Source organism: Microbacterium sp., assembly GCF_041641055.1.
In the GTDB taxonomy this organism is placed as follows: domain Bacteria; phylum Actinomycetota; class Actinomycetes; order Actinomycetales; family Microbacteriaceae; genus Microbacterium.
On sequence record NZ_JBEPZB010000011.1, the window covers coordinates 1 to 55,950 of the forward strand.

At 69.1% G+C, this 55,950-nt stretch carries 53 protein-coding genes and 1 pseudogene (1 of these 54 only partly in view); 25 read left to right on the top strand and 29 right to left on the bottom strand.

What is annotated here, in order from left to right; all coding sequences use genetic code 11:
• The 3 genes from ACESK8_RS08845 to ACESK8_RS08855 all read right to left on the bottom strand — a co-directional run.
• Positions 1-849, bottom strand: an 849-nt coding sequence (locus ACESK8_RS08845; protein ID WP_372968249.1) for an MFS transporter, incomplete at its 3' end; no start/stop codon positions are given.
• A gap of 58 nt (positions 850-907) precedes the next feature.
• Entirely contained in the window at positions 908-1,912 is a 1,005-nt protein-coding gene (locus ACESK8_RS08850) for an L-idonate 5-dehydrogenase (RefSeq protein ID WP_372968250.1), read from the bottom strand.
• Complete coding sequence (locus ACESK8_RS08855; RefSeq protein WP_372968251.1) at positions 1,909-3,441, bottom strand: mannitol dehydrogenase family protein; 1,533 nt, start codon at positions 3,439-3,441, stop codon at positions 1,909-1,911. Before ACESK8_RS08855 ends, ACESK8_RS08850 begins: the two co-directional genes overlap by 4 nt.
• Before the next feature lie 151 nt (positions 3,442-3,592).
• On the opposite strand from ACESK8_RS08855, the gene ACESK8_RS08860 reads away from it, so the two are divergent.
• From ACESK8_RS08860 to ACESK8_RS08870, 3 genes are all read left to right on the top strand, one after another.
• A complete protein-coding gene (locus tag ACESK8_RS08860; protein WP_372968252.1) occupies positions 3,593-4,555 on the top strand; it encodes a LacI family DNA-binding transcriptional regulator in 963 nt (320 codons plus the stop codon).
• Positions 4,556-4,629: 74 nt separating this feature from the next.
• Complete coding sequence (locus ACESK8_RS08865; protein WP_372968253.1) at positions 4,630-4,890, top strand: type II toxin-antitoxin system prevent-host-death family antitoxin; 261 nt, start codon at positions 4,630-4,632, stop codon at positions 4,888-4,890.
• Positions 4,887-5,150 carry a type II toxin-antitoxin system RelE/ParE family toxin gene (locus ACESK8_RS08870; protein WP_372968254.1) on the top strand — a complete coding sequence of 88 codons (264 nt, stop codon included), beginning with the start codon at positions 4,887-4,889 and terminating at the stop codon, positions 5,148-5,150. The genes ACESK8_RS08865 and ACESK8_RS08870 overlap by 4 nt, the downstream gene beginning before the upstream one ends.
• Positions 5,151-5,160: 10 nt before the next feature.
• On the opposite strand, the gene ACESK8_RS08875 is transcribed toward ACESK8_RS08870, so the two are convergent.
• The 3 genes from ACESK8_RS08875 to ACESK8_RS08885 all read right to left on the bottom strand — a co-directional run bounded on the left by ACESK8_RS08875 (position 5,161) and on the right by ACESK8_RS08885 (position 8,538).
• The gene (locus ACESK8_RS08875; RefSeq protein ID WP_372968255.1) at positions 5,161-6,162 is read right to left on the bottom strand and encodes a hypothetical protein; all 1,002 of its coding nucleotides are present in this window, start codon (positions 6,160-6,162) and stop codon (positions 5,161-5,163) included.
• A gap of 7 nt (positions 6,163-6,169) precedes the next feature.
• A complete protein-coding gene (locus ACESK8_RS08880; protein ID WP_372968256.1) occupies positions 6,170-7,996 on the bottom strand; it encodes a substrate-binding domain-containing protein in 1,827 nt (608 codons plus the stop codon).
• A 92-nt stretch (positions 7,997-8,088) separates the two neighbouring features.
• Positions 8,089-8,538 carry a MarR family winged helix-turn-helix transcriptional regulator gene (locus tag ACESK8_RS08885; RefSeq protein WP_372968257.1) on the bottom strand — a complete coding sequence of 150 codons (450 nt, stop codon included), beginning with the start codon at positions 8,536-8,538 and terminating at the stop codon, positions 8,089-8,091.
• Positions 8,539-8,651: 113 nt separating this feature from the next.
• On the opposite strand from ACESK8_RS08885, the gene ACESK8_RS08890 reads away from it, so the two are divergent.
• Entirely contained in the window at positions 8,652-9,839 is a 1,188-nt protein-coding gene (locus tag ACESK8_RS08890) for an MFS transporter (protein ID WP_372968258.1), read from the top strand.
• 3 nt (positions 9,840-9,842) lie between these two features.
• On the opposite strand, the gene ACESK8_RS08895 is transcribed toward ACESK8_RS08890, so the two are convergent.
• Positions 9,843-10,661 carry a shikimate 5-dehydrogenase gene (locus ACESK8_RS08895; protein WP_372968259.1) on the bottom strand — a complete coding sequence of 273 codons (819 nt, stop codon included), beginning with the start codon at positions 10,659-10,661 and terminating at the stop codon, positions 9,843-9,845.
• A 545-nt stretch (positions 10,662-11,206) separates the two neighbouring features.
• Here ACESK8_RS08895 and ACESK8_RS08900 point away from each other — a divergent pair.
• Positions 11,207-11,413, top strand: coding sequence for a cold-shock protein (locus ACESK8_RS08900; protein ID WP_042540947.1), 207 nt, complete (start codon positions 11,207-11,209; stop codon positions 11,411-11,413).
• A 90-nt stretch (positions 11,414-11,503) separates the two neighbouring features.
• Here ACESK8_RS08900 and ACESK8_RS08905 read toward each other — a convergent pair whose 3' ends face one another.
• Both ACESK8_RS08905 and nucS read right to left on the bottom strand, forming a co-directional pair.
• Entirely contained in the window at positions 11,504-12,169 is a 666-nt protein-coding gene (locus ACESK8_RS08905; RefSeq protein ID WP_372968260.1) for an HAD hydrolase-like protein, read from the bottom strand.
• Between the two features lie 72 nt (positions 12,170-12,241).
• The gene (gene nucS, locus ACESK8_RS08910; protein ID WP_372968261.1) at positions 12,242-12,937 is read right to left on the bottom strand and encodes an endonuclease NucS; all 696 of its coding nucleotides are present in this window, start codon (positions 12,935-12,937) and stop codon (positions 12,242-12,244) included.
• A gap of 147 nt (positions 12,938-13,084) precedes the next feature.
• On the opposite strand from nucS, the gene ACESK8_RS08915 reads away from it, so the two are divergent.
• Positions 13,085-13,354 (top strand): response regulator, encoded by a 270-nt coding sequence (locus tag ACESK8_RS08915; protein ID WP_372968262.1) that lies wholly within the window; start codon positions 13,085-13,087, stop codon positions 13,352-13,354.
• Positions 13,355-13,358: 4 nt separating this feature from the next.
• Here the strand turns inward: ACESK8_RS08915 and ACESK8_RS08920 are convergent, their stop codons facing one another.
• Entirely contained in the window at positions 13,359-14,609 is a 1,251-nt protein-coding gene (locus tag ACESK8_RS08920; RefSeq protein ID WP_372968263.1) for an MFS transporter, read from the bottom strand.
• Positions 14,610-14,668: 59 nt separating this feature from the next.
• Here ACESK8_RS08920 and ACESK8_RS08925 point away from each other — a divergent pair, with 59 nt between their 5' ends.
• The gene (locus ACESK8_RS08925) at positions 14,669-15,730 is read left to right on the top strand and encodes a LacI family DNA-binding transcriptional regulator (RefSeq protein WP_372968264.1); all 1,062 of its coding nucleotides are present in this window, start codon (positions 14,669-14,671) and stop codon (positions 15,728-15,730) included.
• Between the two features lie 273 nt (positions 15,731-16,003).
• On the opposite strand, the gene ACESK8_RS08930 is transcribed toward ACESK8_RS08925, so the two are convergent.
• The 3 genes from ACESK8_RS08930 to ACESK8_RS08940 all read right to left on the bottom strand — a co-directional run bounded on the left by ACESK8_RS08930 (position 16,004) and on the right by ACESK8_RS08940 (position 19,327).
• Positions 16,004-17,569 carry a hypothetical protein gene (locus tag ACESK8_RS08930; RefSeq protein ID WP_372968265.1) on the bottom strand — a complete coding sequence of 522 codons (1,566 nt, stop codon included), beginning with the start codon at positions 17,567-17,569 and terminating at the stop codon, positions 16,004-16,006.
• An 89-nt stretch (positions 17,570-17,658) separates the two neighbouring features.
• Positions 17,659-17,985, bottom strand: coding sequence for an L-rhamnose mutarotase (locus ACESK8_RS08935; RefSeq protein ID WP_372968266.1), 327 nt, complete (start codon positions 17,983-17,985; stop codon positions 17,659-17,661).
• Positions 17,986-17,998: 13 nt separating this feature from the next.
• Positions 17,999-19,327, bottom strand: coding sequence for an alpha-L-fucosidase (locus tag ACESK8_RS08940; RefSeq protein ID WP_372968267.1), 1,329 nt, complete (start codon positions 19,325-19,327; stop codon positions 17,999-18,001).
• Between the two features lie 85 nt (positions 19,328-19,412).
• Between ACESK8_RS08940 and ACESK8_RS08945 the strand changes: the two genes are divergently transcribed.
• From ACESK8_RS08945 to ACESK8_RS09010, 14 genes and pseudogenes are all read left to right on the top strand, one after another.
• Positions 19,413-20,756, top strand: coding sequence for an alpha-L-fucosidase (locus ACESK8_RS08945; protein ID WP_372968268.1), 1,344 nt, complete (start codon positions 19,413-19,415; stop codon positions 20,754-20,756).
• An 88-nt stretch (positions 20,757-20,844) separates the two neighbouring features.
• Entirely contained in the window at positions 20,845-22,101 is a 1,257-nt protein-coding gene (locus ACESK8_RS08950; RefSeq protein WP_372968269.1) for a sugar ABC transporter substrate-binding protein, read from the top strand.
• A 13-nt stretch (positions 22,102-22,114) separates the two neighbouring features.
• A complete protein-coding gene (locus ACESK8_RS08955) occupies positions 22,115-23,077 on the top strand; it encodes a carbohydrate ABC transporter permease (protein ID WP_372968270.1) in 963 nt (320 codons plus the stop codon).
• Positions 23,070-23,933 carry a carbohydrate ABC transporter permease gene (locus tag ACESK8_RS08960; RefSeq protein WP_372968271.1) on the top strand — a complete coding sequence of 288 codons (864 nt, stop codon included), beginning with the start codon at positions 23,070-23,072 and terminating at the stop codon, positions 23,931-23,933. The genes ACESK8_RS08955 and ACESK8_RS08960 overlap by 8 nt, the downstream gene beginning before the upstream one ends.
• Positions 23,933-25,081, top strand: coding sequence for a mandelate racemase/muconate lactonizing enzyme family protein (locus ACESK8_RS08965; RefSeq protein WP_372968272.1), 1,149 nt, complete (start codon positions 23,933-23,935; stop codon positions 25,079-25,081). The genes ACESK8_RS08960 and ACESK8_RS08965 overlap by 1 nt, the downstream gene beginning before the upstream one ends.
• On the top strand, positions 25,078-26,091 hold the full coding sequence (locus ACESK8_RS08970; RefSeq protein WP_372968273.1) for an aldo/keto reductase: 1,014 nt from the start codon (positions 25,078-25,080) through the stop codon (positions 26,089-26,091). Before ACESK8_RS08965 ends, ACESK8_RS08970 begins: the two co-directional genes overlap by 4 nt.
• Before the next feature lie 5 nt (positions 26,092-26,096).
• Complete coding sequence (locus tag ACESK8_RS08975; RefSeq protein WP_372968274.1) at positions 26,097-26,813, top strand: GntR family transcriptional regulator; 717 nt, start codon at positions 26,097-26,099, stop codon at positions 26,811-26,813.
• Positions 26,814-26,993: 180 nt separating this feature from the next.
• Positions 26,994-29,936: a Na+/H+ antiporter subunit A gene (locus ACESK8_RS08980; RefSeq protein ID WP_372968275.1), complete on the top strand. Its 2,943-nt coding sequence runs from the start codon at positions 26,994-26,996 to the stop codon at positions 29,934-29,936.
• A pseudogene (locus ACESK8_RS08985) lies at positions 29,936-30,437 on the top strand (Na(+)/H(+) antiporter subunit C); the annotation flags it as partial. The gene ACESK8_RS08980 and the pseudogene ACESK8_RS08985, both read left to right, overlap by 1 nt.
• 274 nt (positions 30,438-30,711) lie before the next feature.
• Entirely contained in the window at positions 30,712-32,265 is a 1,554-nt protein-coding gene (locus tag ACESK8_RS08990; RefSeq protein WP_372968276.1) for a Na+/H+ antiporter subunit D, read from the top strand.
• Positions 32,262-32,867 carry a Na+/H+ antiporter subunit E gene (locus ACESK8_RS08995; protein WP_372968277.1) on the top strand — a complete coding sequence of 202 codons (606 nt, stop codon included), beginning with the start codon at positions 32,262-32,264 and terminating at the stop codon, positions 32,865-32,867. The genes ACESK8_RS08990 and ACESK8_RS08995 overlap by 4 nt, the downstream gene beginning before the upstream one ends.
• Positions 32,864-33,133: a monovalent cation/H+ antiporter complex subunit F gene (locus ACESK8_RS09000; protein WP_060927892.1), complete on the top strand. Its 270-nt coding sequence runs from the start codon at positions 32,864-32,866 to the stop codon at positions 33,131-33,133. Before ACESK8_RS08995 ends, ACESK8_RS09000 begins: the two co-directional genes overlap by 4 nt.
• A complete protein-coding gene (gene mnhG / locus ACESK8_RS09005) occupies positions 33,130-33,519 on the top strand; it encodes a monovalent cation/H(+) antiporter subunit G (RefSeq protein ID WP_372968278.1) in 390 nt (129 codons plus the stop codon). Before ACESK8_RS09000 ends, mnhG begins: the two co-directional genes overlap by 4 nt.
• A 228-nt stretch (positions 33,520-33,747) precedes the next feature.
• Positions 33,748-34,650, top strand: coding sequence for a hypothetical protein (locus ACESK8_RS09010; protein ID WP_372968279.1), 903 nt, complete (start codon positions 33,748-33,750; stop codon positions 34,648-34,650).
• Here the strand turns inward: ACESK8_RS09010 and ACESK8_RS09015 are convergent.
• Positions 34,631-35,491 (bottom strand): alpha/beta fold hydrolase, encoded by an 861-nt coding sequence (locus tag ACESK8_RS09015; protein ID WP_372968280.1) that lies wholly within the window; start codon positions 35,489-35,491, stop codon positions 34,631-34,633. The two genes, ACESK8_RS09010 and ACESK8_RS09015, sit on opposite strands and share 20 nt — an antisense overlap.
• A 108-nt stretch (positions 35,492-35,599) precedes the next feature.
• Here ACESK8_RS09015 and ACESK8_RS09020 point away from each other — a divergent pair, with 108 nt between their 5' ends.
• Complete coding sequence (locus ACESK8_RS09020) at positions 35,600-36,997, top strand: MFS transporter (RefSeq protein WP_372968281.1); 1,398 nt, start codon at positions 35,600-35,602, stop codon at positions 36,995-36,997.
• Positions 36,998-37,001: 4 nt separating this feature from the next.
• Here ACESK8_RS09020 and ACESK8_RS09025 read toward each other — a convergent pair whose 3' ends face one another.
• The 6 genes from ACESK8_RS09025 to ACESK8_RS09050 form a co-directional block, all read right to left on the bottom strand.
• Positions 37,002-39,647, bottom strand: a complete 2,646-nt coding sequence (locus tag ACESK8_RS09025) for a penicillin acylase family protein (RefSeq protein ID WP_372968282.1) — start codon at positions 39,645-39,647, stop codon at positions 37,002-37,004.
• Positions 39,648-39,787: 140 nt separating this feature from the next.
• Positions 39,788-41,623 carry a YhgE/Pip family protein gene (locus ACESK8_RS09030; protein WP_372968283.1) on the bottom strand — a complete coding sequence of 612 codons (1,836 nt, stop codon included), beginning with the start codon at positions 41,621-41,623 and terminating at the stop codon, positions 39,788-39,790.
• Positions 41,620-42,603, bottom strand: coding sequence for a hypothetical protein (locus ACESK8_RS09035; protein WP_372968284.1), 984 nt, complete (start codon positions 42,601-42,603; stop codon positions 41,620-41,622). Before ACESK8_RS09035 ends, ACESK8_RS09030 begins: the two co-directional genes overlap by 4 nt.
• On the bottom strand, positions 42,600-43,223 hold the full coding sequence (locus tag ACESK8_RS09040) for a TetR/AcrR family transcriptional regulator (RefSeq protein WP_372968285.1): 624 nt from the start codon (positions 43,221-43,223) through the stop codon (positions 42,600-42,602). The genes ACESK8_RS09035 and ACESK8_RS09040 overlap by 4 nt, the downstream gene beginning before the upstream one ends.
• Before the next feature lie 357 nt (positions 43,224-43,580).
• Positions 43,581-45,014, bottom strand: a complete 1,434-nt coding sequence (gene argG, locus ACESK8_RS09045; protein WP_060928626.1) for an argininosuccinate synthase — start codon at positions 45,012-45,014, stop codon at positions 43,581-43,583.
• A 50-nt stretch (positions 45,015-45,064) separates the two neighbouring features.
• The gene (locus ACESK8_RS09050) at positions 45,065-45,496 is read right to left on the bottom strand and encodes a winged helix-turn-helix transcriptional regulator (RefSeq protein ID WP_372968286.1); all 432 of its coding nucleotides are present in this window, start codon (positions 45,494-45,496) and stop codon (positions 45,065-45,067) included.
• Between the two features lie 66 nt (positions 45,497-45,562).
• Between ACESK8_RS09050 and ACESK8_RS09055 the strand changes: the two genes are divergently transcribed.
• From ACESK8_RS09055 to ACESK8_RS09065, 3 genes are all read left to right on the top strand, one after another.
• Positions 45,563-46,921 (top strand): MFS transporter, encoded by a 1,359-nt coding sequence (locus ACESK8_RS09055; RefSeq protein WP_372968287.1) that lies wholly within the window; start codon positions 45,563-45,565, stop codon positions 46,919-46,921.
• A gap of 38 nt (positions 46,922-46,959) precedes the next feature.
• Complete coding sequence (locus ACESK8_RS09060) at positions 46,960-47,751, top strand: NAD(P)H-dependent oxidoreductase (protein WP_372968288.1); 792 nt, start codon at positions 46,960-46,962, stop codon at positions 47,749-47,751.
• Positions 47,752-47,842: 91 nt separating this feature from the next.
• Positions 47,843-48,550: a ZIP family metal transporter gene (locus ACESK8_RS09065; RefSeq protein ID WP_372968289.1), complete on the top strand. Its 708-nt coding sequence runs from the start codon at positions 47,843-47,845 to the stop codon at positions 48,548-48,550.
• Positions 48,551-48,611: 61 nt separating this feature from the next.
• Here ACESK8_RS09065 and ACESK8_RS09070 read toward each other — a convergent pair whose 3' ends face one another.
• The 9 genes from ACESK8_RS09070 to ACESK8_RS09110 all read right to left on the bottom strand — a co-directional run.
• A complete protein-coding gene (locus tag ACESK8_RS09070) occupies positions 48,612-48,809 on the bottom strand; it encodes a hypothetical protein (protein WP_372968290.1) in 198 nt (65 codons plus the stop codon).
• A 128-nt stretch (positions 48,810-48,937) separates the two neighbouring features.
• Positions 48,938-50,065: a hypothetical protein gene (locus ACESK8_RS09075; RefSeq protein WP_372968291.1), complete on the bottom strand. Its 1,128-nt coding sequence runs from the start codon at positions 50,063-50,065 to the stop codon at positions 48,938-48,940.
• Complete coding sequence (locus ACESK8_RS09080) at positions 50,059-50,856, bottom strand: hypothetical protein (protein ID WP_372968292.1); 798 nt, start codon at positions 50,854-50,856, stop codon at positions 50,059-50,061. The genes ACESK8_RS09075 and ACESK8_RS09080 overlap by 7 nt, the downstream gene beginning before the upstream one ends.
• On the bottom strand, positions 50,853-51,893 hold the full coding sequence (locus tag ACESK8_RS09085) for a VWA domain-containing protein (protein WP_372968293.1): 1,041 nt from the start codon (positions 51,891-51,893) through the stop codon (positions 50,853-50,855). Before ACESK8_RS09085 ends, ACESK8_RS09080 begins: the two co-directional genes overlap by 4 nt.
• Positions 51,875-52,861, bottom strand: coding sequence for a VWA domain-containing protein (locus ACESK8_RS09090; protein ID WP_372968294.1), 987 nt, complete (start codon positions 52,859-52,861; stop codon positions 51,875-51,877). Before ACESK8_RS09090 ends, ACESK8_RS09085 begins: the two co-directional genes overlap by 19 nt.
• Entirely contained in the window at positions 52,852-53,343 is a 492-nt protein-coding gene (locus tag ACESK8_RS09095; RefSeq protein ID WP_372968295.1) for a hypothetical protein, read from the bottom strand. The genes ACESK8_RS09090 and ACESK8_RS09095 overlap by 10 nt, the downstream gene beginning before the upstream one ends.
• Positions 53,330-54,217, bottom strand: a complete 888-nt coding sequence (locus ACESK8_RS09100; RefSeq protein ID WP_372968296.1) for a DUF58 domain-containing protein — start codon at positions 54,215-54,217, stop codon at positions 53,330-53,332. The genes ACESK8_RS09095 and ACESK8_RS09100 overlap by 14 nt, the downstream gene beginning before the upstream one ends.
• Before the next feature lie 8 nt (positions 54,218-54,225).
• The gene (locus ACESK8_RS09105) at positions 54,226-55,401 is read right to left on the bottom strand and encodes an AAA family ATPase (protein ID WP_372968297.1); all 1,176 of its coding nucleotides are present in this window, start codon (positions 55,399-55,401) and stop codon (positions 54,226-54,228) included.
• Positions 55,402-55,851: 450 nt separating this feature from the next.
• A protein-coding gene (locus tag ACESK8_RS09110) for a Pr6Pr family membrane protein (RefSeq protein WP_372968298.1) crosses the window boundary here: on the bottom strand, positions 55,852-55,950 show its final stretch. 606 nt of this gene lie beyond the right edge of the window; the window shows 99 of its 705 coding nt (coding positions 607-705); its start codon lies off the right edge, out of view — the gene reads right to left on this strand; the stop codon is at positions 55,852-55,854.

Sequence of the window (55,950 nt, forward strand, 5' to 3'; positions counted from 1 at the left end):
GCCCGAGTTGCCGGCCTGGCCGAAGCGCAGCAGGAGCGCGATCGAGAACGCCTTCCAGGGCTTGCGGTTCATCGCCTCGAGCGTGCGGATGTCGTTGGTCTCGGTGGCGAGCTTCACGACCTCTTCGCGCGAGAGCGCCTTGCCGTCGACGACGTCGTCGCGCTCCTCGAAGACCGGGGTCTCCTTGAGGTTGAACCGCACCCAGATGGCGAACAGCATGATGATCGCGCTGGCGATGAAGGGGATGCGCCATGCCCAGGCGATGACCTCGTCTTCGCTGTACGCGACAAGAAGGATCGCCCAGATGCCGGATGCCAGCAGCGTGCCGCAGTTCGTGCCGAGCGCGACGAGCGAGGCGATGATGCCGCGACGCTTGGCCGGTGCGTACTCGGCGAGCATGACTCCCGCACCCGAGATCTCGGCACCGGCTCCGAAGCCCTGCGCGATGCGCAGCAGCACGAGGAGGATCGGGGCGAGCACGCCCACCTGGTCGTACGTCGGAAGGAAGCCGATGAGGGTGGTCGCGAGACCCATCAGGAGGATCGTGTAGAACAGCACCTTCGTGCGACCGGTCTTGTCGCCGAGGCGGGCGAAGAAGAACGCGCCGACCGGTCGGGCGACGTAGCCCACGCCGTAGGTGGCCATCGCGGCGACCACGGCCACGGCCGGGTTCTCGGACGAGAAGAACAGGTCGGCGAACACCAGAGCGGCTGCCAGCGAGTAGAGCTGGTAGTCCATGAACTCGAGGGCGGTGCCGAGCCATCCGGAGATGGCGGCGCGGACGAGGTCGCGGACCGACCTCTTCGCGGCGGGATCGACGGCGGGTGCCGTCGTCTGCGGTTCTGACATGGGAGGTACTCCTTCGGACCAGGAACGGGTGGTGCGCGGGGGGCGCGGAGGGGTGTCGCTAGAGGGAGAGCAGGACCTTCGCCGAGGCGGACGAGTCGCGAGCGAGCTCGAGGGCCTGGACGGCGTCGGATGCCGGGAGGACGTGGGAGATGACGGAGTCGAGGGCGTCGGACTCGGCCAGGAGGGCGATCGCGTCATCGATCTCGGTCGAGAAGCGGAAGGCGCCGCGGATGGTGAGTTCTTTGGCGAGCATCGGCGCGAGGTTCACCGCGATGTCGGCGTTCGGCAGCATCCCGACCTGCACGATGCTGCCGGCGCGGCGCGCGGCGCGCACCGCCTGGGTGAGGGCCACTCCGACGCCGGAGCACTCGAAGACGACGTCGTACGACTCGTTCTCGATCGTGTCGCGGCCGACGAGCGAGACCTCGGTCGCGCCGAGCGAGGTGGCCCGCTCGAGCGGTTCCTCGCGCACGTCGCTCGCGCCGACCACCGCGGCACCCGCGTGGAGTGCCGCAGCGACCACGAGGAGTCCGATGGGGCCGGCACCGATCACCAGCACCCGCTTGCCGGTGATGTCACCGGCGAGGCTCACGGCGTGGATCGCGACGGCCAGCGGCTCGGCGAGGGCGGCGCGCTCGAGCGGGAGGGATGCCGGCAGCACGCGGACCATGTGGTCCTCGACGATCAGCAGTTCGGATGCCCCGCCCTGGCGGTGCGGGTTCGCGGCGGCGCTGCCGAAGTAGTCGCCGCCGGGACGCAGGTGCGGGTGGTCTTCGAGCCCGGGGACATCGGCGCCGTAGCGGGCCGGGTGCACCGTGACCGGGGTGCCGGGGGCCAGGCGGCCGGACGGGTCGAGGTCGACGACGCCGGAGAGCTCGTGACCGGGGGTCAGGGGCTCGCGGATCGTGTACTCGCCGTTCGCTCCGTGGAAGTAGTAGTGCAGGTCGGATCCGCAGATGCCGACGTAGTTGACGCGGAGTCGGACCTCGCCGTCGCCGGGGGTCGGGACCTCGCGGTCTTCCCAGCGGATGTCTTCCTTGCCGTGGATGGCGAGAGCCTTCATGGCTGCAACTCCTCTGCGCGGGTGAGTGATGATGTGGTGGTCTGGGATGCCGAGACGGCATCGGCGATCGCAGCGTCGACGCCGCGCCGCCGGATCGTGTCGACGAGTTCGCCGACGCGCGCGATGAAGGCATCCTGTGATCCGAGTCCATCACCGAACAGGTGCAGCTCGCCGATCACGCGCTGTGCGAGCTCACGACCGGTGTGGGCGCTCGCCGCGTAGCCCGCCAGGCGCTCGCGAGCGCCGTCGGTCATGGCCGCAGCGTGCGGGCCGGGATCGAATCCGGGCAGCGGAGCGATGCATGACAGGTACCCGGCGACCGTGAGGGCGATCAGGTGGGGCATCCCGCCATCGCGCAGAACCAGGAGCGCAGGCTCCGGGATGCGCTGGCGCAGCTTGACCGAGCCGTCGGTGCCGACCTGACTGGTGCGGTGGCCCAGGGCGCTGTTGGCCCAGCGCTCGAAGAGCTCGCTCTCGTAGGCGCGGATGTCGACGCCGGACGGAACCTCGATCGAGGGCTCGTACTCGTCCCGCAGCACGGCGCGGGCCGCGCTCTCGATGCCGCCGAGCCCGATGGCCTCGGGGATCGTCCCGACACCGCTGAGCGCGCCGAGGTAGGCGATGAGGGAGTGCGTGCCGTTGAGCAGCCGCACCTTCATCTGCTCGTAGCGGCCGACCTCGTCGGTGAAGACGGCGCCGCCCGCCTCCCACGCGGGTCGTCCACCGGCGAAGCGGTCTTCGATCGCCCACATCGTGAACGGCTCGGCAGGCACCGGGATGTCGTCGCGGGCGCCGAGCAGGGTGCTGACGCGGGTGCGCAGCTCGGCGGTGGTCGCGGGCACGATGCGGTCGACCATGCTCGACGGGAACGACACGGCGCCGTCGAGGAACGCGAGTGCGTCTGCGCCCTCAGCGCCGGGCAGCTCGTGCAGGAACTCGCGGACGAGCTTCTCGGTGTGAGCGCCGTTGGCGGAGAGGTTGTCGCAGCTGAGGATCGAGATCGGTGCGCCGCCGGCTGCGGCACGGGCCTGCAGGCCGCGGGCGAGTTGGCCGATCGTCGAGCGGGCGGCACCGCCGCGCAGGTCGGAGCGCACGGTGTCGTCGTCGAGGTCGAGATGCTGCGTCGCGGGGGAGTAGCTGTACCCGTTCTCGGTGACGGTGAGCGTCACGATGCGGATGCCGGGGTCGGCGATCTGCGCGACCACCCGCTCGGGCTGCTCGCCGCCGACGAACGCGTCGGTGTGCACGCCGGGGATGGTCAGCGACGTCGTGCCCGGGGCGATGGTCGCCACGGAGTAGAGGAAGTCCTGGGCGTGCATCGCGTCGACGATCGCACGGGAGCGCGAGGCGACGCCGATGATGCCCCAGTCGCCGCCGGTGGACTGCAGAGCGGCTGCCGTGTAGACGGCCTGGTGCGCGCGGTGGAAGCTGCCGAGCCCGAGGTGCAGGATGCCGGCGCCTGTCGGAGCGACGAGTGGCGCCGCGGTCGCGGAGGTGGTGCGGCGCAGGGCCGGTGCTGAGGTGCTCACGCGGTGGCTCCTTCGCTCGGGGCCGCGCACCGCTGAGGGTGATCGGCGTTGATCGTCATGCAAATCAGTGTGCAGTGTTTGTACAAACTTGTCAACCTGTTTTACATGACCAGCGAGGATCGTAGGATTGCTGCGAAGGCGGGAGGACGACATGGCAGCGACGCTGACGGACGTGGCGCGACGTGCCGGGGTGTCGATCGCGACCGCATCCCGGGCTTTCGGCGAGCCTGACCGCCTCGCGCCGAACACCCTCGGGCGTGTCCTCGAAGCCGCCGGCGAACTCGGCTACGCCACCCCTCAGTCCGCCTCGGCGACGCGCACCTTCGGTGTCGTCGTCCCCGACGTCGCCAACCCGGTCTATGCGACTCTGCTGAAGGCGATCCAGGGCCAGGCCTGGCACGGACGCCATCGCATCGTGCTGTTCGACGCGGACGAGGACCTACGTCGCGAACGCGAGCAGATCGAGCAGGCCCGCAAGCTCGACGGGATGCTGCTGTGCTCCCCGCGCCTCCCGGACGCCGACGTGCTCGCGCTCGTCGGAGACACCCCGTATGTCGTGGTCAACCGGCAGATCGACGGAGCGCCCTGCGTGCTGATGGACACCGAGCACGGGCCGGCGCAGGCCATCGAGCATCTCGCCGCGCTCGGGCACACGCACATCGCCTACGCCGCGGGGCCGCGCGGGTCATGGGCCGATGTGCGCCGTGCGGACACCGTCGCCCGGGCGTGCGAGCGCCACGGCATCCGCCTGACCGGGCTCAGTCATCACGCCGCGTCGATCCAGGGTGGCCGTGCCGCCGCCGCTCCCGCCGCGGCGAGTGGAGCGACGGCTGTCATCGCCTACAACGACCTCGTCGCGCTGGGCCTCGAGGCCGGTCTGCTGGAGCTCGGCAAGCGGTGCCCCGCGGACATCAGCATCGTCGGGATCGACGACATCGACCTCGCCGGAGCGGTCACGCCCGCCCTCACGACGGTGCGCATGCCGATCGAACGCAGCGGTGCGCTGGCGGTCGACCTGCTGCTGCAGGCCATGACCGGCGCCGCGATCGACGACGTCGTGACCCTGGGGTCTCAGCTGATCGTCCGGGCATCCACTGCCGCTCCGGCCGCCTGACGAGACCGCGCGTCGGCCCGCTCACGAGCGACGTACAATATCGGTATTATGTACATAAGTGCTATGCTTGCCGCATGAACACGATCAGCCGGCGCGTGCCCTCGAAGGACCTGCGTGACAGCCTGGCCGATGTGCTCGGAGGGGTCGCGTACGGCTCAGAGCGAGTGGGAGTCACGCGCCACGGCAAGCTGACGGCCGTAGTGATCAGCGTCGATGATCTTGAACTGCTCGAAGAACTCGAGGCGGCCCGAGACGCCGCAGAGTTCGCCGCTGCGCGAGCGTCGGATGACGGTGAGCGCGTGTCTTTGGATGAGCTGCGTGCGGAAGTGGCGTGACGCGCTTTCGCATCGAGTTCACCGCTGCCGCTGCCAGGGAGATCCGCAAGCTCGACCCGCTGATCCGCCGACGGATACTTGCCGGAGTGGCCGATCTGGAACTCGACCCGCGTCCGCACGGATGCCGCAAGCTGGCCGGGTATGACAATGCCTGGAGAGTGCGTATCGGCGACTATCGAGTGCTGTACGAGGTCATGGACGAGCAGGTTCTCGTGACGGTTGTGCGTGTCGCGCACCGCCGCGCCGTGTACGACATCTGACCAGGCGCGGTCACTCGCCGGAGCTCTGCTTGAACTGCCGCTCCCAGTCGCGCAGCTCGCTGCGACCGATGAGCGAGTCGAGCGACACCTGGAAGAGCAGTCCTCTGCGAGCGTTGACCTGCTTGATGTTGTCGACGATCTGTGTGGTCACCGCAGCCAGCGCTTCGCGCACCTCGCCGATGCGCTCGTCCGGAGCATCCCAGAGGTCCGGCCGGGTGAGCAGGTCGAGCAGATAGTCCCGGTCGAGGGCGGCGACGAGGCGGGCGAGCTTGTCGGAGTACTCGGCTTCAGCCAGCGCGCTCTGATCCTCGCCTGCCTTCGCGTCGAGGCGGATGAACAGCTGCTCGACATGCGAGGCCAGCGCGTCGATCCCTGCGGCGGTCTCGGCCGCGACCGGACTCCCGGGCACCGCCGCGTAGTCGGCGCGAAGCTCGCGCAGTCGGTTCACGCGGAGACGGATGCCGGCGGGCACCGGGTCGGTCGATGCCACCGGCTTACGTCGCCGACGGGCGATCAGGCCGAAAGCAGTCACGGCGGCCGCGACGAGCACGACCCCGCCGATCACGAGCGGGATGGCCGCGCCTCCCGCTCCGGCATCGCCGCCGCCCGGCGAGGTCGGCGTCTCGGCCGAGATCTCCTGCACGGTCTCGACGAGAGCATCCTGTGTGCTCGGAGCGGACGACTGGTTCTCGTTCGCGATGCGCAGCGCCACATCGCCGTCGATCGCGCTCGAGGTCGCCTGCAGGTCGTCGCCCACCGCGACGATCACGGTCTCGTGGTCGCCCGCGGCAGTGAGCCGTTCGAGGATGTAGCTGCTGTAGGGGTTGTTCTTGCCGGCATCCGAGGGCAGCACCACCACGGCGATGGAGCCGTCGTCGGGAACCACTCCCGCGAGAGCCTCGGCGATCTCCTGGCCACCGCTCGCAGCAGGATCGACATAGACGTTCTGGGTCGATATTCCTTCGACGGCATCTTCGAGCCACGGGTTGTCGGAGGCGGAGAGGAACGGCATCGCGACCTCAGAAGTTGTTGATGACCGAGGCGAACACGAGGTCGATCCGCTCGGCATCCGAGGCGTCGAAGAGTTGTCCGCCCGTGACATCCGCGATCCGCTGCAGAGCCGAGGTGTCGGCTCCCTCTCCATACGCGATCGGGAATATACGGACAGGGGCGTCGTCTCCGCCCTCCTTGGTGCTCTTGCCGATCTTCGCGATCAGGGAGTCGAGAGAGATGCCGGAGTCGGTGTCCTCGCCGTCGGAGAGAAGGACGATCGCGTTGATGCGACCGGGCTCGGCGCGCTCGCTCATGGCCTCGTAGGCGAGCAGGATCGAGTCGTACAACGGGGTGCCGTTGCGCTGCGCGTAGCGCAGGTCGGCGAGGGAGGAGTCGAGCTTCTCGCCGTCCGAGCCGAGCGCACTGACATCGCGCAGCACCTGGATGCCTTCGCCCTCATCGGACGAGATGCCGGTGGTGAAGACCCAGACGCCGATCTCGTCGGTCGAGCGGAAATGGTCCAGCGTCGACTGGGCACCCTCGATCGCGCCGTCGAGACGGGAGCGCCCGTCACCGATCGGGTCGTCCATCGATCCGGAGATGTCGATCAGCTCGAGCACCGACGAGGGCTTGCGAACCTGCGTCCACTGGTCGATCGCGGTCGAGATGACGTCGACGTCGGGCTTCGGGAGGGTCACGGCGGGCTGCGCCGGATCGACGCCGAACTTCGCGCTGAACAGCTCACCGAGGGGGACGGACTCATCGAGCGGGCGGAAGCCGTAGTCGGGAAGGATCTTCTGCGCGGCCGTCGTCTGCACGAACTCGGCGAACGCCTCGCCGGCGGTGCGCTGCTCGGCGCTGATCCAGTCGGCGCCGAGCACGGTGATCGGGTTGTCCGACCACATCGATCCGCCCTCGGGGTAGACGGCGACGAGCTTGGTCTTCGGAGGAGTCAGGGTCTCGCCCGGCTGCACGGTGTGCGAGTCGGGGTTGCCCTGGTTGTAGTTGAGCAGCGAGGTCTCCTCCAGCGCGACCGCGGAGACGTACGCCGATCCGTTCGAGCCGTTCTGAGTCTCGTCATACAGGGTCGAGAGGACGTTGCCCGTGGTGTCGCCGTAGTGGATGACGCACTCCTCGAACACGCGGGAGAAGTCGGCGGATGCCTCGACATCGGCCGAGGTGAGTCCCTCCGCCTTGCCGGTCGCCTCGTAGGACTGCATCAGGATCGTCGACAGGCCCGTGGTCGAGGTGTTCGGATTCGTCTTCGAGATCTTGAAGGCGCCCCAGATGTCCTTGCCCACGCTGCCCCACCCGGCCGGATCCTGGCACAGCGTCTCGAGGTCCGAGATGCTGATCGGGGTGTCCGGCCAGCCGAGGGCCGTCGCCATCGGCTCCGGCATCCCGAACACGACCGGCGTCCGCGTGAACGACTTCGGCTCGCCGACCAGGGTGGCGGAGGCTGCCGCCGCCACTCGGTCGGTCCAGACCGTGGATGCCGGCGACCACAGTGTCGGCCAGAGAGCCTTGTCGTCGCTCGGCCAGTCCTCGCCGGAGGTGAGGAAGCGCGTCGCGTTGCCCGAGGAGACGTTCGTGGGCCGGACTGTGGCGCAGGTCTCGAGTCCCTCATGCTCCGGCGACTCCTTGAACGCCTTCGCCAGCTCGTCGAGCATGTTGACCTTCTCAGATGAGGTCGCGACGGTGATGTGCGTGCACCCGTCGTCGGGGAAGGCCTGCCCACCGTCCTCGGTCGTGCCGTCGTCGCCACCGCCGGTGCACGCGGTCAGAGCCAGGGCGACGATCGCCGCCATGGCAAGTGCTGCGGGGGTCCGTCGTGCGGTGCGAGGCGCGCTCATGCGCCTAGGCTACCCACGTATCGCACCGCAGATCACGCATCCGCTCCATCGGCTGCTCGCGGAGACCGCTGATCCTGCCGAGTCGGCTCGGCCTAGGCGTCGACCGTCGTTCCCTGCAGCGCGTGCACGACGGGTGCGAGCTCCGGCTGCATCACGGCGTCTCCGAGCGCCCGCTCGAGGGTCTCGTCATGGATCGGATGCGCCTCTTCGTACAGCGCCTGGCCTGCGGGGGTGAGCTCGGTGTAGATGCCGCGGCGGTCGTCGGCGCACAGGATGCGCGTGAGCAGTCCGCGGTCCTCGAGCCGTGTGACGAGTCGCGTCGTCGCGCTCGGACTCAGCGCGGTCGCGCGGGCGAGCTGCTGCATCCGCATGTGCCACCCGTCCTGCCTGCTGAGGGCGTCGAGCACGGTGTACTCCACGACCGACAGGCCGACCGAGGCGCCGAGCGCCTTCTCGAGATCCGCCTCGATGATGCCGTGCAGGGCGGCGAGTGTGCGCCAGCCGCGCGCGCGGATCTCGACAGCGTCGTCTGAGATTCCCACGATGACCTCCGAAGTAGTTGCTTGCGCGGAATACTTGCGTGTGCAATGATTATCCGTCGGACGCAATATCCCGCGTCTGCAACTACTTTAGCAGAGGACTTCGGAGCGCACCCATGCCACTCGGACTCATCGCACTCGCCATCGGCGCCTTCGGGATCGGACTCACCGAGTTCGTGATCATGGGCCTGCTTCCCGAGGTCGCCACCGACTTCGGCGTCACCGAGGCCACCGCAGGCTGGCTCATCTCGGGCTACGCCCTGAGCGTGGTCGTCGGCGCGCTCGGTCTCACCGCAGCCACCACCCGCCTGCCGCGAAAGCCGGTCCTGCTCGGACTCGTCGTGCTGTTCATCGCGGGCAACGCCCTCACCGCGGTCGCCCCCGACTACAGCGTGGCCATGATGGGCCGCATCATCGCCGCACTCTGCCACGGCGCGTTCTTCGGCATCGGCGCGGTCGTCGCGGCCGACCTCGTCGCCCCCGAGAAGAAGGCGCGCGCGATCGCCATCATGTTCACCGGTCTGACCGCCGCCAACGTGTTCGGCGTCCCCTTCGGCACCTTCCTCGGCCAGCAGTTCGGATGGCGCTCGACGTTCTGGGTGATCTCGGCGATCGGTGTGATCGCGTTCGCCGGCATCGCGCTGCTCGTGACCGCCCCGACGCCGACAGGACAGCAGGTGAGTCTGCGCAGCGAGCTCCGGGCGTTCCGCTCCGGCCAGGTCTGGCTGTCGCTGGTGGTGACGGCGCTCGCCTTCGGCGGCATGTTCGGGGCGTTCACCTATATCGCCTACACGCTCACCGGCGTGACGGGGTTCGCCGACACGACCGTGCCGTGGCTCCTGGTGCTGTTCGGTGTCGGGCTGGTGGCCGGCAACGCCATCGGCGGGCGCCTCGCCGACAGGTCGATCGACCGCACCCTGCTCGTCTTCATCGCTGCGCTGGTGGTCGTGCTCGTCCTGTTCGGGCTCTTCGCCTGGTCGCAGCCGGTGACCATCGCGATTCTGATGCTGATGGGCGCCTTCGGATTCGGTACCGTCCCGGGCCTGCAGAGCCGGATCATGCAGTACGCCGGAGGAGCGCCGACCCTCGCGTCCGGCGCGAACATCGGGGCGTTCAACGTCGGCAACGCGCTCGGTGCCTGGGCCGGCGGTCTCGGCATCGCGGCGGGGCTCGGGTACACCTCGCCCATCTGGATCGGGGCGGCGATCACGGCATCCGCTCTGGTCGTCATGGTGATCGCGGTCATCGCCGCGCGTCGCCCGGCGTCGGCCACCACCGGCACCCTGCGCACCGTCGCGGCCTGATCGCTACTGCGCGCGCATGAACTCCTCGGCGGCGCGCACCTGCTCGGCGGACGGACGGATGCCGGTGTAGAGCACGAACTGCTCGAGTGCCTGCAGGGTCGCCACCTCAGCGCCGGTGATGACCGTCTTGCCCGCTGCGCGCCCCGCGGCGATGAGAGGGGTCTCGGCCGGCAGCGCGACGACGTCGAACACCACGGAGGCGGACGAGATCTGCTGCTCCGAGAACGACAGAGCGTGCTCGTCCGCCCCGCCGGCCATCCCGATCGGGGTGATGTTCACGATGATGTCGGCGGTGGCCTCCGCGGCATCCGGGATCCAGGCGAAGCCGTACAGATCGGCCAGGCTGCGGCCGCGCTCCTCGTTGCGAGCGGCGATGGTGACGCGCGTGAATCCCGCGTCACGGAAGGCGGCGGCGGTGGCCTTCGCCATTCCGCCGGAGCCGAGCAGCAGCAGGGAGGCCGAGGGGTCCAGCGAGTTGCTCTCGATCAGCTGGGCGATCGCGCTGTAGTCGGTGTTGTATGCGGTGAGCACGCCGTCGTCGTTCACGATCGTGTTGACGGAGTCGATCGCGGTGGCCGAGGGGTCCATGCGGTCGACCAGCGCGATGACCTCCTCCTTATAGGGCATCGAGATCGCGCAGCCACGGATGCCGAGACCCCGCACGCCGGCGATGGCCTGGCCGAGGTCGGTGGGCGCGAACGCCTTGTAGATCCAATTGAGCCCCAGCTCCTCGTAGAGATGGTTGTGGAACCGAGTGCCGTTGTTGCTCGGGCGGGCAGACAGGGAGATGCACAGTGTCATGTCTTTGTTCAGCAGGGTCACGGCCCCAGGCTACTCGCGGCCGCCGGATGGATCGGTCTTCGGAAGAGCAGAAACGCCCGGAGTCAACCCCCATGGCGCGATCGTCGGAGCTCCCCTAGGGTGAAAGTGCATGCACAGGGGATTGATCGTCTCCGTCTTCCCCAGAGACGGGCTGCCTTCCCCAGAGGCAAGGCGATCCGTGCATGCGATTGGGCCCTCTCGAGTGGTTCAGTCCCCAACGGACTGCTCGAGAGGGCCGCTATCGTTGGCGTTCTCCTACAGATTTTTGTTTTGTCCCCCAAATGGGGGACAAAACGGTCACGGAGGGGTTAGGCTGGAATCTGACGCACCCTCCGGTCGTCTTCGGCCCTCATCGCTCCCCCCGCGGTGAGGGCCACACCATTTTCTGGGGCGCGCATCCACTCGTGTGCATGATGGTCGATGACGTCTCATGCAACATTTGGGTTACGGGCTGACCTCGGGACTTCCCCTCAGCGCCTGCTCCACTAGCGTGGAGCACGTCGGGGCATCCTGCGTCGGCTTCTTTCCAGCAGAACAGGCAGTACATGAGCACCCAGGGCACGGTTAAGTGGTTCAACTCGGAGAAGGGCTTCGGCTTCATCTCCCCCGACGACGGCGGCGCTGACGTTTTCGCGCACTACTCCGCCATCGAATCATCCGGCTACCGGTCTCTCGAAGAGAACCAGCGAGTCGAGTTCGACGTGGCGCAGGGCCCCAAGGGCCTGCAGGCAGAGAACATCCGTCCGCTCTGAGAGCGGACGACAACAGAACTCCCTGACCGGGGTCCGCACTCGTTGCGACCTCCGGCGGGGAGTTCTGTGCTTTCTACGGCGGCTTCGGGCTCAGCTCAGCAGCAGCGCGCGCAGGTCGTCGGCGGATGCCGCGCGGAACGCTGCCTCGTCGCCTTCGTGGGAGTCGCTGAAGCCCCACTCGACGAAGATCACGGGCACGCCGTTGGCATTGCCGCCCTCGACGTCGTGGTGTCGGTCGCCGATGAGCACCGGGCGCGACACGTCAGCGCCGCGCTCGGCCAGGCGACGCAGCGCCTCGGCGACGATGTCGGTCTTCGAGGCGAGAGTCGCCTCATCGGGTGTCGCTCCCACCGTGGTCAGGAAGTACGGACGCAGCTCGAAGAAGTCCACGATCGCGTCGACCTGGATCTCGGGCTTGGAGCTCGCAGTCGCCTGCGGCACTCCCGCATCGTGCAGGTCGCGGATGATCTCGGGCACGCCCGGGTAGGTCGACACATCCGTGGTGTACCCGTCGGCCTTGCCGAGGGTGCGGTAGAAGGCGACAGCCTCGGTCGCCTGCTCCGGGGTCATGGCGGCCTGCGCCTGGAACGAATCGAACATCGGCGGTCCGATCCAGTGCACCAGCTGCTCGCGCGTGGGAGCAGAGTGACCGAAGTGCGTGAGGGCGACGTTCAGACGACGGAGGATGCCGACGGACGCATCCGCGATCGTGCCGTCGACGTCCCACAGGACGCACGAGTAGGGGGAGGAGGGCATGCCTTCCAGCCTATGGGCAGTCGACAAGCCGTCCGACCGCGATGAACATCTGTGCACCCGCCGTCGGGCGCATCAGAACAGGCGGGGGATGCCGGACTCGATGCCCTTCATGTCGTCGTAGTCGAGCACCAGGCAGCGGATGCCGCGATCCTCGGCGAGCACCCTGGCCTGGGGCTTGATCTCCTGCGCTGCGAACACGCCCTGCACCGGGGCGAGGTGCGGATCGCGCCCGAGCAGCTCGAGGTAGCGCGTGAGCTGCTCGACGCCGTCGATGTCGCCGCGACGTTTGATCTCGACGGCGATGGCTGCGCCCTCGGCATCCCTGACGAGAAGGTCGACGGGACCGATGGCCGTCGGGTACTCCCGGCGCACGAGTGTCGCCCCCTCCGAGATCCGCTCGACCTGCTCGGCGAGCAGTCGCTGCAGGTCGGCTTCGACGCCGTCCTTCTGCAGACCGGGGTCGACGCCGAGGTCGTGATTCGAGTCGTGGAGGATCTCGTAGATCTGCACCCGCAGAGCGTCGCCGGTCTTCTTGTGCGTGACGCGCCACACCTCGGTGACGCCGGCGATGGACTCCTCCTCGCCGGGCTCCTCTGGAGCGAGCGAGCACGGCGGGCTCATCCAGTTCAGCGGCTTGTAGCTGCCGCCGTCGGAGTGCACGAGCAGACTCCCGTCGCCCTTGTGCACGAGCAGACGAGTGGCGAGCGGGAGGTGGGCATTGAGCCGACCCGTGTAATCCACGGAGCAGCGGGCGATGACGAGACGCACCCGTCGAGCCTACTTCGTCCGGCGCACTCCTTCTGCGGCGATGGGCAGAGGTTGCGACCTTTCCACATCCGCCGTCTCGTTGCGAGAACGCGCTGCCGCCACGCACTGGATCCTGACATTCTGGCCAGAGAAGTCGAACATGAGGAGATGACGGTGTCGATCGAGCTGGTGACCATGATCGTGTCCGTCGCGTCCACACTGCTGGGGCTGGCGGCGGGGTTCGGCTGGGTGATAAGCCGGACCGATGCGCGGTTCGAGAGGTTCGAGCAGCGCATGGAGGCGCAGTTCGATCGTGTGGACACGCGATTCGAGCGTCTGGAAGCCGAAGTGAAAGAGGTTCGGTCGGAGCTCGGCGACGTGAAGATCGCGATCGCCCGCCTCGAGGGACCGCCGACTCGCCTTCTTGCCGCGCGGTGACGACCTAGGAAGACGCCTTCTCTGCGGCAGGCGCCGACGACATCTCGTCCTGGCGCAGGGGTCGAGCAGCACCCGAGAAGAGGCCTGAGAGGGCGACCAGCACGACGAGGATGTAGAGGGTGTTGAGCAGGCCGATGTGCTCGCTGATGAAGCCCAGCACGGGCGGGCCGCCCAGGAAGGAGATGTACCCGATCGTCGCCGCGGCGCTGACGCGGGCAGCCGCCTTGGCGGGGTCGTCTGCCGCAGCCGACATGCCGAGCGGGAACCCGAGCGAAGCGCCGACGCCCCACAGTGCGGCACCGACGAACACCAGGGGAAGGGTCGGCGCGAGGATGAACAGCAGGATGCCGGAGGCAGCGGCCACCGCGAGGATGCGCAGCACCGCGACGCGGCCGAAACGGTCGACGAGGGGGCCGCCGAACACGCGGACGACCGTCATGGCGACCGAGAAAGTGGCCAGCGCGGCGGCGCCGAGGGCCGTGCCGCCGCCGTGATCCTCCGCGACGCCGAGTGCGAGCCAGTCGTTCGCCCCGCCCTCGGCGAAGGACATGCCCAGCATCACGACGCCGATCGCGTAGGTGCGCGGCTCGCGCCAGGCCGACAGCGCGACGTGCATCCGCTCGCGCCAGTGCGGCTTCTCGGCATCGCCCGCCTGAGGATCGAGCGCCTCCTCGCGGCGGGGGACGTTGGCGATGCTGACGACGCCGATCGCGGCGATCGCGACGGCGACGGCGAGTGTGTGTGCGAAGACGTTGATGTGGAACTGTGCGGCGAGGGCGCCGAGTCCAGCCCCGATCACCGTGCCGAAGCTGAAGAAGGCGTGGAAGAGCGGCAGGATCGTCTTGCCGGAGTGCTGCTCGATCGCCGTGGCCTCGACGTTCATCATCACGTCGACGCATCCGTTGCCCAGGCCGAAGAGCACCAGACCGATCAGCACGACAGCGTAGGAGCCGAGCACGTTGGCGCCGATCCCGATCAGGGCGACGCCCGATGCGAACGTGAAGATCGACACCATCATGCCGAGGCGTGCGCCGGTACGCGCCATGATCGCCGGACTCGTCGAGATGCCGACGATCGAGGCGATGCCCGCACCCAGCAGCAGCATGCCGACCTGCGCCTTGTCGACCTCGAGAGCGAGCTTGATGTCGGGCACGCGTGACGCCCAGGTCGCGATCGACAGACCGCTGGCGAGGAAGATCGCGAAGATCGCGGTGCGCCAGCGCACATACTGCGCACGGGAGAGGGCGGTGTCCATGTCGCACAGCATATCGAATCGATTCGATAGTTCGAAACCAGGGGAGCTATCCTCGGAGTATGACGAGCCACGACCTCCCGCGCCGAGCGACGATCGCCGATGTCGCCCGTGAGGCGGGGGTGGCGACCTCCACGGCATCCGTCGTCTTCAGCGGCAAGGCGAACGTGGCGCCCGCGACCCGCGAGCGGGTGCTCGCAGCCGCCGCCGAACTCGGCTACGCGGGACCCGATCCGCGCGCCGCATCGCTGCGTCGTGGGCGCAGCGGCATCGTCGCGGTCGTTCTCGAAGGGCACCTGCGTGCGGCGTTCCTCGATCCGGTGACGACGGCCATGATGGACGGGCTCACCGACGGCATGGCCGATCTCAGCGCCGGCATCCTGCTGCTGCGCGATGAGCCGGGCGACGAGGGATCCTCCCTGACCAACGCCCCCGTCGACGCGGTCGTGCTGATCGGATGCTCGGGGCGCACCAAGGCGTCGCTCGACATCGTGCGGAGTCGGGGTCTGCCGGTCGTCGTGATCGAGGGCGACGCAGGTGAGGGCATCCCGCGGATCACGCTCGACAACGCCACCGCGGCCGCGGATGTGGCACGGCACCTCCACGATCTCGGGCACCGCGACGTCGCACTGGTCACGCTGCCGCTCGACACGGACCGTGAACGCGGGCCGGTCACGCAGCAGCGCATCGATGCCGCCACGGTCGATGTGACGATCGACCGTCTCGCCGGCATGCGGGAGGTCTTCCCCGATGCGCCGGCGATCTCCGCAGGCGGGAGCCTGATCGACGAGGGGCTGCTCGCGGGGCGCCGACTGCTGGCCGATCCCGCCACGAGGCCGACGGCGATCCTCGCACAGAGCGACCTGATCGCGGTCGGTGTCATCCGTGCCGCCGAGGAGCTCGGGCTGCGGGTTCCCGAGGATCTGTCCGTCGCCGGCTTCGACGGCATCGCCGCCGACGGGCTCGGCGATCTCGTGCTGACGACGAGTGTGCAGCCTGCGGTCGAGAAGGGGCGGGCGGCCGGCGAGCAGGTCGCGCGGATGCTCCGCGGGGAGCCGGGACTCACCCTGCACCTGACCTGTCGGTTCCGAGCGGGCACGACGACGGCCGCGCCGCGGCGCTGATTTCAGCCGGAGCGGCTCCGGGCGGAGCTGCCGCACGCAGCCTGCGAAGGAGATCTCACGGTGCGCAGGAGCCTGGGGCGCGATGGGTCCTTCGTTGCGTGAGTTCTCCTTCGCTGCGTGAGTTCTCCTTCGTTGGAGGGGTGCCGGAAGTGCCGTGGCAAGGCAGGAGATCTCACGGTGCGCAGGAGCCTGGGGCGCGATCGGTCCTTCGTTGCGTGAGTTCTCCTTCGCTGGGAGTGTTCCGACGGGGGGGGGGCTCCGAGGCGCGCGGCGTCAGGAGCGCTGCGGACCCAGGGGAAGGGTCTGCACGCCGAAGTCCAGGATCGAGTACCGGCCGCAGTCGACCACCTCGTCGGGAACCACCGCCACCGGCAGATCCCACTGCACGGTCTGCGCATCCTCGACGAGGAACGACACCTCGCCCACGGCGAAGTCGGTGCGATTCACCAGCCAGGCGTAGCCGTTGAGCTGATGATCGACCTGCACGAGGTGCGACGGGTCGGCGAGATGCAGTTTCGGTAGGCGCACCGTCCAGAACTGACCGGCGCCCGTGCGCCCTGACGCATCGACCCAGTCGGTCACGCAGGCGAGATCGACGTCCGGCTTCGAGGCGGCATCCGAGAGTCGCGGGATGCTGAGCGCACCGCCGAGGAGCAGCAGCACGGCGACTCCGGCCATCACCCTCGATCGCACGCGGGCACTGAAGTGCACGACGCGCGGTGAGGCCACGAGGGCGAGCAGGGGCACGAACGCCACGGGCTGCAGGTACCGCGCGGCGTGCGTGCCGAGTGCGATGGCCCCGACGACGACGATCAGCGGAGCAGACCAGGCGACGACCGCGACCAGGCGCGAGCCGGCGTCCTCGGCGCGACGGGATCCCACGATCGCGAGGACCAGCAGCGCGACCGTCATGACCACCCCGAGCGCGCCGAGCGGATGCAGCAGGCGTTCGGTGAGAAGGCGTCCGTAGTACTGGAGCGACTCTGCCCAGAGGCTCGGCTGCGCGTACCCCACTCCGGTGTTGGCGATCCATGCCGCGAACGGGATGCGCAGCACTATGCCGAGAGCGGTGCCGCCGAGGAGAGAGACCAGCAGTGCGAAAATCGGTGCGCGCCGCGTCGCGCGGACGGCGAGGATCGCGAGCACCGCGATGAGGGGGATCGTGGCCCACACCGCGAACAGCGGATTCGACAGCGTCGCGACGGTCGAGACGAGACCGAGCGCGATCGGGAGAACGATTGTGCGGCGGCCACCGCGCTCCCCGCGCTCCCCGCGGTCGTCGCGCTCCCCGCGCTCCCCGCGCTCCCCGCGCTCCCCGCGATCCAGCATCCGCCGGGCGATGCCGATCGAGAGGACGACTGCGATAACGGTCGACGAGTAGTACGTGGTGGTCAGCTGCAGCGACGCCAGGTCCAGCGCATCGCGGGACGCGGATACGTCGGTCATCGCCAGGATGCCGAAGACCCCGAGTGCGATGACCGACCAGGCCACCGGCGCCCGGCCCTCGCCGGCTCGCCCCGCCGCCACTCGGATGGCGCCGTACAGGGCGAGCAGGTTCAGCACCGCGCTCACCGCGAGTATCGCGTTCACGCCGAGAGGCAGAGCGAGGTCCAGGGCTGTGTACCCTGCGGTCTCCGGCAGGAACAGCACGCTCGACATCGCCCAGTCGAGCGCATCGCCCGAGAGCAGCGAGCGCGAGAACAGTGCGACGATGAGCGAGTCCCCGTCGCGGAACACGAGGTCGGCGCGGGCGGACGACGCGACCTGCGCGGCGGTGACGAGCGCGATGGCGGCAGCGCTGAACCAGCCGGCCAGCTCCCGCATCCACCTCCGCGTCACGGAGCTACTCTGCCACTCCTCGCGCGCCTTCGACCGCGTGGACGACCGCATCCGCCCGCGGGGCACGACCACGGACGCGAGTCGACAGGTCAGGAGATCTGCGTGCGGAGGTCCCAGATCTGCTCGAGAGGCGCGGTCCCCTCGGCGCCGTCGGCGTCGCGGAAGACCTCGACGAACCGGCCGATGTCGGCCTGCCAGGCGTGGTCGGCCGGGTCGTCCTTCAGCGCGGCGACCGCGGCATCCCAGTCGTCGCAGTCGACCAGGTGGAACAGCCGCTGGCCGGAGCGCCAGATCGTCCAGTCGTGGATGCCGATGCGAGCGAAGGTCTCGGCGAGGGCATCCGGGATCCGCGCGTGATTCGTGCGGTAGTCGTCGACCGCGCCGTCGCGGATCTCGGAGTGCAGGGCGATGCGCATGGGATGCCTTTCGTCAGTCACGAGCGCGGAACGAGACGGCGACCGGCGTCGCGCCGGCGGCCACATCGACCAGGATCGCACCATCCGCGCGCTCGGCAGCAATCGGCTGCTGTCCGACTCGCGCGGTGCTCTCGTCGAGCACGCCGTCGGGATCGGGCAGGGCGACCCGCCCCTCCTGGTCGATGACGGCGTGCACCGTGTCGCCCGTGCGCGTCCAGCGCAGCCACGGATCATCGGAGGGCTGCAGCCTCGGCTCGGGTGCGACGCCGAAGACGGCATGGCCGTGCCGGGCCGTCCACTCGCCGATGCCCTCGAGCGTCTTCCGCTGCAGGTCGGGGATGCGCCCGGATGCCTCGAGGCCGATGTTCAGCAGCAGGTTGCCGCCGCGCGACACCACGTCGACGAGCAGACGCACGGCGTCGGGGGCCGAGAGCAGGTGCTCGCTCGTCTCGTTGCGGTTGTGGCCGAACGACAGGCCGATGCCGCGCGTGTTCTCCCACGCCTCGCCCACCTCGACGGCGGTGCCGTGCACGTACTCGCTGGTGCGGAAGTCCCAGTGCGACTCGCCCCAGCGGTCGTTCACCACACCGTCGGGGACCCGTGCGTAGAAGGTCTCGAACAGGTGGACGAGGCTCTTCGGGCCCGGCTCGATCCCGGCAGCGGGCCAGCGGATGTCGCCCCAGAGGATGTCGGGGCGGTAGCGATCGATCAGGTCGATCACGTGGTCGTGGGCGTACTCGGCGTAGGCGAGGTCGTCCGGTGCGGGTGCGCCGTCGTGGTCGATCGGCGGCAGGTCGGAGAAGTGCCAGTCGAGTCCGCCGGAGTAGTAGACGCCGAAGCGCAGGCCCGCGGCACGGGTGGCGTCGGCGAACTCGCCGATGAGATCGCGCCGCGGCCCCCGGGCGACGGTGTTGCGGCCGTCGGTGGCCGGAGCATCCCAGAGCGTGACCCCGTCGTGGTGCTTCGTGGTCGGGATGAAGTAGCCGGCGCCCGTCGCCGCGACGACGGCGAGCACTTCGTCGGCGTCGAACTCCTCGGCCTTCCAGGCGTCGAGGAAATCGTCGTACGGAGCGCCGCCGTGCACCTCCTCGTGGTGCGCGCGCGCCGGCGAGCCCTCGATCCTCATCGTGTTGGCGTACCACTCGGCATAGGGATTGTGCGCGTACCACTCGTCGCGCGGCACAGCTCCCAGCTCGCCCGTCGGCTCCGCCCATGCGGGCACCGAATACGGTCCCCAGTGCACGAAGATGCCCAGCGCCGCGCCACGGAACCACTCGGGCAGGGGCCTCTCGAACTCGCGGTAGGCCTCTGGCCGCACCGGATCGGTCTCGAACATCGCCATCTGCAGCAACCTCTCTCACACCCTTGTGAACTCTTTCGTCTATCACGTATCCTATAGGAAATCGCTAACTCGAAGGAGAGGTTCGATGACAGACGTGGGATTCCGGCGACCGACAGAGCGCATTCCCGGCGGGGAGTGGTTCAGCGGTGCGGGCTTCGGGCTCTTCGTGCACTGGGACCAGGCGTCCCAACAGGGCATCGAGATCTCCTGGCCCCTGGTCGGCCGCTCGATCATTCCGGGAACCGATGAGGTGGAGGATGCCGTGACGGTCGCCGAGTACCAGGCGACGGCGTCGACGTTCGACCCCACCGACTGGGACGCCGCCGATCTCGCCCGCCGCGCACGCGAGGCGGGCGCCACCTACGTCGTCTTCACGGCCCGTCACCACGCCGGCTACAACATGTTCTTCACCGAGCAGTCGGACTTCGGAGTGCAGCACGGCCCCTTCGGGCGGGACATCACCCGCGAGTTCGTCGAGGCCGTGCGAGCCGAGGGTCTCAAGGTCGGCATCTATTACAGCCTCCCGGACTGGAATCATCCGGACTACCCGGCCTTCCGGGACGAGGACCGGCCCTACAAGCTCGAGCACTGGCCGGCGGCCGGTCTCGCCGAGTTCGCCGACACCCCGGACGCCACCGATCGGCACCGCCGGTCATCTCCCGAGGAATGGTCGCGCTACCTCGACTACGTGCGCGCGCAGCTCACGGAGCTGCTGACGAACTACGGCGTGATCGATCTGCTCTGGTTCGACGGCGATTGGGAGCGCTCCGCCGTCGAGTGGACGGCGCCGGGCCTGCGTCGGCTGATCAAGGACCTGCAGCCCGATGTGGTCATCAACGACCGCCTCCCCGGTCAGGGCGATTACCGCACGCCGGAGCAGGGCTTCCCGCTCACCCCGCCGACCGGTCCGTGGGAGCTCTGCCTCACGATCGGCGATCACTGGGCCTGGCGGAAGGACCCCGACAACGAGAAGTCGGCACGGTCTCTGCTCGTCACCCTCATCGATGTGGTGGCGCGCGGGGGCAACCTGCTCCTCAACGTCGGCCCCGGCCCCGACGGCACGCTGCCGCAGGTGGAGCAGGGCCGGCTGGACGAGTTCGCAGAATGGATGCGGGCGCACTCCGAATCCGTGATCGGCGTCGAGCCCACCGCGGGCGTCGACTTCCACGGCCCGACGACCGCGCGCGAGGGACGTCTGTACCTGCATCTGACCGCGCTGCCCGTCGAGGAGATCATCGTGCGCGGGCTCCCCGTACGCCGGATCACCCGCGTGCACCGCCTCGCCGACGGCCTCGACCTCGAGCACGACGCGAGCTTCGAGGTGCACGAGGCGTCGATCGCCGGCGACGACCTCGGCGAGCTGCGCATCGTCGCACCGACTCCGAGCGGTGCCCTCATCGACGTCATCGCCGTCGACTTCTCCGAGTGACCCGAGCACGACCCGAACACCCGAACACCCGAACACCACCCCCTCACCCATCGCATCGACTCAGCATCCAATGAAGGAGGCAGACAGAATGAATGCACTCTCATCCCGACGCGCGAAGCGTCTCATCCTGACCGGCGCCGCCGGTCTCACCGCCCTCACCCTCGCGGGGTGTGCAAGCGGTTCCGGCGGAGGCGGCGGCGACGCCGGCGGTCCTCTCGTGCTCTACACCTGGGCCGCCAGCGAAGGTGATCAGGCGCAGTGGGCCGACTTCATAGAGGGAGCGCAGGCCGAGGATCCCGACCTCGACATCTCCGTCGAGGGCCCGAGCTTCTCGGACTACTGGACGAAGGTGAAGACCCGTCTCAGCGGTTCGAATCCGCCGTGCCTGCTGACCACGCAGGCCGCCCGCGCCCAGGAGCTCGGCGACCTGCTGATGCCCCTCGACGACCTGATCGAGAAGAGCGGCTTCGACATCGACAACATCGACGCGTCGATGCTCAGCGGCATGACCGTCGACGGCACGATCAGGGCGATCCCCTACGACGCCGAGCCGATCGTGCTCTTCTACAACGTCGAGGCGTTCCAGGCCGCCGGTCTCGAGCTCCCTGGCGCCGAGTACACGCGTGATCAGTTCATCGCGGATGCCAAGGCGCTGACCGACGGGGAGAAGAAGGGCCTCGCGCTCGCGCCGGGGATCTTCATCCCGAATGCGTGGTCACTCGCCGACGGCGTTCCCGCGGTCACCGAAGACGGCGAGCTCGACCTCACGAACCCCGAGTTCGTCGACCAGATCCAGAGCTTCTTCGACCTCGTGTCCGTCGAGCAGGTCGCGAAGGCCCCGGAGGCCGCCGACGGCTCCGAGGTCTCGCAGCAGGCGTTCACGTCGGGCGAGGTGCCGATGCTGATCGAGGGTCCGTGGATGTACGGCAGCTTCGCCGACTCCGCCGACTTCACCCTCGGCGTCACCATCGTCCCCTCGACGAGCGGCGAGGCCGCGGCCATGACCGCCGGCTCCGGCTTCGGCATCGCCGCGAACTGCGATCGTCCTGAGGAGGCCTTCGCCGCGATCGAGGCGCTGACCTCGGTGTCCGTGCAGGAGAAGCAGGCCGAAGCACGCGGCATCGTCCCCGCGCGCATCGAGGCGCTGCCGGCCTGGGCCGAGGGGAAGACCGAGGGTGCGGCCGAGGTCGTCGAGGCACTGCTCGCCGACGCGACCCCCCAGCGCACCACCCCGACCTGGAACCAGGTCGAGACCCTGATGACCCAGTACGGCGTGCAGGGCTACCGGGGTGAGCTGACCGCGGAGGAGATCATGGAGACCATCCAGAACTCGGTCGCGGGCTGAGCGGATGGCGATCATGAGCGAGCGGAGAGAGGCCACGGCCTCCTCTCCCCTGCCCGGCGCGGCGGGGGTGCCCTTCGGTACTCCCGCCGCGCGGGCGCCCCGCCCTCCGAGGCGACGGGGTCAGACCTGGGTCGCGGTGGCGTTCCTCGCGCCGGGCCTGATCGGATTCGTCCTCTTCATCCTCACTCCGCTGTTCGGGTCGGCGTTCATCAGCCTGTTCGACTGGAAGCTGTTCGGCAGCCCGGACTTCATCGGGTTCGAGAACTACGTGAAGCTGTTCCGTGACCCGACCTTCTACACGGTGCTGGGCAACACGCTGATCTTCGCGATCGTCTACACGGCGCTCAACCTCTTCGTCGCCCTGACGATCTCGCTGTGGCTGAACACCCGCATGAAGGCCGCAGGAGCGTGGCGAGTCATCTTCTTCCTGCCGGTGATCACGCCGATGGTCGCCAACGCCCTCGTCTGGCGCCTGCTCCTCTCGCAGGACGGGCTCGTGAACTCGATGCTCGCGACGGTGGGCATCGACGGGCCGAACTGGCTGTCGGATTCGGCGTGGGCGCTGCCCTCGGTGATCGCGATGTCGGTCTGGCAGTCGTTCGGCTACAACGTCATCGTCCTGTCGGCAGGTCTCAGCGCCATCCCGAAGGAGCTGCTGGAGGCCTCACGGATCGACGGCACGTCCGCCTGGCAGCGGCTGCGGTTCATCATCCTGCCGCTGCTGTCGCCGTCCCTCTTCTTCTGCTCGACCATGACGATGATCGGCGCGTTCCAGGTGTTCGTGCAGCCGCTCTTCCTCACCCAGGGCGGGCCGGGCGAGAGCACCAACACGTTCGTGCTCTACCTGTATCGCAACGGCTTCGTCTTCGATCGGCTCGGCTATGCCTCCGCGCTCGCGTGGATCCTGTTCCTCGTCGTGATGCTCATCACGGCCCTGCAGTTCGTCGGCCAGCGAAGGTGGGTGAACTATGAGTGACGTCGTCAGCCTGCCCCGCCGTGCCCGACAGCGCCGCGACTCCCTGAAGGAGTGGCTGAACACCGCCGCCATCGCGGTCGTCGCGCTGCTGTTCGCGTTCCCCTTCATCTGGATGTTCCTCACCGCTCTCAAGCCTGAGAACGAGGTCTTCACGGCGACACCGCAGATCTTCGGATCGGAGATCCGCTGGGCGAACTTCGTCGAAGCGTGGACCGTCGTCCCCTTCGGGCGCTTCATCCTCAACGGGCTGTTCGTCGCGATCCTCGGCGCCGCGCTCTCGGTGATCGTCGCCGTGCTCTCGGCGTACGCGTTCTCGCGCCTGCGCTTCAAGTACCGCGACAAGCTCTTCCTGCTCTTCGTGCTCACCCTGGTGCTGCCGCAGGAGGTGCTCGTCGTGCCCCTGTTCATCATGATCAACAGCTGGGGGTGGAACGACAGCTTCGCGGCCCTGATCATCCCGTTCGCGTTCACGGCATTCGGCACGTTCCTGATGCGGCAGTTCTTCCTCACCATCCCGATGGAGTACGAGGAGGCGGCCCTGATCGACGGGGCCTCGCGGCTGCGCACCCTGTGGTCGGTGCTGCTGCCGCAGCTGGTCGCACCACTGAGCGTGCTCGCCGTCTTCTCGTTCATCGGCTACTGGAACTCGTACCTCTGGCCGCTGATCATCATCAACACGCAGGACATGGCCACCGTCCCGCTCGGGCTCGGCATGTTCACCGGTCAGTTCGGCACGCAATGGTCGCTGCTCATGGCCGCGTCGACACTGGCCGTCATCCCCTCGCTGATCCTGGTGCTGCTGCTGCAGCGGCAGCTCATCAAGGGGGTCACCCTGGGCGGACTCGGAGGACGCTGATGACCACGACACACCACACCACGTCCCGCCTGTCGGAGGCGGTCGCGGATGCGACCGTCGGCAGCCGGATCGTGCACGCCGAGGCCCGGCTGTGCGATCTGCCGGTGGAGACCGAGCGGACGGATGCGCTGCAGACGTTCGTGAAGCAGGAGACGATCTTCGTGCGCCTGCGCACCGCCGACGGCACCGAGGGCGTCGGCTACAGCTACACGATCGGCACGGGTGGCGGTGCGGTGCTCAGCCTCCTGCGGGAGACGCTGCTGCCGACGCTGATCGGCCTCGAGGCGGAGCGCCCGGAGGCGGTGTGGCTCGCGCTGTTCGGCGTCACGCGCGCGACCACGGTCGGGCCGATCACCGCGCTCGCGCTCGCCGCGGTCGACACCGCGGTCTGGGATGCGAAGACCCGGCGAGCGGGGCTCCCGCTGTGGGTCGCGGCCGGCGGAGCATCCCCTTCCGTACCGGTGTACGACACCGAGGGCGGCTGGCTCCACTTCAGCACGGATGAGCTGGTCGCACATGCCGTCGACGCCCAGGAGCGCGGCATGGGAGGCGTCAAGATCAAGGTCGGGATGCCGCGCGGCCACCAGGACCTCGAGCGGCTGCGTGCGGTGCGCGACGCCGTCGGCCCCGGCATGGATCTCATGGTCGATGCGAACCAGTCCTTCTCCGTGGCCGAGGCGGTGCGCAGGGCGCGTCTGTTCGAGCAGGTCGACGTGTTCTGGTTCGAGGAGCCGCTGCCGGCGGAGGACATCGAGGGCCACCGTCAGCTCGCCCGCTCGACCTCGGTTCCGATCGCGGTCGGGGAGAGCATGTACTCGCTCGGGCACTTCCGCGAGCACCTGCAGCGCGGTGGAGCATCCATCGTGCAGGCAGACGTGGCGAGGGTGGGCGGCATCACACCGTGGCTCAAGATCGCGCACCTGGCGGAGTCGTTCAACGCCCCCGTGGCACCGCACTTCCTCATGGAGCTGCATGTCTCACTCGTCTGCGCGATCCCCAACGCGCTGTACCTCGAGCACATCCCGCAGCTGCGCGCGGTCACCACCGGTGAGCTGCGCATCGAGGACGGCCGCGGGTGGGCTCCGACCGAAGTCGGGCTCGGGATCGCGTGGGATGAGGATGCGCTGGGGCGGTTGATCGTCCCATGACCGCGCCTGTCTCCGTAGGAACGGAGCCCGTCGCGATCGGACGCGGCGGGCTCCATGCTCCGCCCGCGGCGTACGGCGCCGCCGCCCTCGGCAATCTGTATCGGGCGCTGGACGACGACGAGTGGCGGGAGATCGTGCCGGCCGCGTGGGCGGGCGGCGTCCGGTACTTCGATGTCGCGCCGCACTACGGACTCGGCCTCGCCGAGCGTCGTCTCGGCGAGAGCCTGCGCGCGTTCCCCCGTGACGAGTACGTCGTCTCGACCAAGGTCGGTCGCCTGCTGGTGCCGCAGGAGGCTGCCGGGCGCACCGACATCGAGAACCTCTTCGACGTGCCGGCGGATCACCGTCGCGTGCGGGACTACTCGCGGGACGGCGTGCTGCGGTCGATCGAGCAGTCGCTCGAGCGGCTCGGCCTCGACCACATCGACATCGTGCTCGTCCACGACCCGGACGAGCACGAGCGGGAGGCGCTGGAGGGTGCCTTCCCTGCCCTCAGCGAGCTGCGCGACCAGGGCGTCATCCGCTCGTTCGGCGCCGGCATGAATCAGAGCGCGATGCTCGCGCGATTCGTGCGGGAGACGGATGCCGACGTGATGATGGTCGCCGGGCGCTGGACCCTCCTCGATCGGTCGGCGGCGGACGACCTCCTTCCTCTCGCGGCGCAGCGCGGCGTCTCCGTGCTCGCGGCAGCGGTGTTCAACTCCGGCATCCTCGCGATGGATGACCCGGCTGAGGGCGCCACGTTCGACTACGGGCCCGCGGACCACTCCGTGATCGAGCGCTCGCAGGCCATCGCTCGCGTGGCGCGGGCGCACGGCAGCACACTCCCGGAGCTGGCGGCGCAGTACCCGCTGCGGCATCCGGCCGTCGCCGCCGTCGTGATGGGCGGTGCGAGTGCCGCGCAGGTCGCACGCAACAGCCGGCTGATCGCCCGGCCCGTCGCTGCCGCCGCCTGGGAGGAACTGGGCGAGCGCGGGCTGATCGGCACGGAAGGGCACCCCGTACGATGAGACTCATGTTCGGCGACGACGAGGCACGCGGACCGAGGCCGCTCCCGGTGCGGCGTGCGCTCGTCGACGACGTGTACGACGCGGTGCTCGGGCTGCTCATGGACCAGGTGATCGAGCCGGGGGCCAGGGTCAACATCGACGCCGTGGCCCGCGATCTGGATGTCTCGCCCACGCCCGTCCGCGAGGCGCTGACGCGACTGGAGGCTGAGGGCCTCGTCGCGAAACGCGCGCTGAAGGGATACGTCGCCGCACCGCTGCTCGACGAGGCCGGGCTGCGTGACCTGTACGACATGCGCGAGCTGCTCGAGCCGGAAGCCGCGCGGCGGGCGTCGACGCAGCTCGATCAGGACGTCGAGAGCGAGCTGGCGGAGTCGGTCGTGAAGATGCGCACGGCATCCGCTCCGGACGACGACGAGAGCTTCCGCAACTATCGACGGTTCATCGACGAGGACCTGCACTTCCACCATCTGATCGCCGAGCAGGCGCAGAGTCCGCTGCTCTCCGAGGCCATCGTGCGGCTGCGCTCGCACATGCACCTCTATCGCCTGAACTTCCGCCACGACTTCGAGCACGACACGGTCAGCGAGCACGAGAGCATCCTCGAGGCACTGCGCCGTCGCGACCCCGCGGCGGCTGCGGAGGCGATGCGGACCCACATCGAGAACTCGTATCGGCGGCTCGGTCCCGCGCTCGCGCAGCGGGCCGAGAACGCATCCGAATGATCTGATTTTCCGTTTCTCAGCATGCACAATGCCCTGAATCCCGGGGAAGCGCAGGCATTTGGGTGATCAGACGGTGAGAAGACCGGCCCGAAAGCGCGAAAAATCAAGGTAAACTCGATATCGACACCCGCCCGCCCGCCTGAGCCGCCCCCGGCCGACGAGCCCTGAGGAGCCGCGTATATGCTGACGCTCCTCGCCGTGTTCCTCCTCGGGTCGCTGCTCATGCCCGTGCTGGTGCGATGGCTGGGGTCTCAGGCATTCGCCATCGCCGCACTCATTCCCGCAGCGGCATTCATCCACGCGCTCGTGCTCACACCGCAGGTGCTCGACGGGCCTGCCCCGTTCGTGTCCCTCGCCTGGATCCCGCAGCTCGGGCTGAACCTGTCGATGCACATGGACGTGCTCGGCTGGGTGCTCACCCTCATCGTCACCGGCGTCGGCGCCCTCGTCCTGCTGTACTGCCGCTGGTACTTCCACGACGACTCGGCGGGGATCGGCCAGTTCGCCGCCGTGCTGCTCGGGTTCGCGGGCGCGATGTACGGCCTCGTCCTGACCGACGACCTGGTCATGCTCGTCATGTTCTGGGAGGTGACGAGCATCCTCTCGTACCTCCTCATCGGCCACTACCGGCGTCGCGCGGCCAGCCGTCGTGCGGCGCTGCAGGCGCTGCTGGTCACCACGCTCGGCGGACTCGTCATGTTCGTCGGGGTCGTGCTGCTCGTGGTCGATGCCGGGACGTCCAGCATCCGCGCGATCCTGGAGCTGGCCCCGACGGGTCCTGTCGTCGACGCGGCCGTCGTGCTGCTCCTCGTCGGCGCGATCAGCAAGTCGGCGATCTTCCCGTTCCACTTCTGGCTGCCCGGCGCCATGGCCGCCCCCACCCCGGTCAGCGCCTACCTGCACGCTGCGGCGATGGTGAAGGCCGGCATCTACCTGATCGCCCGCTTCGCCCCGATCTTCGCGTTCACCGGACCGTGGCGGCCCATCATCATCTCGCTCGGCATCGTCACGATGCTGCTCGGCGGGATCCAGGCGCTCCGCGAGACCGACCTCAAGCGGATCCTCGCATTCGGCACCGTGAGCCAGCTCGGCTTCTTCTCCGTCGTCATCGGCTACGGGACGCAGGCATCCGCTCTCGCCGGTCTCGCGCTCGTGATCGCGCACGCGCTGTTCAAATCGGCGCTCTTCCTCATCGTGGGGGTGATCGACCGGCAGCTCTCGACGCGTGACGTCGACGAGCTGAGCGGAGTCGGGCGTCAGGCGCCGGTCATGGCGACTGCGGCGTTCATCTCGATCGCCTCGATGGCGGGGATCGCTCCGACCCTCGGGTTCGTCGCCAAGGAGTCGACGCTGACGGCGCTCCTCGACGACGCCCTGCACGGATCGCCGTGGGGTCTCGTGGCCATCATCGGCGTCAGCCTCGGATCTATTCTCACGGCGGCATATGGCATCCGCTTCCTGTGGGGAGCCTTCTGGACCAAGCGGGACGCCGCGGGCGATCGCCTCCCGGACACCGCATGGCCCGACCCGCCGGTCGGCTTCCTCTCCGCGCCGATCATCCTGGCCGGGATCACCCTCGCCGCCGGTATCGGCGCCCCTGCGCTCGACGTCGCCCTGCAGGGCTATGCCCTCACCGCGACGCCCGGGCTCGATGCCGAGGGCGTGGCCGCAGAAGGACCGGGTCACCTCGCCCTCTGGCACGGCCTCGAGCCCGCGCTCGGCATCTCGATCCTCTCCATCCTGCTCGGAGCTGCGGTCTTCCTGCTGACGCTGCGCACCGGGTGGGACCGCAAAGCGCGTCTCATCCGGTTCACCGCCGCAGATGTCTACTACCTCGTCGTCCGCGGGGTCGACCGGCTGTCGGTGCTCAGCACGACCCTCACCCAGCGCGGTTCGCTGCCGGTGTACGTCGGCACGATCTTCGTGGTCTTCGTCGCCGCCGAGATCACGGCGCTCGTCGCCAGCGACGTCGACCGGTTCCAGCTCTCCGCGTGGCACACCCCGGCGCAGCTCGTCGTGGCCCCGATGATGGCGGCGGCCGGCGTCATGGCCGTGCGCGCCCAGAAGCGGTACACCGGCGTCGTGCTCGTGTCCATCACCGGTCTCGGCATGGTCGTGCTGTTCGCGACCAGCGGCGCCCCCGACCTGGCGCTCACCCAGATCCTCGTCGAGACCGTCACGATGGTCACCTTCGCCCTCGTGCTGCGGCGGCTGCCCGCGCGGATGGGCGAGCACAACGCCTCGGTCGGACGCATCCCCCGAGCGCTCCTCGGGGTCGGAGTCGGTCTCACGATGGCGCTCGTCGCGGTCGTGGCGACGCAGTCGCGCGTGGCAGACCCCATCTCGGAGATGTTCCCCCAGCTCGCGTACGACATCGGCCACGGCAAGAACGTCGTGAACGTCGCGCTCGTCGACCTGCGTGGCTGGGACACCATGGGAGAGCTCTCGGTGCTCGTGCTCGCCGCCACCGGCGTCGCCTCGCTCGTGTTCGTCACCCATCGAGCCGACATGCTCGCGGCCACCAAGACCCTGCCCAAGGCGCGCCGCCGCCGCACGCTCAGCCGCCCCCTCGTCGAGACGACCGAGGGCGTCCGCTTCCAGACCGACGAGAACGAGAGCAGCCCCCGCGCCTGGCTGGTCGGCGGCCCGAGGATGAAGCCCGAGAACCGCTCGATCCTGCTCGAGGTGATCGTGCGCGTGCTGTTCCACACGATCATCGTCGTGTCGATCTTCCTGCTGTTCTCGGGTCACAACCTCCCGGGCGGCGGATTCGCGGGCGGTCTGGTCGCCGGTATGGCGCTGGTGATGCGCTACGTCGCCGGTGGACGCTGGGAGCTCGGCGCGGCCGCCCCCACGGATGCCGGACGCCTGCTCGGCGCCGGACTCATCCTGGCGGTCGGCACCGCCGTCGTGCCCCTGTTCTTCGGGCTCGCCCCGCTCACCAGCAACTTCTGGGAGTGGGAGATCCCCGGCATCGGGCACATGGAGTTCGTCACCTCGACGATCTTCGACGTGGGCGTGTACCTCGTCGTCATCGGCCTGGTGCTCGACGTGCTGCGCAGTCTCGGCGCCGAGGTCGACCGCCAGGCGCAGGAGTTCCGCGAGCGGGGGGTGACCATCTGATGGATGTCTCCCTCACCCTGATCGTGATCATGGCCGTGCTGTTCGCGTGCGGTGTGTACGCGATGCTCGAGCGCAGCCTCACCCGGGTGCTGATCGGGTTCCTGCTTCTCGGCAACGCCACGAACCTGCTGCTGCTCATCGTCATGGGCGTCCCGGGCAATGCGCCGTTCTTCGGCACCGAGGGCGAGCTCAGCGATCCGCTGCCGCAGGCGCTCACCCTGACCGCCATCGTCATCACCTTCGCCGTCTCGGCGTTCCTGCTCGCCCTCATCTACCGCTCCTGGCAGCTCGGCCAGGCGGACACCGTCGAGGACGACGAGGCCGACATCGCGCTCCGCGAGCGCACCGACGCCGACGAGGACCTCATGGACGACGAGGCCGACGCGGCGGACGACGAGGCCACCACCGACTTCGTCGGAGTGCAGACCGCGCCGATCACCGTGCTCCACATGCGCGACCACCCCGCGCTCCAGGACGACGCCCCGATGGATCGGCCGACGGCATCCCGTCCCGGTTCTGCGGCTGCCGCCGTCGATTCCGCGAACGCAGAGCGGGAGGCGGCTGAGGACGCGGATGCAGCGGACTCCGTGCTCGACGGCGAATCAGCCCCGCCCGACGACGACGGCTCCGAATCCACCGCCTTCCGCACCGACGCCGACACCCACGCGTCGCAGGCCCACGAGACCGACGCGGCCGACGCCGCCTCGGACATGGCCGCCGACACGGCATCCGACGACAGCGCGCCCGACCACACCGACGACGGGGAGGATCGCTGATGAGCGCCCTCGTCCCGCTCCTGGTCGCCCTGCCGCTGCTCGGCGCCGCCGTGACGCTGATCTTCGGTCGCAATCCGCGGCTCCAGGCGTTCGTCACCGTCGCGACTCTCGCCATCGTCTCGGTGATCGCCGCCGTGCTTCTCGTCGCCGTCGACGCGGGTGCCCCGCTCGCCGTCTCGGTGGGCGGCTGGCCCGTGCCGTTCGGCATCGTGCTCTACGTCGACAGGCTCGCCGCGCTCCTGGTGCTCATCTCGAGCATCGTGCTGGTGGCGGTCCTCCTCTTCTCCATCGGCCAGGGTGCAGCCGACGGGACCGACGAGACCCCGATCTCGATCTTCAACCCGTCGTACCTGATCCTCGCGGCCGGCATCTTCAACGCCTTCATCGCGGGCGACCTCTTCAACCTCTACGTCGGATTCGAGATCCTGCTCGTCGCGTCGTACGTGCTGATCACCCTCGGCAGCACCGAATCCCGCATCCGCACCGGCGCCGTCTACATCGTCGTCTCCCTCGTCTCGTCGATCCTGTTCCTCGCCTCGATCGCGATGATCTACGGGGCGCTGGGAACCGTGAACATGGCCCAGATCGCCGAGCGGATGACGGAGCTGCCGCAGGAGACGCAGCTCGTGCTGCACCTCATGCTCGTGGTCGCCTTCGGCATCAAGGCCGCGATCTTCCCTGTGTCGTTCTGGCTGCCCGACTCCTATCCGACGGCCCCGGCGCCGGTCACCGCGGTGTTCGCCGGCCTGCTCACGAAGGTCGGCGTCTACGCGCTGATCCGCACGGAGACGCAGCTGTTCGCCGAGAACAGCATCGACACGGTGCTGCTGATCATCGCGCTGGCGACCATGATCGTCGGAGTGCTCGGCGCGGTGGCGCAGGCCGAGCTGAAGAGGATCCTGTCGTTCACGCTCGTGAGCCACGTCGGGTACATGATCTTCGGTCTGGCGATCGCGACGCCGGCCGCCATCGGGGCGACCGTGTACTACATCGTCCACCACATCATCGTGCAGACGACCCTCTTCCTGGCGGTCGGCCTCATCGAGCGCCGGGCGGGGAGCACCTCCATCCTGCGGGTGAAGGGGCTGCTCAAAGTCGCGCCGGTGATCGCCGTCCTCTACTTCATCCCGGCGATCAACCTCGGTGGGCTGCCTCCGTTCTCCGGATTCATCGGCAAGTTCGCGCTGTTCGAGGCCGCGGCCTCCGTGGGGACGCCCCTCATGATCGTGCTGATCGTGGGCGGCATCGTCACGTCCCTCCTCACGCTGTACGCGCTGATGCGCGCCTGGAACCTCGCGTTCTGGCGCGAGGAGGAGGACTCGGCCGAGACCGAGGGCCGCATCTCGTACCTCGGCAACGCGCCGGCCGCCGACGAGCAGCAGGAGCGTCGCCGCATCCCGCGCATCATGACGGTCGCGACCGCCGGGATGGTCGGCGTCACCGTGGCGCTGACGGTCTTCGCCGGCCCGCTCTACGCGCTGTGCGACCGCATCGGCGAGACGCTGCTGGAGCCCGTGAGCCTCGTGCAGCTGGAAGACGAGGTGGACGGATGACCCCCACCGAGACCGGACGTCACTTCTGGCGCGACATCCGGGTGCAGCTGCCGTTCCTCGCCTGGCTCGTCGTGCTCTGGATGCTGCTCTGGAGCCAGTTCACGGTGCTCGCGTTCGTGTCGGGACTCGTGGTCGCGGTGTTCGTCACCCGCGTGTTCCGTCTGCCGACCGTCGAGCTCTCCGGACGGATCAACATCTGGTACGCGGCGCTGCTGGTCGTGCAGTTCCTGTTCGCAGTGCTGCGCGGTGCGCTCGCGGTCACGATGCAGGTGTTCGACTTCCGGCATCAGCCGGGTGCCGCGATCATCGCGGTTCCGCTGAAGTACGCCGACGACCTGATGATGACCCACGTCTCCGTCGTCTCGTCGCTCGTGCCCGGCTCACTCGTCGTCGAGGCCGATCGGGACCGCCAGGTGCTCTACCTGCACGTGATCGGAGTGCGGAGCATCGCCGACGTCGAGAAGCAGCGCGCCGGGGTGCTGCGGTGGGAGCGCAGAGTGGTGCGTGCGCTCGGCGCGCCCGCGCAGTACCGTGCCCTCAAGGCGGACGAGCGTGCGGAGCGATCGGGTTCCGTGGGCGCAACGAGGGGCGGTGTCCGATGAACGTGCTGATGATGGCGATCATGGTCGTCTTCGGGGTGGCCGCCATCCTGACGATCATCCGCATCGTGCGCGGACCGTCGATCCTCGACCGCGCCGTGGCATCCGACGTTCTGCTCACCGAGGTGATGTGCGTGCTCGGTGCCGAGATGGCGATCAACGGTCACACGCGCAGCATCCCGGTGCTGCTCATCATCGCGGCCGTCGGCGTCTTCGGGTCGATCTCAGTCGCCCGCTTCGTCGCCAGAAGGGACAACACGACCCCATGAACGTGTTCGGTCTGGCCATCCCCGACGCCGTCATCGACGTCACGATCCTCGTGCTCATCCTCCTCGGAGCCGTGCTCTGCCTCTCGGCTGCCGTCGGCCTGCTGCGGTTCCGGGACGTGCCGTCGAGGCTGCACGCCGCGACGAAGCCCCAGGTGCTCGGCCTCATCCTCATCTGCCTCGCGATCGCGCTGTCGCAGCGGACGGTGGGTGGCATCCTCGTCGGGCTCGCGCTCGTCGCGCCCATCGTGCTGATGCAGTTCGCCACCGCCCCGCTGTCCGCGCACATCGTCGGTCGACAGGCGTACCGCAACGGGACGACCGACGAGCGCAGCCTGGTCGTCGACGAGCTCGCGGAATCGAAGCAGACGCCGCCGGCCGCCGGCTGAGGTACGCGCCGGGCGCCGGTGCGAGGCCGCCCCGGTTCGCAACTCAGCATGAGCGGGTGCTGATCCCTCTGAACGGGCCATATGACCATTCGGCGTGAGATCCATGCTGAGACGTGAACGGCGAGGGCTGGTGCCACTCCTCCTGCACTTAACTCTGCTTCGGGCGAGTCATCCCTGATTGCGTGGAATGGGCCGGTGGAGGCACGCCGCCATCCGCACACTTCTGCGATGGGGAAGAACGTTGACACCGTCGCGCAGCGCACACACGACACCTATTCGCGCACTGTCTTCACGCGCTCCGAGCTGGTGGAGACGGGGATGACGGGGCGTCTGATCGCCGAGTCGGTCGTCCGGGGCGACCTCGTGCACGTGCGTCGCGATCGGTACGCACTGGCCTCGACGCACCGGGACATCGTCAGGGCGGTCCGCATCGGCGGTCGCGTGTCGTGCTTGTCGCTTCTCGTGCTGCTGGGCGTATTCGTGTTCCGCTGCCGTGAGCTCCATGTGCTCGTGACTCCGGGCTCGTCTCGTCTCCGTGTCACGAAGGACGTGAAGGCCGTGCTCCATTGGAAGGTGCTGACGAGCGTGCGTGACAGCCTGCATGCAGCTCCGCTGATCGACGCCGTCGCGCACTCGGTGCTCTGTCAGGCTCCGCGCGAGGCGCTTGCCACGTTGGACAGTGTCGTTCATCACGGACTACTGATTCTCGATGAGCTGGCCACGATGTTCGCGGCGCTTCCTCTCCGATTCCGCCCTCTGCTCGTGCTCGTCGATCCGTCTGCCGATTCGGGTCCCGAGACGTTCATGCGACTCATGCTGCGGACGATGGGCGTCGCATACGAGACGCAGGTGTATCTCGACGGAGTCGGATACGTCGACTTCGTGGTGGACGGCTGGCTGATCATCGAGTGCGACAGCAAGGAGTTCCACGAGGGGTGGGAGAAGCAGGTCCAGGATCGCGGGCGCGACCTCGCCGCGGCCCGCCTCGGCTATGTGACCGTTCGGCCTCTCGCGAAGGACATTCTGAACGACCAGGCTTCCGTGCGGCAGGCTCTCGAGCAGATCATCGCTGTGCTCGGGCCGAGGTTCAGTGACGTGCGCCGTTCACGACTCAGCACAGATGCTCGCTGACCGCCGCAGACGGGCGAAATCGACGCGATGTCGAGCGCTCGTGCTGAGTTGTGAACGGCACGGCGACGAGACAGGCGGGTAAGAGCTTGTCGGCGAAGTCCTGGATCAGGCGCGCGGCGGGCTGAGAGTCGCTGATCAGCGTGCCGTGACCGTGGTCGGGGATGACCTGCAGGTCGGCACCGGGGATCGCGTCGATGATCTCCTGGCACCACGTCATCGGTGCGAGGGGATCGCTCTCGCCCCGAAGCACCAGCACGGGCTGCTCGATGCGCGCGAAGGCCTTCTCGGGTTCGTGGACGATGGTCGCCTTGATCTTGCGGATGAGGTGCGGACCCCCGCGGAGGTACTCGCGTGCTCCGCGCCAGATCACCAGCGGCCGCTCGCCGACGAGGTCGGTGAGCAGGTAGCTCGCCTGGGCGGCGACGTTCCGAGCCGCCTTGTTCACGGTGGGTCCTGCCAGCACGACGCCCTCGACGAGGGACGGATGCCGGGCCGCGAGCTCCGCCGCGATCTGGCTGCCCATCGAGTGTCCGATCACCACGACCGGTCCCTCGCCGACATGGCGGAGGTAGGCGGCGACGAGGTCGGCGTGGCGCTCCATCGTGAGCGTGCGGGTCGGCTCCGGCGCCTCTCCGAAGCCAGGGAGGTCGAGGGCGATCACGCGTCCGCGCAGACGCTGCACCACGTCGAGGTAGACGCTGCGTCCCATGCCGATGCCGTGCAGCAACAGGAAGGTGTGCGGTCCCTCGCCGAAGGTCTCCGCGATCAGCGTCGACCCCGCGTGCTCGAACTCGAGCAGCGTGACGGGGGTGCCCTTCGGGGCGAGGTAACTGGAGGCCACCTGCCCACGCTAACCGAGGCGACCGGTACCGGCGAATCCTCCTCGTACGCGCACCGCCGGCATACCGGCAGCGGCGGGGCTCGCGCATCGCCCGTGAAAGGATGAAGCGTGTCTTCGTCCCACCCCGATCCCGACTCCAGCCGGGGCGGTGCCGAGACGTCCGAGCCCGAAGTCAGGCCCGCCCGCACGCACTTCTTCGCCCGACTGTCCGCCGGGCTGAGCGATCCGGTGTTGCGCGCGCTCGTGACCGCCACGGTCGTGTCGCGAGTGGGCCGAGGTGTCTTCCTGGCCGTCACCGTCCTGTTCTTCACCCTGATCATCGGCCTCTCCCCGGCGCAGGCGGCGGTCGTGCTCGCGGTGTCGAGCGGATGCGGCGTGGTGGCCTCGTTCCTGGGCGGGTGGCTCGCCGATCGATGGAGCGCCCGACGTCTCGCGTTCGGATTCGAGCTGACCGGCGGACTCCTGCTCGCGGCGTATGCCTTCGTCGGCGACTTCGTCTCCGCGCTGATCCTCGCGAGCCTGTCGGGCTTCTTAGACTCGCTCGGTCACTCCTCGCGCTCGGCGATCATCGCGCGCGGCTTCGCGCCGGACAGACGCGTGCACGCGCGGGCGGTGCTGCGCACGGTCACGAACGTCGCGATCGCCGCAGGGTCGGGGGTCGCGGCGATCGCCCTGGTGCTCGGCACGGCAGAGGCCTATCGCTTCGTCATCGCCGGCGCAGGACTCCTCTGCGCACTCGGGTCGCTGCCCCTGCTGCGGCTCACCTCGGCCGTCGACGCTCCGGCGCGCAGACGGGTGAGCTCGCTGCGCACCGAGACCGGATCCATCGATCTCGTGGCGGCGGAAGAGGCATCCGCCGAGCGCAGGGACTGGAATCGGCGGTCGCCATGGCGGGATCCGCGGTACCTGCTCCTCAGCGTGCTGTCCGCGGTGTTCGGGATGCAGTTCGGTGTGGCCGAGCTGGGCGTGCCGCTCTGGATCACCGAGCACACCACCGCGCCGGAGGCCACGTTCGCCGTGCTGCTGATCGTCAACACCACCCTGGTCGTGCTGTTCCAGGTGCGCGCCTCCCGCGGCACGCACGACGTCCGTGTCGCCGGTCGCGTGACGATGGTGGCCGGGTGGCTCATGGTGGCCGCCTGCCTGATCTACGCTCTGGCGGCCGGTCTGCCGACCTGGGCGGCGATCGCGATCCTCGTCGCGGGCATGTTCGCCCACACGTTCGCCGAGATCCTGTCGCAGGCCGGAGCCTGGGGGTTGAGCTTCGAGCTGGCCGACCCGGTGCGCGCGGGCGCCTACCAGGGCGTGTTCGGGATGGGCTTCTCACTCGGAGCGCTCGCGTCGCCGATCGTGGTGAACGCGACGGCGCTCACGTTCGGGTTCGGGGGCTGGGCGATGCTCGCGGGGATCTTCCTCGCGGCTGCCGTCGGCATCTGGCTGATCGCCCGCCGCGCGGCCAGATCCGCCCCGGCATCCGCTGAGGCTCCCGCTCCGGCGCCCGCGTGACGCGCTAGCCGGCCGGAGTCAGCACCAGAGTGCGGCGGGTCGCCTTGTCGACCGCGTCGTCGGAGAACGCCCAGGGCTTCTGCGTGCCCGCCGCCCAGTCCGGCGTCTGGTCGACGTAGTGCTCGTCGAAGGCATGCCCTGAAGCGCCGGTGAGGTGGATCCAGGTCGACGCGTCGAAGTCTGCGAGGTCGACGACCATCCGCATCGAGGGGACGGTCGTGGTGGCATACGACGTCCCGAGCTCCCAGCCGGTCGCGTTCACCACTGAGGCGCCGCCGCCGACCGCGTAGGGACCCCGGTTGAAGAGCGCCTCGATCGGCGCGATCCCGGACGAACCGAGGGTGTCGCTGGTGAGCGTGATGGCGTGCAGATCCCCCCAGGACCAGCCCGTGACGGCCTCGCCCTGGAGTGCGGAGAGCTCGTCGTACGCCTCGTCGGCCGACAGCGCCAGCATCTCGTCGCGGCCGTCCACGCCGATGGCCTCGTTGGTCCAGAGCGGGTCGGTGGGATCGTCGAGCAGATCGGCGACGACGGTGAACAGACGCCCCTGACCGTCGGCGGGAAGCGGTTCGTCCCGCTCGGCGAACAGATTCTGCACGAGGTTCGACCACAGCACGTTCGCGTAGGCGGCAGCGGGGGAGGATGCCTCGTTCTGCGCGTCCCACGACCGGAGCAGGTCGACCGCCTCGGCGACATCGGCTCCTTCCACGTCGACCTCGGCGAGTGCGGTCGCGAGGCGCTTCCCGATCCACATCTCGCTGTCCATCTGGATGGCCCGCATGTCCTGCGCGGTCAGTGGGGCGACCGCGGCTTTCGCCTCGATCAGCTGGGTGATGCGCGCGGCACGGTAGCCGTAGTCCCAGTCGCGCGAGAGGAAGTACGGGTAGTCGTCGGTGACGATCGCGTTGTTGGCGGTCACGATGTATCCGGATGCGGGGTTGTACGACACCGGCAGGTCGTCGAACGGGATGAATCCGGTCCAGTCGTAGCTGCTGTCCCAGCCGGGCTGCGGCATCCACCCATCGCCCTCGCCGCGGATCGGGAGACGTCCCGGCGTCTGGTAGCCGATGTTGCCCTCGACGTCGGCGTAGATGAGGTTCTGGGCGGGGACGTCGAACAGCGACGCTGCGTGGCGGAACTCGTCGAAGTCCCGCGCCGTGGACAGGGCGAAGATCGCGGTCGAGGCCGTACCCGGATCGAGAGCGGTCCAGCGCAGGCTCACGGCGTACTCGGTGTCGTCGTCGGTCGCGGCGGATGACGGAGCGCCGCCGGCGACGAGGCCGGGCAGCGGGTCATCGGCGATCGCCGTGAAGTCGTCGGTGAGGCCCGAGATGATCGGCCCGTGCACGGTCGAGCGGATCGTGAGCTCGATGTCGTCTCCGCCGGCGACCTCGATCGTCTCGGTGGACTCCTCGAGAGGCACCAGGGCGCCGTCTCGCCAGTACTGGTCGCCCTCGATGCGCTCGACATAGAGGTCGGTGACGTCGGTGGTCAGGTTCGTGAAGCCCCAGGCGATGCTCTGATTGTGCCCGATCACGACGCCGGGCAGACCGGAGAACGAGAACCCGCCCACGTCGAACGGGCACTCGTCGGTGACCTCGCTGCACGTGAGCTGCACCTGGTACCAGACGGAGGGGAGCGAGGCGCCGAGGTGCGGATCGTTGGCGAGCAGAGGCATCCCCGTCTCGGTGAGGTCACCGGAGACCACCCAGGAATTGGATCCGATCCCCTCGCCCACGTCGCCGACCAGCAGGCTGGCCGCCTCGATCACGTCGGTGGCCTCCTGCCATTCGATGGTGGTGGCCGCCTGCTGCATCTCGCCGTCATGCGCATCGGCGGTGAAGGCCGCGGGCTCCGCATCCGTTCCGAGATCGGGAACGGTCGAGATCTTCGGGACGATGACGGGATGCTCCTCGAACGGATACGCCGGATAGAGCTTCTCCAGCAGCGCGGGTGTCTCCGTCGGGTCGGAGCCCGCGGCGAGGTCGGAGGCGAGCAGGGCGCGCTCGGCCTCGTCCTCGACGTTGCCGCGCAGGTCCCACGCCATGGCCTTCAGCCAGGCCACCGAATCCGCCGGCTCCCAGGGCTCGGGGGCGTACTCCGGGTTCTGTATGCCGAGAACGGCATACTCCAGCGAGAGCTCCGAACCGGAGCGCGAGGAGAGGTACGCGTTCACGCCGTCGGCGTAGGCCTCGTAGTAGCCGCGGGTGACGTCATCCATCGCCTCCACCTCCGCCTCGGCGACGGTGCGCCACCCGAGCGTGCGGAGGAAGGCATCCGTTCCTGCCTGCGATTCGCCGAACATCTCGGCCACGCGTCCCGCCGTCACGTGCCGGCGAAAGTCCATCTCGAAGAACCGGTCCTGGGCGTGGACGAAGCCCTCGGCGTAGAACAGGTCGTGAGTGGAGTCCGCCGTGATGGTCGGGATGCCGCGGTCGTCGCGCTGCACGGTGACCTCGGCCTGCAGTCCGTCGAGCGGGAGGGTGCCCTCGGTCTGCGGGAAGGAGCGCTGGATGGTCCACGTCACGAAGAACGCGACGGCGACGGCGATCACGAGGATGCCGGCGACGACGAGGAAGGCGATGCGGCCGATACGTGCGGCCAGGGGGGCGCGCGAGGGCGCGGCGGATTCGGGCGAATCGGTTGTCATCGTCGAGAACTCTTTCGGGTGGCATGGTGGGACTCAGTCCCAGAGAGCCCCAGAGTGCGTCTCAGAGGACGCACTCTGGGAATACTACTCACACCGCGGCGCCCGCGCAGGGGATGTTCTCGCGCCGGCGCCGGCGCCGGTCAGCCGATCAGGCTGGGTTGCAGATCGCGCAGGGTGCGTCGATGCGTCATTCTGGTCACCCCGATCGCGGCGAGGACGAGCGCACCGACCAGCCACATGCCGAGGACCGCCAGGTCCCAGCCCGCCCGGCCCAGGTTGCCGCCGTACATGAGCTGTCGCATCGCATCCACCACATAGCCGAGGGGGAGCACGTGATGCAGCGCGGCCAGCGGTGCAGGAAGGGTCTGCCATGGGAACGTGCCGCCGGCCGTGACGAGCTGCAGCACCATCAGCACGAGTCCCAGGAACTGGCCCACCGAGCCGAGCCAGACGTTCAGCGCGAGGATGATCGCGGCGAACGTCGCCGAGGCCACGATCATCACCCCCAGCGTGCCGACGGGGTTGTTGAAGGTGAAGCCGAGGGTGATCGCGAGGATGCCCATGAGCCCCAGCATCTGCACGGCCCCGAGCATCGCCGGCGTCAGCCAGCCCGCCAGGGTGACCCGGATGGGGGAGTGCAGCGCCGTCACGGCCCGGCGGGAGATCGGCTTGACGATGAGGAACAGCGCGTAGATCCCGATCCAGGCCGAAAGCGCGGCGAAGAAGGGGGCCAGTCCTGCGCCGTAGTCCTCGGCGGAGGCGACCTTGTCGCTGGAGACCTTCACGGGGTCGGCGATCGTGTCGGCCTGCAGCGTGCGCAGGTCGGGGGTGGATGCCGGGATCGCATCGACGCCGTCTGCGAGGCCGTCGCGGAGCTCCGCCGTGCCCGAGGCGAGCGTGCTCAGCCCGTCGCGCAGCTTCGCGGCGCCGTCGTTCGCGGCCGAGGCGCCGGTCGCCACGGTCTTCGCCCCGGACGCGAGCTGTGAGGCGCCGGATGCCACCGAGGCCGACCCGGCAGCGAGCTGGTCGACCTTGTCGACGGCGTTCTGCACGGTCGTGTTGCCTTCTTCGAGCCGAGTGCCGAGCGGATCGAGGGTCGCCAGGACCTCGTCGATCTGCTCGGGAGTCATGCCCTGGTCCGTGAGGACGGTGGTGATGTCGTCGCGCACCTGCGGCAGGGCATCCGTCGCCTCCTGCACGACCGACCCGGCGCGATCGGCGATGTCGGCCAGCTGGCGGTTGCCGTCGCTGACCTGCTGCGCGCCGGATGCCAGGGTGCTGGCCCCGCTCGCGAGCTGCGACGTGCCGGCGGCGAGCTTGCTCGTGCCGTCCGCGAGCGACACGCTCCCGGTGGAGGCCGAGTTCGCGCCGTCGGTCAGCTGGTTCGCGCCGTCGACGGCTGTGACGAGGTTGTCGCGCACCTCGCTCAGCCCCGTGAGCAGACGTTCGGCCGCCTCGCTGCCCACCATCTCGGCCACCGAGCTGCGGATCTTCTCGACCGCCTGCGTGCCCATAGACGACGCGAGGTAGTTGTTCGCGTCGTTGGTCTCGAGCTCGATGCGCGCCTGGTGCGGGTCGTCTCCCGCAGCCGAGGTGAGAGCGAGCGAGAAGTCGCCGGGGATCGTGACGGTGAAGTCGACCTCGCCATCGCGCAGCGCATCCGCCGCCTCGTCCGCCGACATCCGCTGCCAGTCGAAGGCGTTGCCCTCGATGAGGTTCTCCGCGACGTCCTCACCGTAGTTCACGGTCTCATCGGTCGCGGCCTCGGTCCCGGTGGTCGGGGCGGGTGCGCCCTCGTCGTCGACGACCAGCGCCACCGGCACCTCGGGGAACTTCGCATACGGGTCCTGGTTCGCCCAGAGGTACAGACCGCCGTAGAGGATCGGCACGCAGACGAGCGCGATCAGGGCGATGATGCCCATCTTGCTCGCCGTGAGGCGCCGCAGCTCGGCGGCGATCATCGCGGGAACCTTCATCGGTCGGCTCCGTTCGGGGTGGTGGTGTCTGGAGTGGTGGGATCCGGGGCGGGGGTGTCGGGATCCGGGGTGGGGGTGTCGGGAGAGACGGGGGCCGCGGCCGCGGCCGGGTCCGGGCCCGAGTCCGGTCCGGCGTCCGCAGGCGAATCGGGCGAGGGAGAACCCGGACCGTCCGTCGTGTCGTCGGCGTGTCGGTCGTCGACACGCGGCTCATCGAGCACTTCGCCCGGGGTTTCCGTCTGGTCCGCGGTGTCCGCGTCGGCCGGGGTTTTCGCTCGGTCCGCGTCGTCCCGGGTTTCCGCGTCCTCCGCATCATCCGCGTCCGCCACGGGCCACGTGTCGAGGACCAGGGGCTCGACGGGGCCGGAGGCGTTGATCGCCTCGAGCTCGTGCATCCGCTCCAGGGCGACGGCCGCAGATCCCCCGACGATGACCAACATGGCGTACCCGCGGTCGGAGAACTCCGAGGCGATGCGCCACCATCCGTCCGGGCTCCCGCCGTGACGGTCGGGCGAGACGAGGACGATGCCCTCGGTGCCGTCGCGCAGGATCGCGAGCTCGCAGAGGATGCGCACCCGCACCGCCGGGTCGACGTTGCCGATCGGCACACCGGCCAGTTCGCCGAATCCGAGCTGGGTGAGCCAGCGGCGGGCGTGCAGCGGCGTCGCACCCTCTCCTGCGAACATCAGCTCTTCGCCGACGACGCCGGCCAGGGCGATGTCGGGATGCGGATCGCTGACGTCGGGGGCGTCGACGAGGGCGACGGTGCGGCGCAGCGCGCGGTTGTCCGTGCTGCCGTCGATCGTCACGCGACCGGTGTCGGGGCGCATCCGTCCGCTGGCGATGAGGCCGAGCACGCTCGGACGCTGCTCCGTCTCGGCGAGGGCGAAGCGCACGGCGCCGGTGTGGAACTCCAGGCTCGTCGTCGGCAGCGACTGGCCTCCGCGGCCCTTGCTGACCTCGTGCAGGGTGACTCTCATGCGCTGACCTCCTGCGGGTCGATGATCTCGGGGTGGGTGCTGAGCAGTTCGTCGGCCTCCCGCCAGGACAGCCCCGCGATGCTGAGCAGGGTGCGGACGGCGAGGTCGGCGGCTCCGGTGCTCGCGGCATCCGTGCGGGACACGACCGTGCGCGCGACCTCTTCGATGAGTCGTGCGAGGGTGGCGGCGGCGAGATCGGTGCGGAAGCTGCCGTCCTCCTGGCCGCGGCGGGCGAGGGCGGCGACGGTGCGGCGCAACGGCGCGAGGGCGTCGGCCGTGTGCTGGACGTGTGCCTCGTCGAGCGCCAGAGCGGCGGCGACCTGCACGTGCGCCGCCTCCTGCCAGAGCCGTGCGGCGAGACGAGCCAGCGCGATGCGCGGGTCCTCGTCGGTCACGGAGGCGGCGATGCCGTTGAAGCGTTGCGCTCCGACCGAGATGAGCTCGCGGATCAGCGCCTCGCGGTCGTCGAAGTGACCGTACAGCGTGCGGCGGGACAGCCCGGCGCTGCGGGCGATGACGTCGATGGACGCACGGGGGTCGGTCGCGAGGGTGATGCGGGCCGCGTCGAGGATTCCGGCGCGGTTCTCGACGGAGTCGCGGCGGGGTGCACGGGTGGTCATGCCTCCATGGTACGTAATGTGCACATCAGTGTGCAAGATAACTCGGGGGACTCACAGGGTCGTTGCCGGTGGGCGTGCACGACTCAGCATGGAACGCCCGTCTGAGCGTCGAGCCATGCGTTTCCGGGCAGATTCCCGCGATCGATGCTGAGTTGTGAACGCGCCGGCCTCCACAACTCCGGAGAATGGGGCCGAATCGGGCCGGAAGCCGCAGTTCCGGGCCCTCCGCGCACCGATCTCCGGAGTTCTGGCGCGAAACCGCCGGGCGCAGAAATCGCCGGGCGCAGAATCCGCCGGGCGCAGACAGCGAAGGGGGCGGATGCCGCAGCACCCGCCCCCTTCAGAACGCCGAAAGCGTCAGTCGGTGCCGGAGTCGAAGGCAGCGCCCTCGGATGCGGTGTCCACCGCGTCGGCGAAGCGCTCGTCGACCTCTTCGACGGAACCCGTGATCTCGCCGGACTCGCCGGCGGTGACGCGTCCGACCAGCTCGCCGGTCGCACCGCCCACGAGGCCGAGGCCTGCGTACTGCTCGAGGCGGGCACGGGAGTCGGCGATGTCGAGGTTGCGCATGGTCAGCTGGCCGATGCGGTCGACCGGGCCGAAGGCGGCGTCGCCCACGCGCTCCATCGAGAGCTTCTCGGGGCCGTACGACAGGTTCGGCGACGTGGTGTCGAGGATCGTCCAGTCATCGCCCCGACGCAGGCGGATGGTGACGGTGCCCGAGATCGTGAGGCCGACCCAGCGCTGGATGGACTCGCGCAGCATGAGCGACTGCGGCTCGAGCCAGCGGCCCTCGTACATCAGGCGCCCGAGGCGGCGACCCTGCTCGTGGTACGTCGCCAGCGTGTCCTCGTTGAGGATACCGTTGACGAGGCGCTCGTATGCGATGAACAGCAGCGCCATGGCCGGGGCCTCGTAGATGCCGCGCGACTTCGCCTCGATGATGCGGTTCTCGATCTGGTCGCTCATGCCGAGGCCGTGGCGTCCGCCGATCGTGTTGGCCTCCTGCACCAGGGCCACCGGGTCGGTGTACTCGACGCCGTTGAGGGCGACCGGGCGTCCGGCCTCGAACGTGACGGAGACGTCCTCGGTGTCGATCGCGACGGAGGGGTCCCAGAACTTCACGCCCATGATGGGGTCGACGGTCTCGAGCGAGACGTCGAGGTGCTCGAGCGTCTTCGCCTCATGCGTGGCGCCCCAGATGTTGGCGTCCGTCGAGTACGCCTTCTCGACCGAGTCGCGATAGGGGAAGTCGTGGGCGACGAGCCACTCGCTCATCTCCTTGCGGCCGCCGAGCTCGGTGACGAAGTCGGCATCCAGCCAGGGCTTGTACACGCGCAGGCGCGGGTTGGCGAGCAGGCCGTAGCGGTAGAACCGCTCGATGTCGTTGCCCTTGTAGGTCGAGCCGTCGCCCCAGATGTCGACGCCGTCCTCCTTCATGGCCCGCACCAGCAGCGTGCCGGTGACGGCGCGGCCGAGGGGGGTGGTGTTGAAGTAGGTGCGTCCGCCGGAGCGGATGTGGAACGCGCCGCACGCGAGGGCGACGAGACCCTCTTCGACGAGCGCCGTCTTGCAGTCGACCAGACGCGAGGCCTCGGCGCCGTACTCGAGGGCGCGGCCCGGGATCGACTCGATGTCGTCTTCGTCGTACTGCCCGAGGTCGCCGGTGTACGTGTAGGGGACGGCTCCCTTGTCGCGCATCCAGGCGACGGCGACGGAGGTGTCGAGTCCTCCGGAGAAGGCGATGCCGACGCGCTCGCCGACGGGAAGTGACTGGAGGACCTTGGACATGGTTCCCAGTCTATCGGCGGCGTGTCGGCTGTTTCGGACGGGGCCGGCCGTCAGTGGGCGACGACGGCGTCGAGGCCTTCGGGCTCGGGGTCGAGCCGCGCCAGCTCTCGTCGTTGATGCGCGGCATAGCCAGCCCCCCAGCTGGTGAGCGCGTCGACGAGCGGCATCGATCCGCGACCGAGGTCGCTCAGCCGATACTCGACTTTGGGCGGCACCTGGCGATAGACCGTGCGCGTGAGCAGTCCGTCGTCCTCCAGTTCGCGCAGCTGGCGAGTGAGCACGCGGGCGGTGGGCTCGTCGAGCAATCGGCTGAGCTCGCCGAATCGCAGCACGTCATGCTCGCCGAGGAGGCTGAGGATGCTGGGCTTCCACGCCCCGCCCAGCACAGCGATCGAGATCTCCGCGTCGCACGCGTCGCCCCACTCCCGGACGATCCGCTCGGTCTTCTCCCTCATCGGCTGCGCCTCCGTCATGGTATCCATTCGGTCACTATCTACCCCGAATGACAGTACTTGTCTGAAGTGTACTCAGGCTACGAGACTGATGCGGTGACCTTCCCGATTCCCACGGCATCCGCTCGACCGCGTACGACCCTGCACCCCTGGCTCGCCATGATCCCGCTGCTGCTCGGCATCCTGATCGGAGCGCTCGCGATCAGCAGCATGTCGACCGCTCTGCCCGCGATCCGCGGCGATCTCGTCCTGTCCGACAGCGGCGCGCTCTGGCTCGTCGACGTCTACGCGCTCTCGCTCGCGGCGACCCTGATCATCGCCGCCCGTATCGGTGACGCGTTCGGTCGCAAGCGGATCGTGCTCGCCGGTCTCGCCGGCTTCGCGGTGCTCAACCTGGTCGGCGGATTCGCTCAGGACGGGATGCTGCTGATCGTCGTCCGTGCGCTCCTCGGCGTCGCCGAAGCCTTCGTCGTGGCCGGCGTGGTCGCCACGATCGGGTCGCACTATCAGGCACGACAGCGCGTGCTCGCGTACGGGCTGTGGACCGCGACCTTCGGCGCCGGCAGCGCACTCGGACCGGTGCTCGGCGGTCTTGTGACGGAGGGGCCGGGGTGGCGCTGGCTGCTGCTCGGGAGCGTGCCGCTCGCGGTCATCGCCGGGGTGCTCGCGATCTGGCTCGTGCCGGACTCCCGCAGCTCCCGCCGCCCGTCGTGGGACGTCCTCAGCATCCTGTCGTCGATCGTCGCGCTCGGAGCCCTCGTCTTCGCTCTGCACGAGGCGCTCGCAGCTCCCGTCGCCGCGGGTATCGCGGGCGCGGTCGCCGTCGCGACGCTCCTGTTCTTCATCCGCCGCCAGCGCACCCTCGCCGAGCCCCTCATCGACATGCGGCTCTTCTCGGTCCCCGGTTTCAGTCCCGCGATCGTCCGCATCGTGGCGAGCAGCGGGGTGTCGGCGGCATCCGTGCTCCTGGTGAGCCTGCACCTGCAGGATGCCAGGGGATTCAGTGCGGGCGACGCCGGGATCGCGATCCTTCCGCAGGCGGTGGCGATCGCGCTGGGCGGTGTCATCGCACCGCTGTTCCTGCGCTGGCTCAGCTCGCCCGCGCTCACCGTGCTCGCCCTCGTCGTCCAGGGGGCGGGACTCGCGTGGCTGTCGACGGGCGTCGAGCTGGTCGCTGTCCCGCTCGTACTCGTCGGCGCGGGGTTCGGCGTCGCGGCGACGCTCGCCGCGACCACCCTGTTCGATGTGACGACCGAAGACGACGCCGGTCAGGTGGGCGCGATCCAAGAGGTCGGCTTCGCCCTCGGCGGCGGTCTGGGCATCGCGGTGCTCGGCACGATCGCCTCGATCGTCGGGTCTCGCGGCTTCATCGTCGCCCTCCTCGTCGCGGCCGGCGCAGTCGTCGCCGCCGCGCTGCTGCCGCTGTGGAGACGCGCCGGCGCAGAGCGCACCTGAGCATCCCGTCATCGACGTCCTCCGAAGAAAGGCCACCCGTGTCTGCACCACGCCCGACCGTCCACTGGATCTACGCCCATCCCCAGTCGAGCTCGTTCAACGCGCGACTGTTCCGAGACGGAGTCGAGACTCTCGCGCGTGATCACGTCGTCGAGATCACCGATCTGTACGGTCAGGGCTTCGATCCCGTTCTCGCAGCGCCGGATCTGGGCGAGCCCCGGGGGCGCGAGGGCAACGTCGTCGATCTGATGGGCGAGGCGTATGCCGCAGGCCAGCTGCCGCCCGATGTGATCGAGGAGCAGCGCAAGCTCGCGGCCGCCGACCTCGTCGTGCTCCAGTTCCCGTTGTGGTGGTACGGGCCGCCGGCGATCCTGAAAGGCTGGTTCGATCGGGTGCTCACGAACGGTTTCGCCTACGGGCCGTCCGACGCCGAGACGGGTCTGCCGCTGCGTTACGGGGAAGGTCCGCTCGCGGGGCGCCGGGCTCTCGTGATCGTGACGGCGGGGGAGGACGAGCGCTCGATCGGAGAGCGGGGGGTCAGCGGGGATCTGGACTCGCTGCTGTTCCCGCTCACCCACGGGACACTCTGGTACACGGGCATCGAGCCGCTCGACCTGCACGTCGTCCATGACGCAGACGGATTGGATGCCGCCGGAGTGGACCTCGAGAGCGAGAGACTGATCGAGCGGCTTTCCGGAGTGGCGCGTGAGTCTCCGAGCCAGCGCTATCGACGTCTGCGCGACGGCGACTATCACGGCACCAGAGCACTGCGAGCGGACCTCCTGCCCGGGCGCACCGACCTCGGCATCCATCGGGTCGCCGTCGACTGAGCGGACGAGCGGGCCGACGCGCACGGGGGGAGCGCAGCGTGTCCGCACAGTCCGTCGCGGTGGTGGCAGAGTGTCCGTGAAGGAGGACGGCATGGGTGGAGCGATCCTGTGGGGACTTGTCGCGGCATCGCCGTTGCTGGTCGGTGCGGCGCTGGCTCTGCTGCGCACCTGGCCGCCGCGCTGGCTCGGGATCGTGCTGGGCTTCGGCGCCGGGTCCCTGATGGCCTCGATCGCCTTCGAGCTGTGGGAGGAAGGCCTCGACCTTGCAGGCCCCATCCCGCTGGTCATCGGCGTCGCGGCCGGCGCGCTGGCGTACTTCACCGCGGACCGGATCCTGGATGCGCGAGCGGCGAAGTCGAAGGATCAAGGTGCCGGTGCTCCGCTCGCGCTCGGCGCGCTGCTCGACGGTATCCCCGAGCAGCTCGTGCTCGGGATCGGACTCGCCTCGGGGGAACCGGTCAGCATCGCGCTGGTCGTGGCCATCGTCGTCTCGAACCTGCCCGAGTCGATCGGCTCGGCCGCCGACCTGCTGAAGGGCGGGATGTCGAAGCCCAGGGTGCTCCTGCTGTGGGCGGGCATCGCCGCGATCTGCGCGCTCGCGACCGTCGCCGGCTTCGCTCTGGCCAGTGCGACCGGAGACGCCTTCCGAGCCGGCGCGAGCGGGTTCGCCGCTGGTGCGCTGCTCGTGATGCTCGTCGACTCGATGGTCCCGGATGCGCAGGAGAAGGCCAAGCAGGTGACCGGGCTCGCGACCGTGCTGGGCTTCGCGCTCGCCGCAGGCCTCTCGCTCGCTTCCTGAATGCCAGCGCCCCCAGACCGCCGATCGACGTCGGACCGGGGCTGCGGGGAGTCGGGCCCGGCTATGGGGAATCGGGCGCCTCGTCTGCCCGTTCTCTCCGTCGTTCACGCACCCACTGAACCGTGTACATGACGCCGGCGGCGAGTGTCATCCCCACCGCGACGACCCAGTGCCATTCGGAGGCGGGGGACAACAGCAGGTACGCCGCTGCGAGCAAGAACCCGAACGCGCCAAGGAGGTACCCCGTCGATGCCTTCATGGGCCAAGGTTAGACGACCCCATGCCGGATCAGCCGTGGTGGGCGGCGCTGCATCCCGGCATGATGCGGCACCTTCAGGCGTACAGCACCCGAGATGCGAACGAGACCTCTGCTGACCTCGCCAGGTCTCACTGGAAGCCCGGGTACTCCTGCAGCTTCTCCTCGAACTCGGCGCGGTCCGACTCGCTCAGCACGGCGCTCGCGATCACGACCATCTGCAGCCCCTCGAGCGGTTCGCCGGTTCGCGCCTGCTGCGCCTCGCGCGTCTTGAGGAAGTCCCCGGACGGATCGTTCGAGAGGTCGTAGATGTTGGCGTAGAACCGCATCGGGTCGGGGTAGTTCTCGGTGTAGTACTCCCAGGTGTGCTGCTCGCGGGGGTCATCGCTGCCGTAGAGCTTCGCGATCATCGAGGGGTCGATGCCCGAGTACTCGCCGTTGAACGAGTACAGCGAGGGCAGTCCGTGCTCTGCGGCGACCGAATCGATCACGTCCATCACCTGGAGCTTGACGCTGTAGTCCTGGATGGGCTCGGTGGTCGCCCATCCGATCGAGGTGTACTCGATCAGCATCGACTCCCCGCCGTAGCCGTTGCGCTCAGGGCGCAGGTCCTCGCCGCCCACCTGCACCCACTCGTAGCCGAACTCGGCGGTGACGCGCTCGCGGATGTCGGCGAACAGGCTGTCGGCTTCGGTTTTCACCTCTTCGAGCGACTGCTGGGTCCGCGCATCCTGCGGATCCGTGCCCTTGATGCCCGGGTAGGCCTCCTCGTGCTTCTGCTCCTCGGTCTTCATGCCGTCGTAGCTGCCGGATGCAGAGGTCTGCAGCGCGCTGAGCCCGCCGACCGTGGCGACGTTGAAGACCAGGGTGATCGCGAGGGCGATCGCGGCGAGGGTGCGACCGCGCGCCGTGAACAGCGCGCCGATGATCACCGCGACGATCACGAGCTGGAGCGCGAGCATCGTGACGCCGTAGAGCACGTCCGTCGCACCGACCGCGAGGGTGATGAGCAGGATCAGCGCGAAGAGGATGCCGGCGATCAGGGCGATCCATCCGAGAGCGCTCGCCGGTTTCTTCGTGGCCGCAGCGGCGTCGGAGAGGGTCGCCGTCCCGCTCGGGACCGGGACGGCGGGCTGCTGCTGCACGACCGGTCCCGACTGGCGACGGGCGTTGCGATATCCGCCCGGCGGCGGCACGGGGGGTGCGCCCTCGGTGCCCGCGACGTACCGCGCCCGCTGCTTCTCGTGATCCATCACCATGGCTTGTCCGTCCCCGAGCCGCCACCGTCGTCGCCCTGCTGCTGATCGCGCTCCTGGGTGCCCTGCTCGAGCTTGTCCCCGAGCTCCTCCAGCTTGTCCTCCGACGGCTGAGGCTCCGGCTCCTCCTCGGGCTGCTCCTCCTCGGGAGGCGTCTGCTGCTCGCTCTGCTGCTTCTGCTTCAGCCGGTCCTCGAGGTCGTCGGTGCTCTGCTGCATGTCCCGATCGGGATCAGAGGACTGCTCCTGCGCCTCCTCGCTGTCGCACTCCTCCGGCATCTCCGTCGTCACCGTGAGGGCTTCGCCGAACAGTTCAGCCGCAGCCGCCCCGTCGCCGTCGGCGCGGGCCGCATCCCCCATCCGCTCCAGCACCAGGGCGAGGTTGATCCGCACGGTGCAGACCTCGAGACCGGATGCGAGCTCGAGCGACTCCTCGAGCTCGGCGCGGGCCTCCGGGAGCTTCTCGGCTCCGGCGAGAGCGGTGCCGACGTTGAAGGGCGCCTTGAACGGCTCGAACCAGTTCAGGAAGTCCTGTCCGCGCGCGGCGGCTTCGGAGCCTGCGTAGTCGTCGGCCACGTAGGCCGTGATCGACTGATGCGCGAACGCATACATGCTGAGGATCTTGCCGACGAACAGCAGCGCGGCGAGAGTGAGCGGCAGGGTGCCGACGGCGATCCAGCGTCGGATGCGGCGCCGCCGTCGGTTCGATGCGAGCAGCGCCGCAGCGGCCTGCGCCGTCAGGTCGCTCGGATCGCCAGGGTCCGCGGGGCGTGGACGCGTGGAGAGGTCGGTCATGCGGCACCTCCATCGGTCGGGCGTCGCTCGCGCTGCGGCGCGGACGGGGCCCGCAGCAGTCGCAGTCGCGCGACGAGCATGCTCGCCCTCGTCAGCTCGACGCCGAGCAGGGCGACGATCACGAGTGCGGCGATCCAGTAGAGCTCGGTGACCGAGCCCACCGAACCGGACTCGGCATAGCTTGTCGTGGTCGACGGCGCCTCGGGCAGCTCCGGCTCTGCATCCGCCGTCCGGTGCTCGTACGGCACGCCGATCTCCGCTGCGATCGCCTCGAGGTTCTTCTCATCGATCACCGACAGGGCGTCGGCCCCCTCGTATTCGATGTACTCGCTCGACGAGTCGCCGACACTGCCGGTGGTGAGCTTCATCGGGCCGCCCTCTGCGGTGCCGTAGCCGAACACCGCGCCGGCATCCGTCAGTTTCTCGCTGCCGTCGAAGGGCTCAGGAGCGGAGGTCACCGTCTGCTCGCCGTCGCCGAAGTAGAACACCATGCGCGAGCGGTCGGGAGACGACTCCGCGGCGTTCGAGAGGGTGTCGGCGAGCAGCTGGTTCGCGATGCCGATCGAGCTGCCGCGCGACTGGCTGGTCACCTCGGGGCGGAGCACGTCGAGCGACGAGACCAGGGCTGTCGTGTCGGTCGTCAGCGGCAGGCGGAGGTCGGCCGAGGCATCGAACGTGATCAGGGCGAAGCGCGCCCCAGGGTACTCGTCCACGAGCGCCTGCACGTCGGCGCGGACGCCGTCGAGACGCGGCTGGTCACCGTCCCAGTCCTCGGCGACGATGCTCGCGGTGGTGTCGACGACGAGCACGATGTCAGTGTCCGTCGCGAGCGTCTGGGTCGCACCGCCAGGGATGCCCGGCCGCAGGAACAGCACGAAGCAGGCGAGCAGCAGCACCAGGCGCATCGCCCACAGCGCTCGGCCCCGCCCCTTGGCTTTGACGAGCGCCAGCACCGCGAGCGCAGCCACCGGCGCACACAGCAGCACGAGGAGGAAGATGTTGAGGACCGGCTGGAAGATCACAGTCTCACCCTCCACAGCACGACGATGAAGGTGAGCATCGAGATCATCAGCACGACGATCCACAGGTTCGGGGTGTCGGTCCATACGACCTGCGCCTGACCCTGCAGGGCGGTCGCCTCCTGCTCCTGCACCTGATCGACGATGTCTCCGACGGTCGTCGTGTCGCGCAGGCCATATGCCGCGCCCCCCGTGGTCTCTGCCGCCTTCGCGAGTTCGGCGCTGACATCGGCATCCTTGCCCTGCACCGGGTTCAGAGCGAACACCCGCACGCCCACCGACTTCGCGTAGGCCGCCGCCTCGTCGAGAGTGACGATCGAGGCGCCGTTGACCTCGTTGTCGGTGGCGAAGATGATCGAGCGCGACCGCTCGTCGTCCGGGTGGTCGAAGGCCATCGCGCAGGCCGCGAGGCCGTCGCCGATCAGCGACGCGCCGTTGCCGTTCAGGGTGCCGACCCAGTGCTCCGGCACCTCGTCGAGGTAGTCGAAGCTCTCCCGGATGCTCTGCAGATGACCGCGGATGAACTCGTAGTCGTCGGTGAGGGGGAAGATCTGCACCGGCGAGCTGTTGAAGATCGTCAGGCCGATGCGCTCACCCTCGAAGTCCTCGAGCAGCTCCTCGAAGACCGCGAGCACCTCGACGTCGACCTCGCTCATGGATCCGGAGACGTCGAGGCACAGCATGATGTCGCGACTGGTGTCGACCGGCTGGATCGTCTGCGACGACATCGGGCGGGCGGAGACGACGCCGGCCGCGAGCGTCGCGACGATGCCGAGCAGCAGGATGCTCGACAGCGCGAGCACCCGGCGGTGGAGTGCCTGGCGGAAGGTCGGCAGTGCGCGCAGGCGCTCGGCGCGGGCGACCCTGGCTCGCTCGTGCGCCTCGGTCTTCACGCCGCTGCGGAGACCGACGACCACGCCGATCACGATCGCCACGACCACGACGCCGGCGGCGACGAGGATCAGCCAGCCGTTCGCTAGTGCCATGAGCGCACCACCGTCCGAGCGGCCTCTGCACCGGCGACCGGATCGATCGCCGGTCCCTGCCGGAAGATGCTGGGGTAGTAGTGGCGGCCCATCGCGTCGATGAGCGCGGGGTGCACGCCGCGCGCGACGAGGTCGTCGAGCGCGAGCACGGGAGCCTCGAGGCCGCTGTACTCGTTGACGAACGTGCGCACCACCCGGCTGAGCTCGAGGTTCGCATTGCGGGCCGACAGGGAGCGCGCGCGGTAATCGTCCTCGATGCGCTGGATGCGCTCCAGGTACTCCACACGCAGCTGCGACAGCACGTCGACGGTGAGGAGCGTCGGACCCTGCGCCGTACCCGCGAGCGTGAGGTTCCGGCGCGGTCGCGTCAGCCCCACCACGAGCCACGCGGCCGCGATGAGGAGGATCAGGATGCCGATCGCGAGCAGCATCCAGCCCCACCCGTACTGGAACGGAGGGTAGAGCTCGTCAGAGCCGGGCATTCGACCTCCGATTCAGCAGCTGGAGGAGCTGCGTGACGGCGTCGTCCTGACCCGCCAGCACGCTGTGGCTGATCTCCATCCGCTTGAGCACCTCGGCCAGGCGCGCGGCATCCGCCTCGGTCTGCGCGGTGAGCTCGCGGATGATGTCGAGGTCGCCCTGCACGAAGTCGGGCACCTCCCACAGGCTGTCGACGTCGCTGCGGATCGTCGCGGTCGAATGGTCGAGCACCGGGTCGGCATCGCTCACCGTGAGCCACAGCACGTCGTGCTGCACGCGGAGTCGGCGCAGCATCCGCTCGGTCTCCTCCGTCACCGGCGCCTCGTCGGTGATGACGACGACGATCATGCGTCGGGAGATCGTGCGGGTGACATACGAGAGCAGGGCATCGCGGTCGCTGGGTGCCGTGCTGCTGTCGATCGCCTGGTCGATGGTGCGCAGGGCATGTTCGAGGGCGCCCTCGCTGCGACCGGGGGCGCGGCGCCGCACGCGGTCGGAGTCGCCGTAGACGAGGGAGAAGTCGTCGCCGTGTCGCAGAGCGAGCACCCCGAGCACACCCGTGGCGAGGATCGCGAGGTCCTTCTTCGACCTCTCGTCGTGCGCGAGCGCCGCCATCGAGCGGCCGGTGTCGACGACGAACAGGATGGTGTGCATCCGCATCGCGCGGTGCCGTTTCACCAGCGGACTCCCCAGCCTGGCGGTGGCGCGCCAGTCGATGTCGCGCACCTGATCGCCGTACTCGTACTTGCGCAGGTCCTCGAAGTCGAGGCTCCGGCCGTGCAGCAGCGACGCGTAGGCGCCGTCGAGCGCGTGCAGCGACTTGCGCGACGAGTGGATGAAGAGCTTGCTCTTCACCTGGGTGATCAGGCTGGCCATGGCGGAGGTCAGGGCGTGGGGACGGACGCGAAGATCTGGTCGATGATCTCCTCGCTGCGGATGCCCTCGGCGTCGGCCTCGAACGTGAGCAGCACGCGGTGACGCAGCACGAGGTGGCGGAGCGAGCGGATGTCCTCGGGGATCACGTGTCCGCGGCCGTTCAGCAGGGCCAGGGCGCGGGCGGCCTGCAGGAACGCGATGCTCGCACGGGGGCTCGCGCCGTACTTGATGTATCGGGCGCGCTCCTCTCCGATGTACGGGGCGGGGTTCCGGGTGACGTACGCGATCGAGACGATGTAGTTGCGGATCGCGGGGTCGACGTAGATGCGGCTCGCCACGTCCTGCAGCATGTGCACGTCGTCGAGGCTGATCGCACTCGACACGTGGCGGTCGGGGTCGAGCACGCCGGAGTCGATGCGTCCGAGGATCTCGAACTCCTCGGCGGGGCTGGGGTACTCGACGATCTCCTTGAGCAGGAAGCGGTCCATCTGAGCTTCGGGGAGCTCGTACGTGCCCTCCTGTTCGATGGGGTTCTGCGTCGCGATCACGAGGAAGGGCTTCGGCAGGTGGTGGATCTCCCCGCCGATCGTGGTCTGGTGCTCCTGCATGGCCTCGAGCATGGCGCTCTGCGTCTTCGCGCTCGACCGGTTGATCTCATCGAGCAGCACGAAGTTCGCGTGCACGGGGCCGAGGACCGTGCGGAACGACCCGGTCGCCGCGTCATAGATCTGGTTGCCGGTGATGTCGCTGGGGAGGAGGTCAGGAGTGCACTGGATGCGCTTGAACTGCGCCTTCACGGTGTCGGCGAGGGTGCTCGCGGCTGTGGTCTTCGCAAGGCCCGGGACGCTCTCGAGCAGGATGTGACCGCCGGCGATCAGCGAGATCAGCAGGCTCATCCGCAGTCGCTCCTGGCCGACCATCTTGGCGGAGTACGCGTCGGACACGGTCTTCAGTACCTCGGTCGCCCGGCGGAGCTCGGCGTCGGTGGGGGCCTCGGACCTCGTGGTGGCAGAGGGGGAGGCCGCGGGCGGCGGCGTCGCGGCGGCTGCAGCCTCCGCTCGCGTCGCGGGTGCGGGCGGAGCCGGAGGGGCCGGCGGCATCGCCTGCGTCGCCTGGCCGGAGGGGGCCGGCGGAGGCGGCGGCGTCGAGGCTGCGGAGGTGCCGGACGCGTAGGGCTCGTTCATCGGTGTGTCTCCTCGTTCCCACGGGGACCGTCGATGTTCCCCCCTCGACCCAGCGTAACCGCATCCGTTCGCCGGGTTCCGGCGCGCAGGTGGGGACTTCTCCCCATGCCCAGGCCCCGGCGGACCTCTTCCTCAGCCCCGTGCCGGTCCGGCCGACCGCTCCCTCAGCCCAGCCCTTGCCGGATGCATGCTCAGATCACGGATGCATGCTCAGATCGGCCGTTTCGGCATGCATCCGTCATCCGGGCATGCAGGTGACCGGGGCCGGGGCACCCGGGAGGGGGCGACGCGACCCACCTGACTGGACTCCCTCAGCCCAGCCCTTGCCGGATGCATGCTCAGATCACGGATGCATGCTCGTAACGGCCGTTTCGGCATGCATCCGTCATCCGGGCATGCAGGTGACCAGGTCCAGGCGTCAACTGGCAGTGGCGACGCCGGAGGCGAAGGTCACGCGGGGACCGGCACCCGGGCTCCGCGCTTGCGTCCGACCCAGACGACGAACCACCCGGCGGCGACGATGGCGATGGCGATGCCCACGATGTACCC

Excerpts from the sequence above, each read along its gene's own strand:
- ACESK8_RS08850 (WP_372968250.1), bottom strand. The coding sequence starts at position 1,912 with ATGAAGGCTCTCGCCATCCACGGCAAGGAAGACATCCGCTGGGAAGAC.
- ACESK8_RS08860 (WP_372968252.1), top strand. The coding sequence starts at position 3,593 with ATGGCAGCGACGCTGACGGACGTGGCGCGACGTGCCGGGGTGTCGATC.
- ACESK8_RS08865 (WP_372968253.1), top strand. The coding sequence starts at position 4,630 with ATGAACACGATCAGCCGGCGCGTGCCCTCGAAGGACCTGCGTGACAGC.
- ACESK8_RS08875 (WP_372968255.1), bottom strand. The coding sequence starts at position 6,162 with ATGCCGTTCCTCTCCGCCTCCGACAACCCGTGGCTCGAAGATGCCGTC.
- ACESK8_RS08880 (WP_372968256.1), bottom strand. The coding sequence starts at position 7,996 with ATGAGCGCGCCTCGCACCGCACGACGGACCCCCGCAGCACTTGCCATG.
- ACESK8_RS08890 (WP_372968258.1), top strand. The coding sequence starts at position 8,652 with ATGCCACTCGGACTCATCGCACTCGCCATCGGCGCCTTCGGGATCGGA.
- ACESK8_RS08900 (WP_042540947.1), top strand. The coding sequence starts at position 11,207 with ATGAGCACCCAGGGCACGGTTAAGTGGTTCAACTCGGAGAAGGGCTTC.
- ACESK8_RS08905 (WP_372968260.1), bottom strand. The coding sequence starts at position 12,169 with ATGCCCTCCTCCCCCTACTCGTGCGTCCTGTGGGACGTCGACGGCACG.
- ACESK8_RS08915 (WP_372968262.1), top strand. The coding sequence starts at position 13,085 with ATGACGGTGTCGATCGAGCTGGTGACCATGATCGTGTCCGTCGCGTCC.
- ACESK8_RS08920 (WP_372968263.1), bottom strand. The coding sequence starts at position 14,609 with ATGGACACCGCCCTCTCCCGTGCGCAGTATGTGCGCTGGCGCACCGCG.
- ACESK8_RS08925 (WP_372968264.1), top strand. The coding sequence starts at position 14,669 with ATGACGAGCCACGACCTCCCGCGCCGAGCGACGATCGCCGATGTCGCC.
- ACESK8_RS08935 (WP_372968266.1), bottom strand. The coding sequence starts at position 17,985 with ATGCGCATCGCCCTGCACTCCGAGATCCGCGACGGCGCGGTCGACGAC.
- ACESK8_RS08940 (WP_372968267.1), bottom strand. The coding sequence starts at position 19,327 with ATGGCGATGTTCGAGACCGATCCGGTGCGGCCAGAGGCCTACCGCGAG.
- ACESK8_RS08945 (WP_372968268.1), top strand. The coding sequence starts at position 19,413 with ATGACAGACGTGGGATTCCGGCGACCGACAGAGCGCATTCCCGGCGGG.
- ACESK8_RS08950 (WP_372968269.1), top strand. The coding sequence starts at position 20,845 with ATGAATGCACTCTCATCCCGACGCGCGAAGCGTCTCATCCTGACCGGC.
- ACESK8_RS08955 (WP_372968270.1), top strand. The coding sequence starts at position 22,115 with ATGAGCGAGCGGAGAGAGGCCACGGCCTCCTCTCCCCTGCCCGGCGCG.
- ACESK8_RS08960 (WP_372968271.1), top strand. The coding sequence starts at position 23,070 with ATGAGTGACGTCGTCAGCCTGCCCCGCCGTGCCCGACAGCGCCGCGAC.
- ACESK8_RS08965 (WP_372968272.1), top strand. The coding sequence starts at position 23,933 with ATGACCACGACACACCACACCACGTCCCGCCTGTCGGAGGCGGTCGCG.
- ACESK8_RS08970 (WP_372968273.1), top strand. The coding sequence starts at position 25,078 with ATGACCGCGCCTGTCTCCGTAGGAACGGAGCCCGTCGCGATCGGACGC.
- ACESK8_RS08975 (WP_372968274.1), top strand. The coding sequence starts at position 26,097 with ATGTTCGGCGACGACGAGGCACGCGGACCGAGGCCGCTCCCGGTGCGG.
- ACESK8_RS08980 (WP_372968275.1), top strand. The coding sequence starts at position 26,994 with ATGCTGACGCTCCTCGCCGTGTTCCTCCTCGGGTCGCTGCTCATGCCC.
- ACESK8_RS08990 (WP_372968276.1), top strand. The coding sequence starts at position 30,712 with ATGAGCGCCCTCGTCCCGCTCCTGGTCGCCCTGCCGCTGCTCGGCGCC.
- ACESK8_RS08995 (WP_372968277.1), top strand. The coding sequence starts at position 32,262 with ATGACCCCCACCGAGACCGGACGTCACTTCTGGCGCGACATCCGGGTG.
- ACESK8_RS09000 (WP_060927892.1), top strand. The coding sequence starts at position 32,864 with ATGAACGTGCTGATGATGGCGATCATGGTCGTCTTCGGGGTGGCCGCC.
- mnhG (WP_372968278.1), top strand. The coding sequence starts at position 33,130 with ATGAACGTGTTCGGTCTGGCCATCCCCGACGCCGTCATCGACGTCACG.
- ACESK8_RS09010 (WP_372968279.1), top strand. The coding sequence starts at position 33,748 with ATGGGGAAGAACGTTGACACCGTCGCGCAGCGCACACACGACACCTAT.
- ACESK8_RS09025 (WP_372968282.1), bottom strand. The coding sequence starts at position 39,647 with ATGACAACCGATTCGCCCGAATCCGCCGCGCCCTCGCGCGCCCCCCTG.
- ACESK8_RS09030 (WP_372968283.1), bottom strand. The coding sequence starts at position 41,623 with ATGAAGGTTCCCGCGATGATCGCCGCCGAGCTGCGGCGCCTCACGGCG.
- ACESK8_RS09035 (WP_372968284.1), bottom strand. The coding sequence starts at position 42,603 with ATGAGAGTCACCCTGCACGAGGTCAGCAAGGGCCGCGGAGGCCAGTCG.
- ACESK8_RS09040 (WP_372968285.1), bottom strand. The coding sequence starts at position 43,223 with ATGACCACCCGTGCACCCCGCCGCGACTCCGTCGAGAACCGCGCCGGA.
- argG (WP_060928626.1), bottom strand. The coding sequence starts at position 45,014 with ATGTCCAAGGTCCTCCAGTCACTTCCCGTCGGCGAGCGCGTCGGCATC.
- ACESK8_RS09050 (WP_372968286.1), bottom strand. The coding sequence starts at position 45,496 with ATGGATACCATGACGGAGGCGCAGCCGATGAGGGAGAAGACCGAGCGG.
- ACESK8_RS09065 (WP_372968289.1), top strand. The coding sequence starts at position 47,843 with ATGGGTGGAGCGATCCTGTGGGGACTTGTCGCGGCATCGCCGTTGCTG.
- ACESK8_RS09070 (WP_372968290.1), bottom strand. The coding sequence starts at position 48,809 with ATGAAGGCATCGACGGGGTACCTCCTTGGCGCGTTCGGGTTCTTGCTC.
- ACESK8_RS09075 (WP_372968291.1), bottom strand. The coding sequence starts at position 50,065 with ATGGTGATGGATCACGAGAAGCAGCGGGCGCGGTACGTCGCGGGCACC.
- ACESK8_RS09080 (WP_372968292.1), bottom strand. The coding sequence starts at position 50,856 with ATGACCGACCTCTCCACGCGTCCACGCCCCGCGGACCCTGGCGATCCG.
- ACESK8_RS09090 (WP_372968294.1), bottom strand. The coding sequence starts at position 52,861 with ATGGCACTAGCGAACGGCTGGCTGATCCTCGTCGCCGCCGGCGTCGTG.
- ACESK8_RS09095 (WP_372968295.1), bottom strand. The coding sequence starts at position 53,343 with ATGCCCGGCTCTGACGAGCTCTACCCTCCGTTCCAGTACGGGTGGGGC.
- ACESK8_RS09100 (WP_372968296.1), bottom strand. The coding sequence starts at position 54,217 with ATGGCCAGCCTGATCACCCAGGTGAAGAGCAAGCTCTTCATCCACTCG.
- ACESK8_RS09105 (WP_372968297.1), bottom strand. The coding sequence starts at position 55,401 with ATGAACGAGCCCTACGCGTCCGGCACCTCCGCAGCCTCGACGCCGCCG.